We start from the raw sequence: 57,671 nt of genomic DNA on the forward strand, positions 1-57,671 counted from the left end.
AGAGAATAAATGTCCATTTTCTGGAATTTTGTGATTTAGTTATACGTGTTAAATGAAGTTGAACGTATTTAAACAATGACATTCAAACAAAGTTAATGCCATTGTAAGTCTGCGCCTTCAAACAAATCTTCAGTTAACGAATCGGGGAAATTCGCAAAGTAGTGTTAGTATCTTGATATAGAAGAGGTAAATCAACATTTACCCCTTCAAATCGCTATTATTTTTTCTTCTTGCCAAAGAGTGAACGGAATTGCTTTTTCAATTTCGATCTTAATGATACAGAACCGGAGTCTACATAACCATAACCATAGCCATAGCCATAGCCGTAACCATAGCCACGCGCGAAATCTACATCATTAATAACGACAGCCATATTTTTCAACTTACCGTCTTCATACAACTCTTTTGGAACGTTTAATAAACGTTTATCAAGGTAGTTAGCACGTGCAACATATATAGTCAAATCTGCATTTTCCGCAATCAGCAATGTATCTGTCACAAGGCTCACAGGAGCTGTATCTACTATGACAAAGTCATAATTTGCACGACCAAAATCAATTACTTCATTGAAATGACCATTCATCAACAACTCAGCAGGATTCGGAGCAATATACCCAGAATAGATAATATCAAAATCATACGGCGCTGGTTTTTTGATAATTATATTTTCCACTGGCATTTCAGGGTTAATTAAATATTGTGTAATTCCGATATTCGTATGTTGTAAATGTGATAGGCCTAAATAGTCTAATACCTTTGGAGAACGTATATCGGCCCCTATCAAAAGTACTTTTTTCCCCGACATTGCGAGAATTCTCGAAAGATTCGTCGACACAAAAGATTTACCCTCTCCAGAAGTCGTCGAAGTAACAAAAATAACAGATGAGTCCTTCTTCGCCCCTAGCATAAAAGCAATATTTGTTCTTAATATGCGAAATGCTTCAGCGAGCGACGAACGATCATTATCTTTAACAATAGGATCATCAGATGAAGGAACTTCTCCTAAAATTGGGGCATTGAACTTCTCCTCGATGTCTCTGCGAGAATGAATTTTGTTATCAAGAAGGAACATTAAATATAAAATCCCAAAAGGCAGCAGCAATCCAGCAATAATCGCTCCGAATAGAACTGTAACCTTTCTCGGTGAAACAGGAACTATGTCAGCGTATGCGCTATCAACAATCTTCAAATTTGCAGGCGTGGCTGCAGCCTTAATTTCGGTCTCTTCCCTTTTCTGCAAAAGAAAAAGATATAGCGTTTCAACAATTTGTTGTTGTCTAGAAATATCTTTGAAACCTCGTTCCTGGTTTGGTAACTGGTTTAACTTAGACTCAAATTTATTCTTTTGCCCACGCAAAGAATTGACATTCCCTCTTAAAACTTGTTTGTAATTATTCAGTGAAAGCTGAATATTGCGATTTAAATCCTCAATATTTTGATCCAAATTTCGTACAACTGGATGATCGGTTGTCGCAGATTTCAAAAGTTCTGAGCGTTCAATAATCAAATCATTGTATCCCTTAATATTTGCCTCGATCGATGGATCATTTAGTCCCAAATTAGTCGGCATCAAACTTTTTTTATTCTCGCCTGCTTCACTACCTAACATCTCTGCTAGTCTCAACTGTGTTTCAAAATCAACCAATTTCTGATCATTTACGGTTGCACTCTGCATGTACATTTGGGCCTCAGCCGCCATGTCAACGAGATTATTTTGGTCCTTGAATTCGGCAACACGTGAATCCGCCGATGATAAATCTTTTGAAATAAGCTCGAGACGCGAATTGATAAACGAAGAGGTCGCTTTTGTTACCATAGCTTTGTCGTCGATCATATCTTTATTATATTGATCTATTAAGGAGTTCACAATCAGGACTGCTTTATCTTTCGACGTGTGACGCATAGAAAAATTAACAAGGAACGAAGGCTTCTCTTTATTTGGGCCGATTTCTATAAGTGATCTAAGCCTTTCAGCACTCTGATTAATCGGTTGAAAAGTGATTTGCAAATCACCTTCCAATTTTGACTGACCTTGTGGGACTAGTGTAAACTGACCAATTGGGGATTTCACCTGGTTGCCAAGTTTAAAAGCTCTAATTCCATGTAATTCATCCTTAATTTTATAATTATCCCCTTCTCTAACAACTGTAAAAGTATAGGTCATTGAGTCTAATTTTGCAGCATTCGACTCAAGCATTACCAACTTGATCGGAGACTGGTGTTCAAGCAACTCAGAGGATTTAATATTCCCTTTAATATGGTATGAAACATTGAGCCTGTTGTAGTTCACAACCTTTCGCATAAGACGTCGCGACTTTAAGACTTCAATTTGATCAGTCACAAACGCCGCAGAAGGACTACCAACCCCTGTAAGGTTTGCAAGTTCAGATAAGCCTGCTAAATCACCTGACGCCTGTTTCTCATCTTGTAAAAGTATTTTAGCACTGACGCTATAAACTTTTTGCGCATACCTTAAATAGACCAAGGCACCAATAAGGCAAATAAATATTGAGAGTACGAACCATTTCCAATAATAAACATATTGCTCTACTATCTGCTTAATATTCACGTCCTGCTGCTCTAGCTCCTTTGCTTTCGAATACGTATTATCGTACTTATTCATATATGAAACTTTACTAATTAGTTACGAGTTATTACTGAAATTACTGTGATTATGAGTCCAACGACTGAAACAAACACAGAAGTGTTCTGTGTATACTTTGACGTCTGTACTCGCGCTCCGTTTGGCTCTATATAGATCACGTCATTTTGCGAAAGATAATATACAGGAGAGTTCAAGCTTTCTCTTTTTGTCAAATCTATTCTATACTCTTTTTTCAGCCCCTCCAGCTCTCGTATAACTAAAATATTGTTACGTTTTCCATAGATTGTAAGATCTCCTGCTAATCCCAAAGCTTCTAGTATAGTGATACGATCATTTTCGATTGTAAAAACACCGGGACGAGTAACCTCGCCCAAAACTGAGACTTTAAAATTCCGAACTGTAATACTTATCCCTGGTGAAACGATAAATCGGCTAATCTCTTTCCTTAAAAAATTTATAGCTTCTGTCCTAGTCATTCCAGCCAACTTAACAACACCGAGTTTCGGAAAGTCGATTTCACCATTGATGTCAATTGTGTAAGTAGGGATAAAAGGATTGGTTGGTTGAATCGTGCCACTTGCTCCCTGATATGGGGAAATTTGATTGAAGGGTTGAGTCGCACGAATATCATCAGCTGTTACAGAAATAGCCAATATATCACCAGGTTGAAGTTTCGGCGCATTCAATTCATAAGAGGAATTCAAAAGTGTTGAATCAGGTTGAAAATAAATTATATCTCTCTTACTTGCGCATGAAGTAAAAAAAAGGAAACTGACAACTATCATTGATAAGCAACCTCCAAAAATACGATTATACATATACATTCTTTTTATATATTTTCGAGCAAGCAAAAAGCTCTCCAATCTCATTAGTAAATTAAAATAATTATTGCGTCTAACAAATACAAACATTATTTGCAGCGTTGACTAAAAATACTTGTGATTATTAAAATAATTTAACGGCCAAGTATAGTCGTCATTTTCACCAACCTCGATGGTGGAATCAGCAAAAACAAGGATTTCAGAATCGGGCTCCAGTGCCTGAAACGCAGTAGCATATCCCGCTGGGACATTCAATAGAGACATGTCGGAAGCATTAGACACTACCTTTAAGACCGACAAATCCCTCGATGATGTTATCCAATTATCAACTTCAACTAAGTAAATATTAAAAGATCCCGACAGAGTATAAAACCATCTCTGTTGCTTTTTATGCCCTCGCCAGCCCCTTATAATGGAAAGATCGGCATTTTTCAATATATAAAAGCGCTTCACAAGGGACATATCAAATTCATTTACATATCTAATCTGTCCTCTAGCATCTTTTGCGAGACCACCAACAAGACTATTAATCGGCTTTTTTTTCAAATTATCTTTTGACATACCTCAAAACAATAAATTTTTTAAATTTTAGATAAAACGTACTCATTATTGCCAATAAAATGACTGTAAATAAAATTTGGATATTTGTGTCGCAATTCGCTATAAAAATAACAAATAAGCCAATAATAAATTGTATTACTCCATAACTAAAAGAAATTAACAACTTATTATATCCTGCTTCATTCGCTAGATACTGATACAAATGAGATCTATGAGCATCAAATATATTTTCTTTATTAATCAAACGCTGCAAAATAGTCCAAATCGTATCAATACCATAAACCGTTAGAAACAATAAATATATCAATTGATTCGTCTTTATTACTAAACAGCCAATCATAAATAACATTATATAGGCAATTGCAACTGAACCGACATCACCAGCAAAACAACGAGCACGAATTCTAAAATTGAAAAAAGCAAACACAATAATACTTAAAAGGACAAAATACAAGAAACGTTGGTCAATAAAAGCTTCATTTAAATTGACAATAATTAGAAGTCCGACGACGGATAAACTAAATGCAGCTGTTATTCCATTAATCCCATCCATAAAATTACACGCATTAATGACACCAACAACGAAAACAAATAGAATCAATAAAAAATACCACTCCATAGAGATTATCCCTAATTCAATAGCCAAAAACAGTACAGCTACGAACTGAATCGACAATCTAATTTTATTTGATAGAGAATATAGGTCATCTAGAAATGATACAGCTGCCAAAGCAGTCAAACCCAAAACGAAATATGGAAAGGAAAAATTGGCAATGACAAAATAAAGGAGTATTGCAAAATAAAAAATTATTCCACCTCCACGCAAAGTGACCTCCTCATGAGACGATCGACTATTCGGTCTATCGACGATATTAAACTTTTTTGCTATCCTAAAATAAGTAAGTTCCAGTGCAAAAAGTAGGACAAAAACACTTAAATAAATTATCATATTAAAATAAAAACATTGATTTTATATAAAAAACAGTCCTAGGGATGTAAAAATCTGGCAATATTATATTCGAGTCTTTCTATCTATAACACAACTCATCGAATCGAACGTTTCTTCTAGACACTTTTCAGTACTATCTGGCAGATCGGAAATAGAGAGTGCGATTTTTACTTTTTCATTTGAAACTAAAAAATCACCGGTCATCTTTTTCAATCGTTTCGAATTTAAAGGAATAGGAATGAAATCTCCAATTCGAGCGATTACTTTCACGAGCAGGCTAGGCAAAGCTATGTTCGGAATATTTTTTTTTGAAACGCGTTTTATTATCGAAATTATTTCCGAAGTCGATATAGATTGATCATCCGCAATATGATAAATCCCGTCCTTAATAGAATGAGTATTCGTCAGAATTTTAAAAATAAAATAATTAAAATTATTAATCGAAATAAATGTTCTCCTATTATTGAAGGACGCTAAAGGATACGGATACCCTTTCGAAATAAATTTATATAGAACTGAAAGATTACCCTTATCGCCGGGGCCGTAAACCATGGGAGGTCGAAGTATGAGAACTTTTTTATCTTCAGCTATAGGTTGATTCAAAAGCCATTCCTCAGCTTCACGTTTTGACTTACCATACCAAGAGTCAGGCCTACATTTCTCATCCTCTCCCAACGGTGTTGTCGACTGAAACTCTTCGACCGCAGCAATGGAACTTATCTGGATAAATAGGTGCGCTTTAGAACTTTGAAATAATCTAAAGACTTTTTTAGTAAGCTCCAAATTTGCATAATAAAAATCTTCCTTAGTCGAATTACCAGAATGGTCGTGCGCTTTTCCAATTAAGTTTATAAATACGGTAGCTGTATCTAAGGACAAATTCGGCATGCCTTCTCTAATTCCCTGAGCGACAACATTTGAGCCGTTTTTAATTAAATAAGAGGACAAATGCGTACCGATAAATCCAGTGGCGCCAAAAATATGTACATTACTCAAAATACTTCTATATTGGAATTGTTTGTATAATTTCTCTTAATTTCTTTCACCGAATATTTAACATTAGAATGCTTTGTTTTAGGATTACTTATTCGCAGATGTGGTGCCCTTCCAAATCCCCTGCGCGTCAATATAGGTCGCGAAACATTATTATTCCAAGAAGGATTCTCGACATTAATGGTTCCCTGAAGTGATTTACCCTTTTTTCGGTCAATCGGAAGAATTCCTCCAAAATAAAAACCAATATCTGAACCCTCATCTATGTGATTTCTTATATTAATGTTAACTTGTTTGTTAAGTGGTCCTATTAATTTTCCTAACCCTATGATCAATCCTGAATTTGTATTGTTAAAGGTATAAGCATTTTCAATCAAAATATCATCGATTAGGTCTTGGTTATTATTAGGTTCTATATCAATCCCGCACATTGGCAAAGTACCATTCGTATTAGAAATGACTGGGCTCTTAATAGAAATTTGACTCCCACTAGTAATTGACAGTCCATTCCTCCTATTGTAATCTAAGAATGCATTTACGATTTCAACTCCCTTACTAGGTTTCCCAGACATTTGTCCAATATAAATACCATCTCCCCAACAATTACGAACAATTGGATTAAGAATTTTTATTCCTTCGCTCCCACGTATATCTATTCCCATACCCCATTCTCCTCCCTTTCCTAAATGTCTTTTTCTATCGCCCTCTAATACAGGGTTAATCAGAATAACGTTCCTTTTATCGTGGATTTTTACCATGTAATATGTTGATTTTCTCGATGGTTTCAAAACCAATTTTGATCCTCTTTGAAATTTCACAACAGAACCACTTTTGAAACTTAATCCTTTATCATTTATTAATAATGGAAAATCAGGAAAAATGACATTCAAATTTTCATCCAACGCCTTTTGGATGTATTCCGTGTAATCCTTGGAGCCATCATTTACAAAACCTCCTGGTAAATATTTCGTCAAATCAACGAATCTTACGGATGGTATTTCAAACTGACTTCTTTCCAAATTTATAGTTTTCGGAACTGAACGATACTTAAAATCTCTTTGCTTTTGAGCACAAGCCGAAATGGAATTGATAAATAATATTAAGATTAATATATGATACTTATACATGTTTCTCCCTATTAACATAACTTTTTATTTTTCTTTGTAAATTCAAATCACAATAATTATGCATTAACCACGCCAAAATAACTAAAATGCAAAAAACTAAAATAGGCACCAGATATTGCACTATACTTTTCTGATCGATCGCTTTGTTAATGTGCCCTATGAATAAGACTCCAATATTTTGATGCAATAAATATAAAGGATAACTTATTCCTCCCAAAAACAGCAGAAATTTGTTCGAAAACACTTTAAAGTATTTCTTTCTTGTTACGAAGGCATAAAAAAGAATGAAACAAAATATTAAGAAAGACAACTCTAATACGCTTAAAAATACTTGAAAATGTAAGGAAATAATGAAAACTATAAGTAGCCTCTGAAATACAGAAAGCGGTCTTTTCATATATATCAAGTAAAACACAATCCCGTATGTAAAATAGGAAAAGAATTCTGAAAATGATATTAGTCTAAATAATTGGAATAAGTCTGTATTAGAAATGTTTATACTTTGTCCTATCCAATTTATTAATAAAATAATGACATTTACCAATAGCCATACACTGATAAACTCTCGCTTGAATAAAAAAAATAGCGCACCGACTATCAAATAAAATTTCATTTCTACTAACAACGACCAATATACGCCATCAATGAAGTTAATATTCGAATTATTAAAAAATATTCTCCAAAATACTGGATCTATAAAACTTATGCTTGGCAGAAAATCGATAGCATTGGTTTTAAAATATTCATTCGGAATGGCCTTTAACACTAAGAATGTTAGCAAACTACAAATTAGTAGTAGTGGCAATAAACGAGTCAAACGATTCCTAATGAATGTGATGTAATTTTTACTACGCTCTAATGAGAGAAAAATTACGAATCCTGAGATTATAAAAAATAATTCAACTCCCAAATAACCGTACTTGAACACAAAAAAATCGTCGATACTATCAGATGAGTATAAGTTCAAATTATCCCATCGACTGAAGAAATGATAAAAAACGACTAATAAAATCGCTAATCCTCTCATGCAGTCTAAATCCGTAATACGACCTGCGGTGGAGTTTCTAGTCATTCCCTTTCAGATTATTTGAATATAACTTATCTAAACTGTCCCAGAACAAAAGTTGATCGTATCCATCTTCAATTACTTTTCTAGAGTTTTGAGCCAAGGATTCTCTCAAAGGTTGATCAGTAATCAACTTCTCTGTTGAGGATACAATCTCTTCCACTGACTTTGTATTTATCAAAAGTCCAGTGACACCATCATCAATGATTTCATTTGCGCCATTAATATTAGTAGAAATTATAGAACACTGCATTGCGCATGCCTGCATAAGTACCTGTGGAAAGCCTTCTCTGTAGGATGGGAAAACGAAAGCATCGCTCATCTGAAAATATGGGCGAACATCGTCCTTATGATCAATCCATCGAATACTTTGATCTCCAATAATTTTATGCCAACAATCGCTACTGATTGGGTCAGCGTCGTCTCGCATGCCAACTAGAACAAGAGCAAGGTTTGAATGTTTAATTTGAAGAATCTGAAATGCTTCAACAAGTTCTTCGATTCCTTTAGATTTCGCAATTCTACCAACAAAAGATATTACAAATGCATTATTTAACCTTAAGCCTGTTTTTATCTCATTAACTTCTAAACCAATTTGTGGTGACCTTCTAAAATATTTCAAATCAATGCCATTGCTACTTCCTTTTCCGATTACCTTCACTTTATCGTTTCTAATCCACCCATTCTGAATCGCCATAGCCGCCTGCATTGGAGAATTGAAAATGACGAAATTAGCACAGGAATAAATTAACTTCTCTAGGCAGATTAATAAGAATCGGTAACTACCCGTCGCTTCTACAAGAGGTAATCCCGCGACTGTATGCACTCTAAGTTTAGTTCCGACAAGAAATCCGCCAATCATTGCAATTAACCCGCCTTTTGGAGAATGCGAATGAATTATATCTGGTCTATCTCTTCTAAGATATTTAATAAGCCTAAAAAGCTCAAATAAATCACGAAAAGGACTTATACTTCTTGTAATGTAGAGTGGTAAAAATTTTGCCTTCTCTTCAACTGCCGTTCTAAGTATACGTTCGTCCGGAGAACATAGCAATGTGTAACTATATCCCTTTGTACCTAAATAACTGAATTGCTTTTTTAACAAAATGCTCAACGAATGTGACACTGTTGAAACCCTGTAAATTTTTATTTTATTCTCCGTCATATTTCTTTTAGAAAATCACCAATAAATTTCTCTCTTTTTAACTGTAAATCCGTTTCTGAATACTCAGCTGCTTTTGAAAAATTATCGATTGCCATAGCATCCAAAACATTAGTATTAAATGCTACGTATTGTATCTGTTCACAGAGTTGAGACACGTCTCCTTTGTTATGTATATATTCCTGCTTCAACAATTCCGGAATACCGCCAACATTAGAAGCAAGAACGGGACATCCTCTGGAAAACGCTTCAATCACGATCCTTGGCAACCCTTCGGTCAAAGATGGTTGTATTAACAAATCAATGTTATCTAAAAAGTCCATCATTTCCTCTCCTGCTCGAATTGAACCACGAAGATTAACATTCTTGCTAAGTCCATAAGTATCAATTTTGTGTATTAATTTTAAATTCTCTCCACCCCCAACAAAATCCACTTTTATTTTCTTAATCAGTGGTCCTAATTGATTCAAAGCCTTTAATAGAACTTCGTGCCCCTTGTATGGCACGGAAATAGAACCAACTAAACCTATGCGAAAACATTCCCTATGATTAATATTTTTTATTCGCTCTAAACGATTTCTCAAAACATCTGGATTCCCACTAGCAATATTTACATTTGAAATATTGATAGTTCTACCTGAACAACTATAAATCGATTGGAGATAGCATTTTGTGACATAAATTGTAAACCGTGACTTTCGTACGATAGATTTCATTTTAGTTTCGACTAACATTCCAAAAATTTTACCTTTAATTCCAGAATGCATCATACTTTCTTTCGCTGAACCAACTACCTCTATCAAATAAGGTTTGCAGATGTCGGAACAAATGTCAGCTGACATTAGACCTAGTATACTGGGCAATCTAATTATAAGTGCATCGCACTTATCAATAATAAGCTGTAATTCGCTTTTAATTTTATTATAATTTCTAAGTAAATCGACAGGACCTTTATAACTATGTACTAAGCGAAAAGTAACATTCTCATAGGACGAAAGCACATTTAGTTTTTTCTCTCCAGCTCTTCCTATGACAATCAATTTTTCCGAGACAGACAAATACCTAGCCCAAGTAGAAGCCGGTAATCCCCCGCCGGAATAGAATAGGTTATTTTCCTCATAAAAATTGTGATCGTGAACGAATCCTAAAACCATACTATATTTCTTTAATTAATTTCGCTGGTACACCTCCCACAAGATTATGTTTCGGGACACTCTTATTAACAACTGCACCAGCTGCTACTACACACCTTTCTTCAATTTCAACACCGCACAATACACGCACACCACAACCAATCCATACATCATCATGAATTTTAATTTTTTCGTAGACAACCTGATTATACTTAATTGGAAAAGAGAGATCTTCAAAAGTATGATTAAAGCTAATAAGGGAGCTGCCGTGGGCAATCGAGACATTATTTCCTATTTCGATTATACCAACTGCGTCAATGTAACAAAAGTCGTGGATACTTAAATTATCCCCGCATACGAAATTCGACCAATTCTTTATTATTACGTGTGTCCCAATATAAACGTTTTTACCAATTCTCGCCCTACTCGCTAAAAGGCAGTATCTTAATGATAAAAAAAAGTAACCAGAGAATGGGCTAATGACTTCCCAAATAAACCTACAAAAGAAACTTGGAAATATCCTCAGACATTTTGAGATTGTCCTCAACAGCGGGTTAAATCGTTCGAATAACATTCTACCGTTCATAAGAATATAAGTTGCGATGAAAATAAATAATTGAAAAAAATAAAATCAATGCTAATTTAGAGTCGTAAAAAATAAAAAATTGACCACTTATAATAAAACTTATAAGAACGGCAATACTCGCAGCAGAAAGTCCTAAGTTTGGAAATTTTCCAAGAAAAATAAATTTTACTAAAGAATAGTGTCCTTTTAAAAACAAAAATAAGCTCAATATACCGCCGACAAACAAAAGTTCCAAAAATGTATTATGCGTATAGACATAAAAATCATTATAATACTTGAAAGTCCCTATACCATGCCCTATTATTGGTGAGTTTAAGAACAGCTCAAATGCGATAGTTATTAATTCAAATCTTTCGTCTTCTTCAACATTAGTCTCCGCCATCCGTTTAAGAAGCACCGTATCTGAACCATATAACATTAAAAAATATCCGACAGATATGAGAGCGACCACGCCAATTAGAATATTCTTAATACCTCCTTTTTTAAGAAGAAGTGACTTAACCACGATATAAACAACGAACAAAGTAAGAATCGTGACTAAAGACTGTCGGGAACCAGAAAGAATTAATGCTATAAAGAAAACAAATAGTATTCCGATGATTAAAAATTTAAAAGGTTTTGAAATACTTAAATTCAACAACATAAATCCAGCACAAAAGCTTATTATTATCGTGTGCGAAAATGAATTTAAACTTAAAACTCCCTCAGTTAACTGACGTGTTTGCAGAGCGCTCAAGCTGGCACTACGCATATAGAAAACAACAAGAATAAATCCCCCAACGGTAATTGCAGTTAGTATTCTCTTAAAATCATTTTCGTCTTTTATAAGGAAAGACGAAAATATTCCCATCACACATGCAATAAAAAAACTAAGAAAACCAGCGAGTGCTTCATCTGCGTACCTTGACAACATAGCTGTAATCAACAATATTAATGCAAATTGTATTTGGATGGAAACTTCTTTGTTGGAAAGAACTCTCAAATACAGTCTATCGCTTATTATAAACAAAGCGCTTACTACCAATAGAATTATAAATAAATAATTTGGCACAGCGAATAACATCGTAGGTCCTAACGCAAAAAGAGATGCGACAAATAGGATATTCAATATGTTGTATATCTTTTTCACCTCATTTCTTATTTAGAAGCCTAGCTGGTACACCTCCTATACTGCTGTTTCCATCAAATGAAGTTATTACCACAGCATTTGCGCCAATCTTGCAAAAATCACCAATCTTAACTGGGCCAAGAATTTTTGCTCCAGCACCGACCAGTACATTATTACCAATAATAGGTTGAGAATTGCCGTCCATATCACGTTTATTCGAGTTACCACCTAGCGTAACCCCTTGCCGAATGTCAAAATTTCTACCAACAACCACCCTGCCGCCAATCACGATACAGCCAACATGTCGAATACAAAAGCCTTCCCCAATTTTAGCATTCGTACTTATCCAACAATTACACAAGTGATGCATTATCTTTTCACAAACAATAGCAAGCAACCTTAGTTTTTTCGTTCTAAAATAAAACCCCAAACGATATAAAAACACAGCTCTGAAGCCAGCATTAAAAATCACAAAACCAAAAATTGCAATGGAGGATGCTCGTTGTGAATTTTTGTATTGTTTGTAATCGCACTTTAACTTTTGAAAAACATTCATAACCAATCTGTAAACATCTTGAAACGAGCAAGTTGATTCGCTCTAGAATAATTTGCTTGAATAAAATTTTTGTTACTCTCTAACTTATCACCTAAATACCTGCGCTCCGAGACAAACTTCAGGATAGCCTTCTCTATTTCGCGATGATCCCTTGGTTTTATCATATAATCCAGATTATTAAATAGCAAATCAGGAATTGCGCCGACGTTCGTAGCAATGACAAAAGTCTCCAAAGCCATCGCTTCCATAACTACTCTCGGCATGCCTTCTGAATAACTAGGAAGAAGAACCAAATCCGCGCCTTTAATTATGTTTAAAACATCATCGCGAAATCCTAAAAACTCAATATGATTATCTAACTCATACTTCGCTATATAGTCTTTCATTTCTTGAAAAAAAGCTCGAGTGTTTGCCTTTCCTTCAAAAGTATTCCCAATAATATATAATTTTATATTGCATTTGGCGACTAAGGTTTTCATTGCTTCGATTGCTTCTTTTATCCCCTTTTCAGGAATTACAGACGCGGGTAACGCGATATTGATAAAATTTTTGTCGAAATCGAAATTATCCCCAATATCTAATGCATCGAGATCAATGATATTATTAATAATAAAAACGTTATTATGATTTTGGCTAAAATAATTTGATTGTGAACGAATATTTTCAGATTGAACAAAAAAAACGTCAACAAAGTTTTTATGCAAAAATGTTTTCAGTTTCGAACCATGTTTAAACGCTCCTTCACCCCTAACGAAAAAACCTATTCGTTTTTTCAAAAAAAACTTAACTAACAATAGCGGAAAGAGTCCTTTAAATGTATTCGTCCAAATAAATTCTACTTTATCTTCTCGAACTTTACGTATTAAAGAAAGCGTCGTTGCGAAGTAAGTCGGAAAATATCTCAAAATTGACAATATCCTTTTAAACTTGTTCTTCCTTCCTAATACAGAATTGTCTATCGGTTTAACCACATAGTATTTAAGACCTTTTTGATTCGCTGCCTGCGTAAATCGATCACACTCTCCATGTGCGTCGAAAAGTAAGATATCAAAGCCGTTTGAAGATAAGTTATTTATTAAATCAATCGTGGATTTTTGCGCCCCACCCAAATTGTAAATAAAATCGAAGTAAGCGTATCTCATCGTTTTATAATGTTCTTGATATTCTTAATTGAAAAATTCGGAATCAAGATTCTAGAGATAGAAATGCCATAACGTGACTTAGCTATATACAAGGCAGTTAATCCCATGAGAATACTTGAAAATAATTGCGCGAATCCAGCTCCTTTTACACCGTATAGTTTAATTAAAATCACGCTCAAAATAATATTGCTGATCCCTCCAACTAATAAGCAGACTAAATTATATTTTACATTACCATCAGATATAAAGAGTTTCAGCAAGGATTTGCTTATTAAAAAACCAGTTGCCCCAAAAATTATAATTTGAACCAGACTCGTCGCTGGCAAAAACTCCTTCCCGAACAATATCAAAACGATCCAATCCCCAAAAAGTCCAATCAATATGCATCCTACAATGGAAACAAGGACTAGAAAATTCATAATTCGCTCTACACTTTTTTTTAACTCGATACCACTCAGTTGAGCCCAATGTGAGTAAAGTAATCTCAAAAAGCTGATGAATGCAGTATTAATCAGGGTTGTTACTGATATTGCTCTTGAAAAATATCCGACTGATGTAAAATCCGAAGTATAATATTTTAGAATAAATAATGTAATAGAACTGTTTATTAGTACAAGAAAATCAGAAAGATTAACTTGACTACCATAAGAGAAAGCTTCTTTTAAGTACTTAACATTGATGCTGAAAGTCAACTTAATTCTATTCTTTTGTATCAATAATGCCAATATTAATCCAATTAACGGCCAAATAAAAATATTTAAGAAAAGAATATTATTTAGATTCAATAAGTCGTACAAATAAAGAAACAATAATATACCAACACAAAGTACAGTAGGTAAAACATCAATTAACGACATTCGTTTAACATCTTGATCGGCGATATTTAACGAATGAAAAACGGTTCTGGAATTAGAGAAAAAGATAAATCCTATAACCGACAATATTATAATAATATTAACCTCGCCAAAAAAATCAGCATAAATCAACATTAACGCAACAATTACAGAACTTAATAGTGATAATAACTGTGTGGCAATCAATGTACTACCGATTACCGTATCGCGATCCAATTTTCTCTTATTTATAAAATATATGATACCCATCGGTAATCCAAAACTACCAATCTGGGCCCCAAAAACAGCGACCTGCCTTAATAAAGACATCTGTCCAACCAGCTCAGGACCCAATGCTCTACTCACAATCATTGTTTGCACCAAGCCGAGCCCTAGAGATAAGTAGCTGGACATCGATGTTATTATTCCTTTCTTTAAAATCGACAAGGTTGTAGAATTATTGATTGTTATAATTTTGAGTCAACTTGCTGTGATAGCACCCCTTTAACATCATAGATAATTGCTTTATCCTTTTTAATAGATTCAAAATCCAAATCAAGAAATTCTTTGTGTGCAACTCCAAGAATTACCGCATCAAACTTTCTACTTGGTAGTTCAACAACACTTTCAATTCCGTACTCATGCTCAACTTCCGCTGGATTTGCCCAGTGATCATATGTTGTAACCTTAATTCCGTAATCTTCTAGGGCTCTAATAACATCAACAATCTTGGTATTTCGAACGTCAGGACAGTTCTCTTTAAACGTCACTCCTAACATTAATGCTTCCGCCCCATTTACATTGATTCCTTTTTTAATCATTGTTTTTACAACTTGTGATGCCACATATTCTCCCATAGAATCATTTAGGCGTCTCCCCGCTAAAATAATCTCCGGGTGATAACCGTGCTCCTGTGCTTTTTGTGCTAAATAATATGGGTCTACTCCAATACAATGACCTCCTACAAGTCCTGGTTTAAATGGAAGAAAATTCCATTTCGTTCCGGCGGCCTCCAAAACAGCATGAGTATCAATATTCAAAAGATTAAAAATCTTTGCTAACTCATTTACGAAAGCGATATTGATATCGCGCTGTGAGTTCTCAATAACTTTTGCTGCTTCTGCTACTTTGATTGCAGGGGCAAGGTGCGTGCCGGCCAGAATAACTGATTTATAAATGTTATCCACTTCTTTCCCTATTTCAGGAGTAGATCCAGAAGTCACTTTTAAAATTTTCTCAACAGTATGTTGTTTATCTCCTGGGTTAATACGTTCTGGTGAATATCCAGCGAAAAAATCAACATTAAATTTTAGACCTGAAACCTTTTCCAATACGGGAATACATTCTTCTTCAGTAACTCCTGGATATACCGTTGACTCATATACAACGATATCTCCTTTTTTCAACACTTTTCCTACTGTTTCAGAAGCTTTATACAAAGGTGTTAAATCTGGTCTATTATTTTTATCTACCGGAGTAGGTACGGTTACCACATAAAAGTTTGCATTTTGTATATCAGCCAGTTGATTTGAACAGAATAGTCCTACCGTAGCCTCATTTTCAAAGGGATTGCTATCAACTAAAACCCCTTTAAGAACTTCATCTTCCACTTCGAGTGTTAAATCTTTACCGGAACGAAGTTCATCGATACGCTTTTGATTAATATCAAAACCAAGTACAGGATATTTTGTAGCGAATAATCTCGCTAGAGGCAAGCCTACGTAACCTAAACCAATAACAGCTATGTTTTTCATTTTAAATTCGTAAAATTTATTTTCAGTTATTTATTATCTTAAATTCTCCCAATACCACTTCGTTGCCTCTTTCAGCCCCTCTTTTATCACGTGCGATGGTTCGTAACCAAGTAGACTTTTCGCTTTTTCAACTGATGCTAGTGAGTGTGGAATATCTCCTTGCCTGTTAGGACCATGGACCACATCAACTTTTGCGATTTCAGAATCGTATTCAGTTAAGAACTCCTTTAAATACCCAACCAATTGATTAAGCGTCGTACGATCCCCAACAGCAGTATTATAAACCGTATTCACAGCATCTGGGTTGTTAGTCAACATTGCTCGCTCATTCATCTGAATGACATTATCGATATACGTAAAATCACGAGAATAGTCGCCCGCACCGTTGATAACCGGACTTTCGTAATTCATAAATTTCTTTACAAACAATGGAATAACTGCCGCATAGGCTCCATTAGGGTCTTGTCTGCGTCCAAAGACATTAAAATAGCGTAAGCCTATTGTTTCTATCCCGTAGGTTTTGGAGAATATCTCAGCATAGAGTTCATTGACATATTTTGTTATTGCGTAAGGGGATAATGGCTTTCCAATAACATCTTCTACTTTAGGCAAATTCTCAGAATCACCGTAGGTCGACGATGAGGCCGCATAGATAAAGCGCTTAACATTCGCATCGCGCGCCGCGACTAACATGTTTAAAAATCCAGACACGTTAACTTCATTCGATGTCTGCGGGTCTTTAATCGAGCGTGGAACGGAACCTAAAGCTGCCTGATGCAATACGTAATCTACACCTTTAACAGCTATTTGACAATCTTCCATATTCCGAATGTCTCCTTCGATCAATTGAAATTTGGAGTTTCCTTCATGCAGAGTCAAGTTGTGACGATGCCCCGTAGCAAAATTATCAAGTACAACTACTTGATGACCTTTTCCTAGGAAGTACTCCGTTAAATTGGAGCCAATGAATCCAGCTCCGCCGGTAATTAATATTTTACTCATCTATTTATGTTGATTATCTATTTTCCATTTTTCAAATTTTCTTTCTCCGCTACAATCTTTCTCAAGCCGGAGCTAGAAAACCTATGATCTCGACTGTTAAAATACAGCTCGATTCCTTTCTCCTCACAGTATTGTCTTCCTGTAAAGTCTCTATCTATATATTCATCTCCAACAATTCGAACATCAAGCTTAAAAGACCGCAATATATCTTCTAAATCTTGTTCTGTTGAATAAGGGACAATTTCATCGACATATACACACCCTCTTAACTGAATATACCTTTCGACAACAGTTTGCGTTGGCGCATTTTTATCCGGTCTATCTAAAGTGGGATCCATTTGCAAACCACATATCAAATAATCACACTGCCTCTTCGCTTCAGCAAGCATCATGATATGTCCTGCGTGTAACAAGTCGAATGTACTAAAAGTGATTCCTACACGAGGACCTGGATTATAATCCTTTGGTTTAGCTACTATGTTAGCTTTCTCACTTTTTTCAGTTTCTTTCATATGGTTAATTGTTAAAAATGATTAATCAATTACTCCCCAATTGCATAGTAGATGAATCCTAGCTCTTCCAATCGATTTCTATCTAATAACTTTCTACCATCAAAAACGAAGGCTGGCTTTTTCATATTGTCCTTAATTCTATCCCAATCGAAGTCTTTGAACTCATCCCACTCTGTGAGGATTGCGATACCGTGCGCATCCTTGCAAGCTTCATAGGCATCTTCAGCTACTTCGAGTAAATACTCGTTCTCGCTATTAGTCCTTGATTGTAGATATTCTAAATCTTTATAAATCTGATGTTTCTGAACTTTCGGATCAAATACTGCGATCTTCGCTTGTTCTTCTAATAGATGATCTGCCACATAAATTGCCGCAGATTCTCTCGTATCGTTCGTGTTTTTCTTAAAGGCCCATCCCAGAAAAGCAATTTTCTTGCCATTTACGGTATTATACATCGATTGTATTATCTTTTCTGCAAATCTTGTTTTCTGATGGTCATTAATACGGATCACTTGATCCCAATAATCCGCGACTTCATTCAGGTTATATGACCGAGCAATATATACTAAATTTAACAAATCTTTTTGAAAACATGAGCCACCAAAGCCGACTGAAGCTTTCAAAAATTTTGATCCTATTCTGGAGTCCTGACCTATGGCGTGTGCAACTTCATCAACGTTGGCTCCCGTCGCCTCACATAGTTCTGAAATGGAATTAATAGAAGAAACTCTTTGGGCCAAGAATGCATTCGCGACTAATTTTGACAGTTCAGAAGACCAAAGGTTGGTAGTAATAATTCGCTCATTCGGCACCCATGCCTGGTATATATTTTTCAAGGCTTGAATAGCACCTTGATCTTCTCCACCAATTAGGATACGATCCGGATTTTGCAGGTCAGCAATTGCTGTACCTTCCGCCAAAAACTCAGGATTTGAAAGTACATGAAATTGAACCCCGTTACCCGTATGATCCAAAATACTTTTAATGGTAGCAGCGGTACGCACAGGTATCGTTGATTTCTCAACTATAATCTTTGAAGTAGTTGAAACTTCCGCAATTTGTCTTGCACAAAGCTCAATAAATTTTAAGTCAGCCGCCTGCCCTTTCCCTTTTCCGTAGGTCTTTGTAGGTGTATTAACTGAAATAAAGATCATGTCGGCTTCTTCAATAGCTTTAGTCACATTGGTAGAAAAGAAAAGGTTCCTTCCCCTAGCTTCCAATACGACTTGATCTAAACCAGGCTCATATACAGGCAGACTCTCTAAGTTTTCATTATTCCAAGCGTTTATTCTGTCAACATTTAAGTCAACAACGGTTACTTGTATTTCTGGATTTTTTTGCGCGATCACGGACATCGTTGGTCCTCCAACATATCCAGCTCCTATACATGCGATCTTCTTAATTCTCATTTGAATTTTTAGTAGTCTTCAGAAATATACTAACTTAATCTTCTTTTTGAAAAAGAATTATTTGCTGTTGAACTTGTTTGTCAAGTTCAAAAAATATAAAAACCTTCTTTCCCAATAATAACTCGATTTTTGCAGCAAGTTGTTTCAAATAATCCGTATCAAGATTATTTCCAAGAACTAATACTTCTATCGTACCGGAATCAATTCCTTTAGCATAATCACCTAAAAGGCTCACTTGTTTAACATCTCCGGACTTTTCAAGAACACTTTCAATCGCTTTGTCGATTCCTAAATATTTTCTTACAAGATTCTGAAGTGACTCAAACAAGGGATGCTGCGTGTTTGCTCGGTAATAGATGCGCTGATTTTGCTGTTCTCGCAGTAGGTATCCGGCATCGGTAAGTTGGTTAAGCTCTTTACGAACCGCATTAGTGGATTCATGGAATTCTTCCGCGATACCACGCAAGTATCCCTTATTTGTTGCTGAAACAAAAAATTTGATAAGCAATTTTAATCGGGTCTTCGACGTAATAAGCGAGTCCAACATAAGTTAGTATTGAGCAACAAAAGTACTCAAGATTTTTAATAAAACAAATTGTTTAAGAATTCGATTTGATATTTTTTTTCAAAATTTAGCCTTTCCTTCTATGCAAACGTTTGAGTAACTAAACACCTGTATATAAGAAGGAAAAGCATCGCCACATTTCTGCACGATGCTTGTAACAACCTAAAAAATGGATTAAACTGCTAAACCTTTAGACTTCCCGTATGTAGTAGACTGTTGCCCAATGTCAAAGTCTCGAAGTGTATAATATGATGTTTTCAAAAACAATTTTTTCTCGCCCTTTCTATCTACAATGTAACCCCTTACGACAACGCTTTCTTGCTTGCCAGAATGGCTCTGCAGAGCTCTATTACTAATAGAGAAACCGATAGAACGCATTGCACTTTCCGTCGCTTGACCGGGTGTTATAAAGAAGTTTAATTTTTCGAATGCATTGACACGGATGTGCTTATTGCTGCTTTGCACACCCGTGATTACAACTTCTTTCACATGTTCCCCGTAGCTCGGAAGTTGAAATATAATGCACCCATAGTGGGAATTAAAATCCCCATTATTTTGATCTAACAACAGATTTACTGTTAAATCGGCATACTTGTCAAAGTTACTGTACGCAAATTTTCTGTAGAAAAAGAACAACGCGCCAGCCGAAAGTATAATTGCGATTATTATTAAATAGTTCATTTCGGATAATCTTTTACTTTTACTAATTGCAAATTGAATAAGCCAAAAATAGCATTGATCTTTCGTATTTCGGTAATATCTAGGGGTGGACAATAGGTGGACAAATCGCTACAAATCGTAAAAAGCTCAGTTCGTACCATGTACAAAGCGTTAACTTTCAACAAAATAAAATGTCCCACCCAACGGGTAGGACATTTTATTTTAGTTTTCAATAGGTTCTTGCTTTTTCTTGAGTCTTTGTTTAGCTTTTTTAACCGCATCGATTGAGACACCAAGAAGGTCACTCATGCTTCGATTACTCAGATCCAATTTTATCAGGGACAATAGGCGCAAATCGTTTTCGGAGAGCTTTGGATAAATAACCTTTTGTTCTAGAAGGAATCCAGGGTACACCCTATCGAAGACTGCTTTAAACTTTAACCAACGTTCGTCTGTCATAATATGTGTCTCCAACATATCGCTTAGGCTTTCATTTATCTTCTCCTGATGTTTACGATCGAGATCAATCCCATGTGATACTTCCATCCTTAATTGTTGAATAGTTGAATCGTTTTGTTTTATGGTATTTGTAAACTCCTCTAAAGAATCTCTTAAGACGATTAACTCCTGATCCAATATATTCTTTTCGAATGCTAGTTTCAATTGTTCCTTCTCAAGAAGAGTGGATTTGATTTTTTCTTTATTCCTTGAGCGGTTTACCAAGAGGATAATAATGACAAAGCCCAACAACAGAAGAAGACCAAAAAGTTGATATTTTTGTTGCGATTGAATTTTCTTCATTTCTGCAGTTTTTACAGCTTGATCATAACGCTCAGACTCCCATTGCCAATAGATCTTCTGCATCATATCAAAATTGGTCTGACTAGTCAAACTGTCGCTTAATGCTAAAAACTCGTGTAGATGAATCAGCTCTTTAGCCTTATTACCCTCTCCGTTTGCTATGTTCGCAAATATTTTTGCAATATCTTTCTTGTATTGGAGAAAGTAGGGCTTATCCTCTACATACCCCTGTGATCTAAAAAGTGCCTCTTTCGCTTCTGCCCACTGCTGTTTCTCCACATATATTTCCGCAAGCGCAATATATGCTCTCATCGCGTCTAAATACTCATTGAACTTCTCAGAATACTTGATATTTTGCTGTACTAACTCTAAAGCTTTAGTGAAATTCCCGCGAGATCTTTCAAAATCTGCTAGATTACCAGAAATGATACCTACCCAAACAGAATCCTTTGCCTCAGTAGCTACTTTCATCGCATGTTTAAAGTACCCTTCAGCTTCCGCTAACTGAAAGTCACGCCGTAAGTAGACCCCAATTGCGTTAAACATGTCTATTCGTTTTCGACTTAATTCATCAGTATAGGGCACGCCCAACTTTAAGTAAACGATCGCCTTCTTATGATCTCCAATATAACTATAGAAATTAGCCATATAGCCATAATGCAGCGGCACAAGTGGCATAGTGGCTGAAAGAACATTGTCGCGGAACTCATTCGCTCTAAGAAAATATGGGAACGCCTCTTTAACTTTTCTATAGGTAAAGTAGTAATAGCCCCAACGAATATTCGTCAACATTTCCAAATGTTGATTGCTTTTCACGGCAACTGAATTTAATGCTAAGCGAAAATAGTGGTCAGACTGAGGATTGACGTCATCATATGCGACAGAAAAAGCATCCGCCATCAAAAGATAATAGGCAAACTTTAATTCTTCCCTTTTTTCTCTTTTTGCAAATTCTAATAGCGGATCTAAAATCTTATGAATTTCAACTGTATCCTTCCCAATATGTGTATTGATCTGCAAGGCTTCCTCTAAAACTGCTTTATTGCTTTTTAATTTCAACAAATGAGCATAGGGACTCTTTCCTTCCACATTGAAAAGGCAAAAAATCAGTACTTGTATAAAGGTTAATATTGACGCTTTCGAAAACATTAGAATAAATCTCTCAATAAAAGTTGAAACGTGGAAATTAAAAATTTAGTTGGAGTTTAGACAGAATAATATCGAAAATCCTACTTAGCAATTCGTCTTACATAATTATAATAATCACCTTTTTTATCATCGATACTCGATAACACTCTCTCCCTAGAAATAAAACCTTTCAAGATAGCTATTTCCTCAAGACAAGCAACTTTCAAAGACGTACGCTTTTCAATAGTCTTAATAAACTCCGTTGCTTCAGAAAGTGATTCGTGAGTTCCTGTATCTAACCACGCAAAACCTCTCCCTAATAGTTGCAAATGGAGAACGCCTTTACTTAAATAAGCTTGATTAACGCTTGTAATCTCCAGCTCACCTCTGTTTGACGGTTTAACATTTTGCGCTATCGAAATAACATCGTTTGGGTAGAAATACAAACCAACAACTGCATAATTAGATTTGGGATCTTCAGGTTTTTCCTCAATATCTAAGACCTTTCCTTCTTTATTGAAAGACGCAACCCCATATCGTTCAGGATCTTCTACATAATATCCAAAAACAACAGCTTTTCTTTCCTTTTCAACTTTCTCTTTGGCTTCTTGCAGCAATACTTGAAGTCCCGCCCCGTAAAAAATATTATCTCCTAATATTAAACAAACATCATCATCTTTGATAAAATCCTTACCAATAATGAACGCTTGGGCAAGACCATCCGGATGTGGTTGCTCCGCATAAGAAATGGTTAGCCCAAGTTGACTCCCTGAACCGAAAAGGCGTTGGAAATTTGGAAGATCTGCCGGTGTTGAAATGATCAACACTTCGGTAATCCCTGCCATCATGAGCACAGATAAGGGATAATATATCATAGGTTTATCATAGACAGGCAAAAGTTGTTTTGATACGACTTGAGTTAATGGATGTAACCGGGTACCCGAACCACCTGCTAAAATTATCCCCTTCATGATTAAATTGAATTATTGTTGATTTCGCCCATCTCGATGAGCATCTTTTTTAGACTAGTTTCCCACTTAGGAATTTGAATACCAAAAGTACTTTTTATTTTTGAATTATCGAGCCACGAGAATTTAGGTCGTTTTGCAACTGTTGGAAATTCAGCACTTGATATAGGGAGAATCGAACAACTAAGATTTGCTAACTTCTTTATCGCTTTTGCAAAATCAAACCAAGAGAGACATCCTTCATTGGCATAATGATATATTCCTCCAATCCATTTTTCACTTAAAATTATTCCTTTTATCGCAACAGCGAGATCTCTTGCATATGTTGGGGATCCAACTTGATCATCAACAACCCTTATTTCCTCGCGTTCAGACATCAATTTAAGCATGGTTTTCACAAAATTATTGCCGAACGTCGAATATACCCAAGAAGTTCTAATGATGATCGCGTTTCGATTCTCGTTCAAGATGGCACGCTCTCCTAACGCCTTAGTTTCTCCATACACATTAATTGGCTTCACTATATCCTCTTCTACCCATGCCCTATTTCCTTCCCCATCAAAAACATAATCTGTTGATATAGAAATAAATTTACAATCCGTCGCTTGTGAATATATCGCCATCTCTTTGACAGCGAGGTGATTTACACGATTTGCTAACTCGAATTCTTCCTCCGCACGGTCAACAGCAGTATAAGCTGCTGCATTTATTATACAATTCGGTTTATACGCTTTTAGTTTAGCTTGAATTTGCTCAACGCTGTCCAATGGGAAGTTCTTACGATCGACAAACTCGAATTGAAAATTCTCTATATCTTCAAAAACGACTCTTAATTCACGTCCTAATTGACCCGTAGCGCCAGTAATTAAAATCAGCGGTTTCACGTTTTCTTGCATTATAACTTGATTTCATGAAGAAATGGAAGTACTTGATCCTTTTCAGAAAGGATCAAATCATTGATGGGAACTGTCCAATCAATAGCAAGCGTCGGGTCATCATACCGAACACCTATTTCCGCGTTTTTATAATAGAAATTATCACACTTATAGAAAAACTCAGCATGTTCAGAAACAACGACAAATCCATGTAGAAATCCACGAGGAATATAAAGCTGACGTCTATTTTCTGCCGAAAGTATCGCAGTAATATGTTGCCCAAAAGTTGGAGATTCTGGTCTAAAATCTACCGCGACATCTAACACCTCTCCCTTCAACACCCGTACTAATTTCGCCTGAGCATACTCCCCGGACTGTGCATGTAATCCACGAATAACTCCATAACTGGATAAGGACTGGTTATCTTGTACAAAATGAATATCTTGCCCTAATGCTTCATTTAAGCTTTTTTCATTATATGATTCAAAGAAATATCCGCGATTATCTCCAATAATGTTTGGTTCGATAATAAAACAGCCTTCTAATTTTGTTTCTATTGCTTTCATCGAATTGCTATTTAGAATAATGATCGGAATAATAGTCTTGATAATCTCCAGTTAGAACCTTTCTCAACCAATCTTGATTGTTAAGATACCAATCGATCGTCAAGGCTAGCCCCTCTTGAAAAGTCACGGACGGTTTCCAACCTAGCTCGTTTTTAATTTTAGAGGCATCTATAGCATAACGCAAGTCGTGACCAGGCCGATCTTTAATAAAAGTAATTTGGGATTCGGAGGTTCCAACTTCACGACCAAGCTTCTCATCCATTTGCCTACACAATTCTCGAACAAGATCGATATTCTGCCATTCATTAAACCCGCCGATATTATATGAGCTCCCATCTACTCCCTTATGAAAAACCAAATCAATCGCTCGTGCATGGTCGACCACATAGAGCCAGTCTCTTGTATATTTGCCATCGCCATATATCGGCAATGCTTTACCTTCTAAAATATTGGTAATGCAGAGCGGGATCAGTTTTTCTGGAAAATGATTTGGACCATAATTGTTTGAACAATTCGTTATCACAATTGGGAGTCCATAGGTGTCATGATACGCTCTAACGAAATGGTCAGAAGAGGCCTTTGACGCTGAATAGGGCGAATGTGGGTCATATTTTGTTTCTTCCGAAAACAATCCATTTGTCCCCAGAGATCCAAATACTTCGTCCGTAGATATGTGATGAAATCTCTTATCTACAAAACTGTCTTTCCAAGCGTGTCTAGCTTCCTCTAGCAAGTTTACTGTCCCAACTACATTCGTATGAACAAAGGCCAACGGATTTGAAATAGATCTATCGACATGGGATTCTGCAGCAAGGTGAATCACGCCGTCGGGCCTGTATTTGTTAAATAATTCATGAAGTGAATGACGATCAGTTATATCAGCTTTTTCAAACTTATAATTTGTTGCTGTTTCAATATCCTTAAGATTCTCTAAGTTTCCAGCATAGGTCAACGAATCCACATTAACAACCTGATATTTAGGGTATTTTAAAACAAAATGTCGAACAACATGTGACCCAATAAAGCCAGCTCCGCCGGTGATTAGAATGCACTTTTTCATTCAAGCAAAATAAAGAAATAAAAGGAGAATTTAAGGAATAAGTCATCAACAAAAAAAGAGCCCCTAAGGACTCTATCAATATTTTATATTACGCTGATCTACATCATTCAAGATTCAGGCGCTATCGTACGACTCTTAAGCAATTTTTTTTTCCTGCGCAGTCTCAAACATCGTCGCATTTTTAATTGGACAATCTCTCAACAACTCGCGTACGTCATACTTAGAAACAACTCCCTTCAAAGCGTCCAAATGTCTGTTATGATGCATGTCAGTTCCGACAAAATCATACATACCAGCACGTATTAACGTTAGCGCTGCAGTCTTGACATGTTCACCATAATATTTACTAATTGACAATAAATTAAGTTGAAGCATGCAGCCAGCATTTTTAATTTCTTCGAATATCTTAAAGTTATTATGGTAGTAATTATAACGCTCGGGGTGTGCTAAAATAGGCTGATAACCTTTTTCCAGTAAATTTTTGATAATACTAAACAGGCCTTTGGATTCCGATAAATATGACATTTCAATCAATACATATTTATTGGGCATTAAACATAGCTGATCATTTTCAATCAGAAAACCCAGTTGATCATCAATCATATATTCTGCAGAGAATTTCAATTCAAAGTCAATGTTCCTTGTTGACAAGGCTGCCTTCAAGTTTTGATGAGCTGAGCCAATCGTCTGCGGCGTATTATTATGTACACCATACATCACATGGGGAGTAGAAACCGAACGATGTATGCCTAAGTCTTTCAATCCTTTAATCAGTTCAATGGACTGATCAACATCTGGACTACCATCATCAATTCCCGGCAACAAATGGTTGTGAATATCCCAAGTAATCCATGATAGCTTATTATGATAAGTTTTATTCTTTTTCTTCCTTCCCCCAAATAAGTTATTCCAAAATCCCATAGCGTTTAAAATAAGGCGTTTATCGAATCATCAAGTAAACTGACAAAGATAAACTATTCTAAATTTAACTCTTAATCTTTACTTATAGTAATACGACGATTGTAAAATAAACGCTACAGCAAATACTAAACTAGAGGAGATTGCCCTTTTTCCAACAACTCATACACTTGTTTGACTTCCTGCGATCGATTTCTATCTAAAATTAAAACTGCATCGTCGGTATTAATCAGCATACAGTTCGATAAACCTACAAATACGGTATGCTTACTAGTTCCTACAACAATGTTGCCATTTTCATCAACAGGGTGACCCTTTTCCTTTAGGTAGCTGAATAGGGAGTCGAAAGCGCCCATATCCGACCACCGAAACTTTGCCGGAACTACCTTAATTAAGTCTGATTTTTCAAGCACAGCATAGTCAATACTCTTTGAGGGAATCTGCAGTGAATGCTCCTGGTCAAGTACTAAGTCGGTCGCATACTCAAACGCAGTTTCGGCGGCAGCATAGAGCTTTGGCTCGAAACGCATTAATTCCTCCAGAAAAACGCCTGCTTTGAAACAGAAAATTCCAGAATTCCAAAGGAAGCTCCCTCGTTTGAGAAACTCTCGTGCAGTTAACTCGTTGGGTTTTTCACGAAAAGCGAGTACCGTGTTTCCTTCATGCTCGATATATCCATATCCCGTTTCAGGACGCGTGGGAATAATACCGAATGTAGCGATGTAACCCTCTTGTGCGAAAACTATTCCTTGGTTGATCGCCTCTTGGTAATCTTCTTCACCTTCAATCAAATGATCCGATGGGGTAACAATTAGGATGTCGTCAGGTTCCGCATGGAAGGCCGCAAATGCAATAGCTGCCGCTGTATTTCTGGGCGCAGCTTCAGCAATAATATCGCTATCAAATCTCTTAAGAACCGCTTCAGCCAAATCCTTGTTTTGACTAGAGCCCACTAAGGTGACCTTCGAAACTAAAGGTTGATTTCGCTCAACGGTTAATTCGAACAACGTTTTGCCCCCGAACAGTGGGAGATATTGTTTTGGCCTTGCCTTTCTGGAGAGCGGCCACAGTCGTGAGCCGACACCTCCAGACAATACGACATTTATAATTTTACTCATGATTAGCCGATTTTAAATTGTTTTTTACTTGATCTATCTTTAAGTATAACTCTGCAGTTGCACGAGCATCCGATAGTGCATCGTGATGTTGTAAGGAAACGCCCATAATTTCACAACAAATGCTAAGCTTTGTTCTTTCAAACCCTAATGCTCGATATATTTTACTGGTACATTCCCATGTCTGCGGAAGCTGCAATTGTTGATAGGACAAGTCATAAAACTTCATGGTCTCTTTCAGTACCGAGCGATCCAGTAACTCATCATGAGCAACCATCACCTGCCCCTTTAACAAATGATCAATTTGTGGGAAAAGTTCAATAAAACTGGGTGCATCTTCGGTGTGTTTTGACTTAATCCCATGAACACGTGAAGTTTGCCACATATATTTGTTTTCCGGAGGTCTAACCAAACTATAAAACTCGTTGGTAATGATTCCATTGACGACATTTACGATGCCTACTGCACAAACACTACTGTATTTAGCGGTAGCTAACTCGAAATCTATACTGGTAAATGTATTTGACATAGGTGTCTTCAAAGCAATTTCTTTAATTTAATATCCATATTTATCCTTCCAGCGTTCCTTTAAGGACGCTCGAAGTTTATCTTCAGCGGCATTACTTCCCGGTTCATAAAGCTTTAAACCTTTCAACTGATCTGGCATATACTCCTGCAAGACAAAATTTCCGGGAAAAGCATGAGAATATTTATAATCGCCGCCATAATCCAGCGCTTTCATCAGCTTGGTAGGAGCATTCCTGAGATGTAAAGGTACCGAAAGATTACTCGTCTGCCTAACGATTGCTTGCGCCTTATTAATCGCTTCATAAGCTGCGTTACTCTTCACTGAACTCGCCAGATAAGTTACCGTTTGAGAAAGAATTATCCTTGATTCGGGCCAACCTATCACGTTTACCGCTTGAAAACAGTTGTTCGCAAGTAATAGCGCATTGGGGTTTGCATTCCCTATGTCTTCGGATGCTAGAATTAATAAACGCCTAGCAATGAATTTGGGATCCTCGCCTCCTTCGATCATCCTTGCAAGCCAATACACTGCAGCATTTGGGTCAGAACCTCGAATCGATTTAATAAAAGCAGAAATGACATCATAATGCTGTTCACCGGATTTATCGTATCGAATTCTATTCTGCTGAACATGTTTTGCAACAAAATCGTTTGCAATTGGAAGCTTTTGATGCACCGCAGCTTGACTTACCAATTCCAATATATTTAATAATTTACGGGCGTCTCCCCCGGACAACTGTAATAGTGCATCGTACTCCTTAACCTCAATTTTCTCTTGGTTTAAGTATTCATCTTCGCTTAATGCTTTATCCACAATATGGATTAAGTCTTCTTTCGCTAACTCCTCCAAGACGTAAACTTGACATCTAGAAAGCAATGCCGATATCACTTCAAAAGATGGATTTTCAGTCGTTGCACCAATTAGGGTTACTGTACCGCGTTCCACTGCTCCAAGCAGAGAATCCTGTTGTGATTTGGAAAACCTATGGATCTCATCAATGAAAAGAATTGGTTGTTCCTGATTGAATTGCCTAAGTTGCTCTGCTTTTTCGATGACTTCGCGAACCTCTTTCACACCCGACTGAATGGCACTTAAGCTGTAAAAAGGCCTTTCTAGCGCCTTCGCAATAAGCAATGCGAGGGTTGTTTTGCCAACGCCTGGTGGGCCCCAAAGAATAATAGAAGGAATACCTTTTTGATCTATTGCATTTTTAAGGACGGCACCATCCCCGACGATATGTTTTTGCCCCACATAATCTTCTAGCGATTTAGGGCGCATTCGTTCAGCTAAAGGAATCCTCGTTGTCATAATTAACAAAACTATTGATTTTTGCTCGTAACGGCAATGCTTCGCTTCATGTATAACATATATAGATCAAAATGTGGCGAATGTTTTACCTTATCCTAAATTGTCGTTCGTTACTGTTGCTTTATAACATTAATTAACAGTTCAAATTATGAAATCTCAATAGAATTGATAATTTTGGAAAAAGCAATTTCGAGGATGTTCAACAAAGTGCGTGTGTTATTGGCCATAGTGCTGATTATTTCGTTAAAGGGAGTAAAAGCCCAGAGTGGCAGTGAAGTATTGGACCCTGCGGGTTTTGTTACAAAATACAATCCAAACTTCAAAGGCATTGGGCCCGAAGTCTATAACTTACCGGCTCCGAGAACTAAAGAAGAAGTTCTTGTCGACTCTTATAAGGAGAAAAACAGCTTTTATGATTCAATTGCTCGACAATTAGATTACCAAAACCTAATCGAAGAATTTCAACAGACCTCGAATTCGAGTTATTTAATTCAACAATTTCAACCATTTCCCAATAGTGCTGAAAAATGGATGGATCTGATCAATTCTTTAAAGAGAAATAATAATACGCGTTTAGCAGCAGGTTTACTTAATGTATACGCGCTGGAGGCTACGAAACAAAACGATATTAAAAAGTCAATTGCTTTACTAGCTGAAGCGCTAGGACTTATTCAAAACACTGAATTTAAAGCGGATGCTAGTATTGTGCAATTTAACCTAGCCAATGCTCACCTCTATCAACGAAGTTTTTCCGACGCTGACGCTTTACAAGAACAATATCTACAAAAGGCTATCGACAGCAAGCGTATTACCGATCAGGCTAATTCACTCGTTCAAGCTGGATTAATTCGTGCTCATCAAAAAGAATACAAAGCAGCAGAAAACAGTATTATACGTCGCGCCATTCCGATTTACAACAAGACCAAGGATTTTAGCGGAAAAACCAAAGCTTGGATTCAGCTAGCAAAGATTTATCAACTTCAAAATAAGCACACCGAAGCACAATGGTTCTTAATTCAAGCAAGAGATCTGGCGAATTCAAAGAACTTCAAAATGGATTTACCAGAAATTGAATATATGTTAGGCTATTCCAAATTCATGCAGCAAAATTATCGTGTTGCAAAATTAGAATTGGAAAAAGCTAAAACATTGGCTGATGGAGAGAACAATAAGGCCCTACAATTAGCTATCCATGATAAGCTTGGGGAAATCGATATGATTATGGGGAATTACGAGTCTGCAGAAGCACACCTATCGGAATATTGGAAATTGAGAAAAGAGCTATTCTAATATCAGTTTAAAACACTTTTCTGTCATCAAAATCAACTCATTATCTTAAAAAGTGTTAAGATCACTCATTATGGGTCAATATTTGATTATTGAAATGATAATTTTACGTTGATGCCTCCTACATTGATTTAAATTTTAACTAAATTTAGCGGCTACAATCGTCGATAAAACGATTCGAGCAACGTGTTAAACGAGGTGTCTCTAATTAAAAAAATGAACAGTATTAAGAAAACCATCTATATGTTAAGAAATCTAATCCTAGGTCTTTCCCTAATTTCGATTGTTGCATGTGGTGCAAAACCGCGTGTTGATCTTGAACAGGAAGGCTTACAATTAAAACCAACAACTCAGCACGGGGTAATCGTGAAGGAAGTTGCAAACTTGTTGGAAAACTTCAGCTATAAGCGTGTTCCAATGAACGATTCAATTTCCAATATTATATTTAATAATCTAGTAGAAGGACTTGATCAAGGACGCAACTATTTATTACAGTCTGATATCGATGATTTTCAACAGTTCAAAAATAATTTTGGAGCAGACTTTAAGGAAGGCGATTTATCAAGCGCTTTCTATATGTTTAACAAATACTCAGATCGTTATTTACAATGTTTGAATTACGCTTTAGATCAAATCGATTCAAACCATGATTTCACTAAGGATGAAACCTACAATAGCTTTCGCGAGAAATTACCGTGGTTCAAGTCCGATGCTGAGCTAAAAGACCAATGGAGAAAACGTGTAAAATATGATCTATTAAATCTTAAATTGACTGCAAGTGACTCGGCGAAATTTGATTTAGCGAAAAACAAAGAGACATTAAAAAGCCGCTACAAAAATTTAATCTCTCAGGCATCCAAAGCGAATGCGAATGATGCTTTTCAGCTTATAATGACTTCCTTTACGGCCGCAGTAGATCCACATACGAATTACTATAATCCATCGTTTGCACAAGCTTTCAATGAAAGTATGTCGAACACTTTGGAAGGTATCGGCGCGCAGCTACAGATGGAGAACGAAATGGTCACCATCAAAATGATTATTGCTGGAGGACCTGCATTTAAAGATAAGACCTTGCAAATTAACGATCGCATTGTGGGTGTTGCACAAGGAGACGCTGAGTTTGAAGATATTATTGGATGGCGCTTAGATGCTGCAGTCGCCAAAATCAAAGGGAAGAAAGGAACCGTTGTCCGCTTAAAGGTGCTACCTGCTGGAGCAGACATGTCTACAACACCTAAAATTGTAAAGTTGACTCGCGAAAAAATTGTCTTGGAAGAAGAGTCGGCGAAACGTGAAATCAAAACAATCAAAGGTGAGGATGGCAAAAATTACCGCGTAGGTATTATCAACCTTCCTAAGTTCTATATCGACTTCGACGCTGTTCGTCGTGGCGATCAAAATTATAAGAGCACGACACGTGACGTTCGATTACTATTAGACAGCTTGAAAAAAGATGGCGTGGATGCTGTATTAATGGATTTACGCAATAATGGTGGTGGTTCTTTACAAGAAGCAATTGAATTAACTGGATTGTTCATTGATAAAGGTCCTGTCGTGCAAGTTCGCGACACTCGAAATCGTGTGCAAGTGGACAGCGACCAAGAATCCGGAGTTTCCTGGGATGGTCCATTCGGGGTAATTGTCAACCGCTTCTCTGCATCAGCATCTGAAATTTTTGCAGGCGCTATTCAAGATTATGGTCGCGGAATTATCTTAGGCTCGACTTCCTATGGAAAAGGTACTGTTCAAAACGCAGTAGATATGTCTAGATTTATCAGTGCAACAAACAAACTATTAATTAAAGCTTCGGGCGAAAAAGACGCTGACACACCTAATGGTGCTCCAGAATTCGGACAGATCAATATCACGATGGGTAAGTTCTACCGAGTGACGGGTAGTAGTACGCAACATAAAGGTGTTGCTCCAGATGTAACGTTCCCTACACAATATTCTGCAGAGAAATTCGGAGAAAGCTCCGAACCTTCGGCACTACCATGGGATCAAATTAAACCATCTACATTTGCGAAAATTACAGATCTTGCGTCTATCAATTCAAAATTGAATGATATTCACAAGAAACGTATGGAAAAATCGCCTGCTTATACGTTCTTGTTGGAAGATATCGAAGAATTCAACAAAGTAGATTCTATTCCTTCCGTAAGCTTAAACGAGGCAAAGTTGAAATCAGAACGTGAGAAGAACCGTCTTAAGAACCGTGATAGAATTAACAAACAATTGGGGTTCTTGAAGCTTCCATTATGGAAAGAAGGTCAACCTCAACCGAAATTCGATTATGACTTTGTTCTAGAAGAGAGTGCAAATGTTTTAACGGATTATATTCGATTAAAAACGAAGTAAGAGATACTTAAAACAAGAAAGGCGAGCTAATAAGCTCGCTTTTCTTGTTTTGAATGAAAGAGTTTTTTTGATTTAGGAGCTGCTATTTCAGAATCCATATCAACTGATTTATTTCATCAACACCATTGAATTGTCTATCAAGAGCCTCTTGAAGATTCTTGCTGTTAAAACTATATTCTGAATCGGGATATTTCCATCGAACAGGAATTTTATTTGGGGCTTCAGAATTTAAACTACTTGCTGGATTAATTTTCCATTTTGGATATCCTGTACGACGATAGTCGTAGTAAGTTGCATATTCAGATTGTAAATAACTCGCTAAATATTTCTGAGTAATTATTGCTTCAACTCTAGCTTCCAAGTTCGTTGGAAAATTAGCTGCCAAGTCTGTAACAAATGTCGATATGTAACTATCGTCTAAAGGCATTCCATGGTGATACTGTACAGTATTTGGCGTGTTGCTATAAATAAATTTCATAGATGACTCAATGCCCTTTTTGTACCACTCTTTAGCTTCCGTACTAACCCATCCCCGACTTGCGGCTTCCGAGATTATAAAACATAGTTGAGCATACGATAACTGTTGAGTAGGTTCACCTTCCGGAATTTCTAAATATCGGTCGTTTAGTTTCGAATAGTCAGTGCTGTTTTTTATCGCTAAAACATTGTCATACGGCAATGAAGGATCAATTCCAACATAAGCATCGAAATCAGAAACTTGTTTTCCATCTTTCAATCGTTTTGCTGACGGGTTTGCGTAATAAAATAGACGTCTATCTTTTAAAGATTTAAGTCTTTCAATAATCTCGCTTGAAACAATTGGATAAATAGTGAAATTGTTTCCGACCTTATAAAATGGATATGTTTGGCCACTTTTATCTGAGCGAATAAGTTGAAAATTGTCGGCATTCGAAGTGAATATTGGTCTATTATTTAGAATCTGAGCGAAGCGATTTTTAATATCCAATTCATTAACGGATTCCTTCTTGCTCAACTGGATAAGAACATTTAAAGCATAGCTATTAACCAACTTTCTCCATTTCTCGGTATTTCCAGCATACAAAGGATCCCCGGTAAACTTCTCTCCTTCAGAAAAAGCTTTATCTGCTTTATCCAATTCATTCAAAATACCGATAAAAACATCCTTCTGCTCATCAAATTTCGGAAAATAAACTTTATCAGATTCCCCTTTTAACGCCTCTTGATATGGAATATCGCCCAAATCCATTGTCGCTTCAAAAAACTTGACGGCTCGAGCGAAATACATTAATCCTTCGTACGAACGCGCCAATTTCTCGGAACTGGCAAAATCAACCATAAAGTGCGCATCGTTCAGGGATGTAAAACCGAGAGAACCGGCTCCAAATCCATTATATTGATAGCTCTCAACAAACTCCGTCCAAACAATATTCTTATTTAACAAATAAGGATGCATGAAGGACTTTTGAGAAGGTTGATTTGCCAAGTTGATTATGATTCTCGTCGCAAGCATTGCCGACGTCACTTTGTCGGTAGCCTCAGGATTACTATTAATTTCCTCAAACTTCGAACAAGATGAACAAATTCCAATCAATCCTATAAATATGTATTTAAATAGCTTTTTCATTTTGCATGTAAAAATTAACACTTAAAAACTTAGGTTTAAATTGAACCCTAGATAACGTACTGATGGTGAGTTCAGGTCTTCAGAACCGGCATCTGGATCTGAAAAACGATATTTCTTTGTCCATAGGAACAAGTTCTGCCCAGTAATTCCAACACTTGCCTTCTTGGCGCTCAATTTGGAAGCAATTTCAACTGGCACGGAATAATTTAACGAAACCTCCCTCAGCTTGATAAAAGTCTCATCCCAAATATTGCGTGTACCAGAATAGGCCCTTTTCCAGTAGTTTTCATAAGAAACAATTTGATCGTTCTTAGCAAAAACTCGATCATCATTTATTATCTGCCCATACTTATCGTAACTAACAGACCCTGAAACGATCTTTACGCCTTCTCCTATGAATATCTTATTCCCATTCACCACCTCTTCATAACGTGCTTCCGTATCTGAATCTGGATGAGCACCCGTTTGCCATAATCTTACATTCATACTTGAATATGAAAGTCCACCAACTCGACCGTCTACACTGAAGGAAAATGCAAAATCTTTATATTGGAATTGATTCGTAATCCCCCAAATCCACTTTGGCGCTGAATAGCCAAATAATCTTGCTGCATGTACCGCACTTATTGGCATCCCCGAAGCATTGTGAACGACCTGACCGTCAGTGGCTCTTTCCCAGTCACGTGTAACGTAGTGATCAGTCCTTTCCCCTACTTTCACGTACAGTTCATCCGCCGAATAATCAGGATCTAGTTTATGGTAATATTTTAGATTCTGAGACAAATTTCCTGATACTTCCCATTGAAAATCTGAGTTCTTTATAGGAATACCACCCAAAGTGATTTCATGCCCTTTAGTCATATATTCCTCTCCAATATTGATTAGTCGAGAATTAAAGCCTGTAGTTCCAGAAATCGTTGCATTCACGCTTCTGTTATGTTCCCAGCGCGAATAATAGGTATAGTTACCGGTAAGTCTATTATTCAGCAGTGACCACTCTAAACCAAGTTCTCTAAGATCTTCTTGTGAAGGTTTGATCGAATAATCTTTGATAGAATTCGGGTATGAACCCGTTGACAGCCCGTCCCATACATTATTCGTAACTGAAAACACTTGATTAACTTCATACGGATTAGGCGCAAACTTTGTAATTGCCCAAGAACCACGAACTTTCAGCAAATCCATCCAAGATGGTTTGTTTGAAAATAGTTCGGATACGAGTACACTTCCTGACACTGATGGATAAAAGAAAGAACGAGTTTCCGCTGGAAGAGTTGAAGTCCAGTCATTTCGCCCTGTCCCTTCTAAAAACACGATATTTCTCCAAGAAACTGACAATCGACCATAAAGTCCATTTCTCATTTCTTTCGTTTTTGACTCAGAAGTTGCAACCGGGCCAATTGAATTCTTTAATGAATAAAAACCTGGAATATAAATACCATTGACAGTCGAAGCAGTTATCCCATTATCTCTTCGATAAAATATAGATGCACCTGCAAGCCCATCAATCGTAAAATCGCCAAATGAACCATTCGCTGTAACTATTAAGTCATTCGTAGTTCCGAATCCGTCTTGCTTATTAGACCAATACTTTCCTTTATTATCATACCCAGCAAATCCCCCACGCGTTCCATAGATACCCATAGGATTTGTTTGCTGCCTAGTGTTTCCATAGTAGTCATACCCACTACGAAGCATTATCTTCGACCATCCAGTCATTTTATAATTCAAGGTAATCGCAGCATTTAATTTGTTAATTAATTCTGAACTAAGTTTCTCATGAGCAGACAAATAAGGGTTATCATACCAGGCCTTGTAATGCCAGTTTTGTTGCTGGTCTTTAGTAATCCAGTAATCTTTATACTGTGTCAAATCGTATTCCGGACCAGTCCATACCAAAATATTATAAATGTATCCCTGGTTGCCGTAACCAGCACCGAAATCGTTCGGAGCGAAGCGTCTATTATAGCCAAAGCGACTTTCTAAGCTAACTTTATCCGAAATTTTCGTTTCACCGGAAACCGATATATTCGTCATATTGAGCTTTGTATTTGGATACTGCCCTTTATTATAAATATGGTTAATAGATGTACGAATGCTACCGTTTTCACCTTGATTGGTGAAGCTGATGAAGTTATTTGAAATAACTCCATGTTCTAAGAAGTTCTCAAAATTATTCTTGCCGAGGGATCTCAATTCACTATCCTCCATCTGCTTGGTAATTGGATTCCACTGGGGGTAAACTCGACCTATATCTAGCTTATCGCCCCAAACTTCATCATCTGTGTTATATTTTCCTCCATATCCGGCGGAATACGATGATTGAACCTCGGGAAGCGCTAAATAGCCTGCGAAAAACATGTTATTTGAATTAACATTAATCTCCACGCCTTTCTCCTGAAGTCCTTTCTTAGTCGTTACCATTATCGTACCGTTAGCACCCTCTACACCGTATAATGCAGCAGCTGTTGATCCTTTTAGCACTGTCACGTTTTCTATGTTATCAACTGGAATATCGCGTAATGTCATGTTTTCATAAAGTACGCCATCGACTACTAAAATTGGAGTTTTACCCCTCAGAGAGAGTGTTGGTGTTGCATTGAACTCCGTGCTATTGGAAACACGAAGGCCTGATATCCTTCCGGTTAATGTAGTTCCTAGATCAACGCCTTTCACTTTTTGTAATTGATCTCCTTTAATATCCTGCACTGCATATCCTAGTGCCTTCTTTTCTCGCTTGATTCCGAGAGCAGTCACGACCACTTCTTCTATTTCTGTATCTACTTTAGTTAAGCTAATAAGCTGATCATTTTTTGCAGATACCTCCAAAGTCTTATAGCCAATACTTGTTATTTTTAGTAAAACAGTCCCTGATGTGTTCTCAAATTCAAAAAAACCGCTTTCGTCAGTTACGGTGGAAACAGAAGACGCTTCAATAGTTACAGTTGCTCCAGAAATCGGCTCCTTAGTGCTTGAGTCGATGACTTTTCCTTTTAAATTCTGTTGCTTAGAAAATTCAGCTTTTTCTACGCGATCGACTCCTTTAGTCGGTGGTACGAACGATAATGCTCTTCGAATTATGTAGCTATCGTCTCCAATTTTTTCAACCTTGATTTGTTGAAGTGTAACCTCTTGAACAAAGCTTTCAATGTCCCCCTTTCGTAGGTTTTTAAGACTGTAACCATCTTTGATTTTTAAAAGCTTCAGTGCCGACTCATAGTTAAAATGTACATCAAATTGCTTTTCAATACGCACTAGTAGCCCAACGATGTCCGTGTTTTGGTTTACCTTGAGTACATTAGTGGACGCACTACTACTCGAAGGCACGATCTCACACAAGGCGATTGCCAGCATGAGAGATAACGCATGTTTTCTCATTAGTTCTCGATAATTGATAAGTTGTGGTTTTCGAATGTTTTCTCTAGTATATCCACCGCGCGATGCAAGTCGTAGCGTGGTAGATAACCTGTGAATTTTAATTGTTTACTCTTTATTGATTTGTGAAATTTAGTCGTCGGATAAGCCTGTTGAAGTTTATCAATAACACGATCAACATCCACGTCTTTGAAATATAGATTTCCTTCAATCCAGGAATTATAAAGGAGGGTATCTACCTTCTGAAGACTGATCACATTCGTTTGGAGGTCAAGGTTAATTTTATCTTCTGGTTTTAGTAAGTATTTTTCTTTTGCTGCGTCAACCAATATGGAGCCGTCGGTTAACACGACAGCGCAATTTTCGTTTGAGAAATTGGCATTAAAACGTGTTCCAAGAACGCGAACGGTCATTTTATCATTCGCAACAAGTACGAATGGTTGTTTAGGGTTTTTCGCCACAGCAAAAAAACCTTCACCAACAAGCGCTATCTTACGGATTGAATCGGCTTTATTAAATGGACTTAACTGTGTAAGGGTAGCCCCAGGTTGTAGATAAATCAAACTTTGATCGCTTAATTTTAAAGTTTTTATCGCGTCAGTATTATTTGAATATCTAATAGGTTCGAATTGATTTTGTTTGTAATAATATAGCCATGATAGACTTAGCAATAAAACAGACGCTGCCGAAACTATGAGAAGCCATTCTCGCTTCCAAAAAGAAACTACATTTTTATTATCGCTATTAATAATAGAAAGAAAGATGGACTCAGATCGCTTTTCATCCAATTTGATGTCTCCGACGATGAATTCATTCAATTCATCTGGAGTTTTAAGTATTGCTTCCCTACCTTCAAGTGAAGCAAAGTAAGCCTTAATCTCATCAAATTCTTCAGATGTACAGTCCCCTTTAAGATACTTTTCGTATAAATATTCGAAGCGTTCTTTTCGCATATATTAACCTTCTTTATTAATATATACTAACTGCTACTTGAGAAAGACGACGTAAGTAAAAAATATTTTTAAGAAATAATATTAAATAGGATAGCCAAGCCCAACAAAGTAGAACGTTCAAGGATATAGGATTTTACGAATCGATTACCTTTCACCAATTGATCTCGTACAGTATTTTTAGAAATTTGTAACATATCAGCAATTTCATCATTGCTCATATGCTGTAATTTACTAAATCGAAATATCTTTTGTCTTTGTTCTGGCAATTTGCTGATTGCTTCATGATATAAGCTCTCAAGCTCTTTTAGATGAAGCTTTTCCTCACAATTATTTGTTCCAAATTGGATGCTATAAGCAGTGTAGTCCGAATAATTCTTAAATTGAATCTTTTTTCTAAGCTCCTCGAACACTGCATGCCTAGCGATTGTAAACAAATAGGCATTTACATTTTGGTTGACGTCGAGAAATTCAATTCGATTCCAAAACTTTGTAAAAACGTCTTGTACAATATCAGCTGCCAAATCGCTATCTCGTAGATGTAAGGCGGCATATTTGTATAACGCATCTTTGTGTTGATAAAAGAAATCACGAAAAATCAGCTCATCTTTCGATCGCAGTTTATCGATTAAATTAACCATAAAATTTTGCTACAAGTTCCCCTATCGAATTCTTTTCAACAAGTTAAATATAGTATTCGCGATGAAAAAAAACTAAATATTCATTGAAAATATTAAGCAACAGGCCTTGCCGCAAATATAATCATGCCATAAAAGGTTAGGATTAAATAATTGTTAACTAATTTGCCAACCACTTAATAAAAAATGTCTTTCTATAAAAAATCCCCTCTAATTACAGTTGAATTAGGGGGGATTTTTTATATTCTTGGAGTTGATATGTTAGAAAACGTATCTCAAAACAATACTACCTCCAGCTCTTATACTGATTAATCAAACCATTCGTTGAAGAATCGTGGCTTTCAATATGTTCTGTTCCTTTAAGCTCAGGAAGGATTTGATTTGCAAGCTGTTTCCCTAACTCAACTCCCCATTGATCAAAACTGAATATATTCCAAATAATTCCTTGGACAAATATCTTGTGTTCATACAAGGCTATTAAGCTTCCCAAAGAACGAGGGGTAATCTCTTTTATCAAGAATGAGTTCGTTGGTCTATTGCCTTCAAACACTTTGAAAGGTTTCAGACGATCGATTTCATCTTCTGACTTTCCAGCTTTTTCGAGTTCCGCAACCACTACGTCTTCCGATTTACCATTCATTAATGCTTCTGTTTGAGCAAAGAAATTCGAAAGTAGAAGTTGATGATGGTTTCCAATTGGATTGTGCGAAATTGCCGGTGCAATAAAATCACAAGGGATTAACTTTGTTCCTTGATGTATTAGCTGGTAGAACGCATGTTGACCGTTCGTTCCTGGCTCTCCCCAGATAACAGGTCCGGTTTGATAGTCTACACGATTTCCATTTCTATCGATGTATTTCCCGTTACTTTCCATATCTCCTTGTTGAAAATATGCTGCAAAACGATGTAAATATTGATCATAGGGAAGAATTGCATGACTCTCTGCTTCAAAGAAATTATTATACCAAATCCCCAAAAGAGCCATTATTACAGGAATATTCTCTTCAAAAGCTGTGTTTTTGAAGTGTTCATCCGCCTCATATGCGCCAGCCAATAATGCTTCAAAATTATCATAACCGACCGATAAGCAAATCGACAAACCTATTGCAGACCAAAGCGAATAGCGACCTCCAACCCAATCCCAAAACCCGAACATATTGGCGGTGTCAATTCCGAAGGCCGACACCCCTTTCTCATTCGTACTTAATGCCGCGAAATGTTTCGCTACATCGCCTTCTGTTGCTCCAGACTTTAGAAACCATTCTTTTGCAGTATTCGCATTCGCCATCGTTTCTTGCGTAGTAAATGTTTTAGAAGCAATCAAAAACAACGTCGTTTCCGGATTAAGATTACTAATCGTTTCTGCAATATGGGTTCCATCTACGTTAGAAACAAAATGTACATTCAACCGAGTTTTATACGATTTTAAGCCTTCAGTAACCATGACAGGACCTAAATCGGATCCGCCAATACCAATATTAACGACGTCAGTAATTTCCTTGCCTGTATAGCCCTTCCACGCTCCAGTGATAACGCGTTCGGAAAATGATTTCATTCTAGTCAACACTTCACGCACAAGTGGCATTACATCCTCTCCATCGACTAAAACAGGTTGTTGAGAACGATTTCTCAGGGCTGTATGTAATACCTCTCTACCTTCCGTTTCATTGATCTTCTCGCCATCAAACATAGCTTTGATTGCTTGATCTAATTTACATTCCTTTGCTAATTGCACTAAAAGAGCAATAGTTTGTTCGTTTATGCGATTTTTCGAATAATCGAATAGGATGTCATTTAGGTATAGGGAAAACTTTTCAAAACGCTCAGGATCCTCCTGAAAAAGTTCACTCAAGTTTTTCTCGTTGATACTGATATAATGATCGGCTAAATAGCTGAATGCTTGCGTACTGGTAAAATCTATTCTTGGTAGCATAAAATTCTTGTTTTGTTCAAATATAAGGAATAGCAGAAAGGTATCCTCAAATTTATATTATCTTTGTTCCTATGACCAAGGAACAAATTCAAGACTTGAGGGATAGGTTAACTTCCCTGAGGAGGCATCTTTGACATCGATGCCAAGAAAGCGGAGATAGAACGCGAAACACAAATCACCTTACAACCCAATTTCTGGGATGAGCCTAAGGCTGCAGAAAAGGTATTACACGGTATTAAGAACAATAAAGTTTGGACAGATCAATACGATGCTGTCGAAAGTGCTATTGACGATACGGGTATATTGTATGAATTCTTTCAGGCTGGTGACGGTACAGAAAAAGAATTAGAGCATCAATACCAAGTTGCACTTAATAATATTGAGGAATTAGAGTTTAAAAACATGCTCAGTGCTGAAGAAGATCAGCTTGATGCCATTCTTCAAATTACCGCGGGAGCCGGAGGAACAGAATCATGCGACTGGGCAGCGATGCTTATGCGTATGTATATTATGTGGGGAGAAAAGCATGGATGTAAGGTAACTGAGCAAGATTATCAAGAAGGTGATGTTGCTGGAATCAAATCCGTTACACTTCAATTTTCAGGCAATTTTTCTTACGGTTATCTAAAGGGTGAAAATGGCGTGCATCGATTGGTAAGAATATCTCCATTTGATTCGAATGCAAAGCGTCATACATCTTTCGCATCGGTATATGTTTATCCTTTGGTAGACGACAATATCGAGATCGAAATACGTGACTCAGAAATTGAATGGGATACTTTTCGTTCAGGTGGCGCTGGAGGGCAGAATGTCAATAAAGTGGAAACCGCTGTACGCTTGCATCATAAGCCTACTGGAATTATTATTAAAAACCAGGAATCTAGATCACAGTTACAGAATAAAGAAAATGCACTTCGTTTGTTAAAATCTCAACTCTATGAGATTGAAATGCGTAAGCGTCAAGAAGCAACCGCAGCAATTGAAGGATCTAAAAAGAAAATTGAATGGGGTTCGCAAATACGCAACTATGTATTGCATCCTTATAAATTGATCAAAGACTTAAGAACCAGCTATGAAACATCGAATACACAAGCTGTATTAGATGGAGATCTCGATGAATTCTTAAAAGCCTATCTAATGGAATTTGGCGGATAGTCTGAATCGCTTTTATCTAGTGAAAACATATAAAGGTTAATGAAGAAGAATTCTTTCATTAACCTTTATTAACTTTAAGGCCGCTCTAAAATACCGCTATTTCTTTCTCGCCTTTGCAATCTCATCTATAGTTATAGAATCCTGACTATCATTGATGGTCGTCCTCAAGTAATTGACAATTTCAAAGAGCTCTTTATCTGATAAAAATCCAAAAGAGGGCATAGCATATTCTTCATTCTTAGCACCATTTAATACCGTATGCATGAGTCTCTCATTATCCGCGACAATCGCTGAATTCTTTAAGGCAGGATAAATATTTTCCAATCCAACACCTTTGTCTTTGTGACATGAAAAACAGAATTTTTGATACAATATTTCTCCAGCTTTCCCCTCTACTTTCGGGTTGAGATCATTGGCTTTTAATGGTGTTTTCGTTGCCTTATCAACCTTACTAATCCGCAGTATCCTATCATCTCGCTCGGCAGGACTAGTCATTGGGTTCCAATCATGATTCGATGTACAGATATAAATATCTCCTTCAGGAGAGACACAGATATCACGAATCCGACCGTATAGCTTTTCTAAGAAGAGTTCTTCTTTAACGATCTTATCCCCCTGAGGATTTAATTTCAACACTCTTAAGCCTTGTCCTTTCAACATTGTTAATAGTAAGCTGTTTTTCCATTCTGGAATATTCGGAGCGTCATAGTAGTCCAAACCGGCAGGAGCAATTGTGGGAGTCCAAGAGATCAAAGGATCAATCGTTCCATTTGCTTTTTGAAACGCTATTTCGACATCATTATCTGACTTTCCTTCAATTACGGGGAATCCATAGTTTTTACCGGCACGAATTAGGTTGATTTCATCTTCAGTAGCATCCCCATGTTCGGATGTATAAATCCGTTGATCAGGGGTAACTACCATTCCTTGCATATTTCTAAAACCGTAAGCATATACATAGGAATTTGGCATTGGGTTATCCGAAGGAATTTTACCCTCCAAATCCAGGCGTAAGACTTTACCATTAGGATTACTTAAATCCTGTGGCGCCTCGTAGTGTGCTTGATCACCCGTTGCCCAAAGAATACAGTCTTTACCATGGAATGCTAACCGCGAACCAGAGTGCCCCTTTCCGGAGACAAAGGATAATAATACTTTTGGGTTAATCAGCGTATCTCCCTGTACGGTATATCGTTCAAGAATATTGTATCGTAAGGAGTCTGCTTTTATTTGTTTGTAATGAATATAAACGTAAGGAAACTTATCTTGATCAGGATGAACAAGCATAGACTGCGCCCCTTCTGGCCTTGCCCCTATCGGGAGTTTCAAAACAATTCTCTTCTCTCCTGTTTTTGGATTTACTTTAGTGATATAACCGCGCTCTTCGCTAACCCAAATCCAATTATCAGGTCCCCATACTAATTCCCATGGCACGACCAAACTATCGGCAACAACACTGACGCCTAGTACCGTAGAGTCCAATTGCAAATTTTCCTCAATTTCCTGATTAAAACGTTCGCCCTGACAGGAATGGCATAATAGATAAACAATTGATACAAAGAAAGGTAGTATCAACCGTGCTTTATTTCTTTTCATATTTTGATACTTAAATATTTTGCAGACTAATCAACTCTCCGTTAGTTTGCTTACTGCGATCAGCAGCAATTGTGAATGCAATAATCTTCAGTGTCTCTTGCAGTGAAACTGGAGCAATACCCGTTTTAAAGAATTGAAGAATAGCTGCCGCTAAATTGTCATAACCCCCAAATTTCCCGATTTCGAGATTGTTCTTACTGCCTAAAACGAATCCCCCAAAACCAGAGGCTCCATTTCTAAAACCTCGAAAGGTACCAATCCGACCATCGTTCCAAAAACCAATCAAATAATCAAAATCGGGAGTTGAAATTCGCTTCACCGCTTTGCAATCCGCGCCCATGATGGCAAACAGCATTTCTATTCCATGAACCCCATACCACAGTAATTCAGGTAAGTTTGGCTCTAATGAGGCCGGGCTAAAGGTATGTGCGCCTAAAATGTCCCCCAAGTCATGTTCTTTTAGAGCGAGAATGCTATCATTAAAGCGGAGACTCGAAGATGAAAATACCGGAACATTATATTTCTCAGCAGCTTTAACAATCGCTACGGCGTCGTCCCAATTTCCAGCGAGGGGCTTATCAATAAACATAGGCTTACCTGCTTTCATTACTTCCAAGGCTTGCTCCAAATGCACGTGACCATCATTACTTGTTAAAATAATGTAGTCCACCATTTTCAACAAATGTTCTATGGAGTCGACAATTTCAACCCCCATATCACGCATTTGCTGTGTATACTTCGGCACATTCTTAATCCTATATTCAAGCGTCTTGCTCCCTTTTGGAAATGCGGCGACAACGGAAAACAGCGCGCTGTCCTTTATTCTTCCACTGGAAATTGATTTAGTTAACTCTACCGCGTGTAAAGCGTCCAATCCGATAACGCCAATTCTCTTTTTATCCATGTCAAACAATCAATTTTTATTATCTAACAGAACAAATACTGAATATGCCATGCTCAAGATTGCCGTTTTTAGGCTCGGATCTAAAACTGGTTGAAACTTACCGTTGTGCACTGGATAATTCATAACTTTCCCGTCTGCGGTTGCCCTTTCGTTGGACGTTCCAACAGAGTAGATCAACGTAGGAAGCGTTGGCTCTAACGCTGTGTAATTACTAAAATCTTCACCTACCATTTCTGGAGTAAGGTGTATGATATTTTCAGCTCCCAACACCTTTTCCAATTGTTGCGAGAGCAAATTCGTCAATGCAGGATTATTATAAACTGAAGGTGTGTATTGTTCATTAACCTTTACAATTGGCAAATCTGCTTCTTTAACGTTACTAGCAATGGCAATTCCCCGAGCTGTATTTTTTATACGATCGAGGAGAAACTGTCTATTCTCCTTACCAAAAGAACGTACGGTAAGCTTCATTTCGACTTCATTTGGAATAATATTCCCAAGGGTTCCGCCATGAATCGCACCGACGGTAATTACCGATGGTGAGTTAACTGGTGAAAGCTCACGACTCACAATTGTCTGTAATGAAAGTACAATCTTTGATGCGATGACAATAGGATCGATACCTGTATGCGGACTTGCACCATGTCCCCCCTTTCCTCTGACCACAATAGCGACATTATCGACATTTGACAATGCAAAACCGGGACAATAACCAACAGTGCCGGCTTTTAAATTTGGATTTACATGTATTGCCAATGCATAATCCGGTTTAGGAAATTTGGTAAACAAACCGTCAGCAATCATTGCCCTTGCACCAGCACCTATTTCTTCCGCTGGTTGCCCAACGAATACTAGCGTACCCTTCCATTTTGATTTCATCTGCATAAATATCTTTGCAAGACCTAACCAGGTAGTCATGTGAAAATCATGCCCGCAAGCATGCATAACTGGAGTTTCCTTACCGGACGGATCTTTGACTACTTTCGTACTCGCGAAGGGCAATCCCGTTTCCTCCAAGATTGGAAGTGCGTCCATATCTGTCCGAATCATAACCGTTGGACCATCCCCATTTGCCAGAACACCAACGATTCCAAATCCCCCAACATTTTCGGTTACTTGAATTCCTAACTTACCAAGTTCTGCAACCAACAATTTAGAGGTGTTTGCCTCTTGCAGTGATAGTTCAGGATTGGCATGTAGTTCTTGATAAATAGTTACTAATTGAGGATAGCTCTGTTCAATAAGGTGGTTAATTTCCTTCACATGCTTTTGTTGGCCCTGTGCCTGTCGACTAAAAAAACAACAGCACAATAGGACGATCAATATTCTAAACATCATCTATTAATTAAAAGCCGAAATCATTATTTAAAAGAGACCCCAGATGGGGTCTCATACTATCTTTTCTTATTTCCAACCTGGATTTTGCACCAATTGCGGATTTAAAGTAATCTCGCTCATTGGGATTGGGTTAAGGTAATCACGGTCAATTTTAAATCCATAACCTCCCGGCAGACGGGTCTTAAATGGATCTAAGAAACCATTATTATCCACAGGAAAACTTGGCGTGTTGACAAATTGCGAAGCTTTAGTCCCTAACGGACGTTTACCTACGATCAACTCATCTGCTGCTGCCCAACGTGCAATATCGTCCCAGCGCAAATTCTCAAATACCATTTCAACTTTTCGCTCTCTTCTAATCTCATTAATTAATGGTGAAAGTGCAGGAAACTCCCATTTTGGATCCACAGGGATACTCGATAGATTCAAGTTCGGAATACCTGATCGATTACGAATTTTATTAATCGTTTTATCAATATCGGATTGCGTAACTGATCCAAGCTCGGCTTTTGCCTCAATATAATTAAGTAGGATCTCTGCGAATCGATATTGCGCTGTTGGCGTTTCTTCAAAATTAAGATGATGATAAGACATAATTGGATTATAGTCTTTTCGTCTAACATATCCAGTAGGTGAAGAGAAGGTGTTACCTGAAAACATTCTCACATATACATCTTGCCATTTCTTAGCGTTCCCAGAAGCATCAATTTGCCAATCCAAGCTCGGATTGAAAATAGTTTGCATCATACGAGGGTCTCTATTTTCGGTTTCCGTACTGATATTAGTATATCCTTTAAAAAGTGGACTAGTAGAAATCGGCAAGCCGTCTGTACATAAATACGAATCCGCAAACTCTTTCGTAAGTCCGAATCCTCCTGGAACTTCCAAAGCACTCAACTTATTGTGGCTATGAATTCCCAAAGCAATATTCATCTTTGTCCAAAACATCACCTCCGTGTTGGTTGCATATTCTCGCATTCCAAATAAATTCACATAGTCAACTTGCGGTTTTCCAGTGGTATAAATAGCATATTGTCCGGAAGCCATCACCTGCTCCGCGGCTGCAATTGCTTTCTGGAAATATTTGTTTGGATTAGCATTCTGTACTCCAAATGCAGTTCCATTATGATATTTCTGCCAAGTCCCCTCAAATAAGGCTACTCTTGACTGCAATAGTAAAGCTACCCACTTATTTATACGCGTCCCTTCATCTAGCTTCGACTCGCTCAGATACATAACTGCAGAGTCTAAATGCGTAATAATATTATCTGCTACTATATTCCTAGGAGTTCTCTTTTCAAAAAGCTCGGGAGAATCCGTATTCAACACTTTATCTAGCCATTGTACATCGCCAATGCTCTTTAATAAATTGAAATAGAAGAACGCTTTAAAGAAATGCGCCTCTCCAACATATTGTTTATAAGTATCAAATTCCCCTTCCACATTTTTATACTGTTGGAAAAAGTAATTGATGCTTCGAATATTACTGTAGTTCAATGCCGGAGCACTGTTAATTGTTCTTATCCCTTCTAATCGTTCATCAATACTGTTTTGAGTTAGATAAACGTCTGTTCCCAAGTCTCCACCTGCTTGAGTTCTGACATTAAAATTCCCGCGTTCATAATATTGATTAACGTAGAGTTTTAAGTCATTAGGTGTCTTGAAGAATACCGGTTCTGAGATAGCGTCTAATGGATATCGATCCAAATAGTCTCCTCTCTTACACGCGCTCAGCGCCAATACGCCAGCAGATACCAATACTATATATTTAAGTAATTTCATGTTATTCAGATTAATCGATTCTAAAATGTAAGATTTATCCCAAAAGAAAACATCTGATTAATTGGGTAAATCTCACCCATATCCACTCCACCATCGCGAGGATTTGAAGCCACTGCCGTCTCTGGCTCATAGAGTTTCGGAAGTGTAGAAAATGTCAGTAAGTTTTCTGCCGAGAAATAAACTCGTGCACGACTCACGTAAACTTTTTCCAGCATATTTTTAGGTAATGAATAGCCGATTTGAAGATTCTTCAATCGTATATAAGAAGCATTCAACACATAACGACTTTGGTCCTGTGTGTTCTTATTTCGTTCAGCAGAAAAATAAGGTTTCGGAAAATAAGAGTCCGTATTTGGTCCAAACATATTTGTCTCATCAGCAGGACGCCAATAATCTAACATTTTCCCGTCTTGAAAAATACCAGAATTTGCCGGTGCAGCCATCAGACCCCAAAAATACTCGGAGGTTGTGTTCGGCAGAAAATCACGCTTTCCAACGCCTTGCCAGAACATATTGAAGTCAAAACCTTTCCATGTCAATCCCGCAGATACCGAATAAAAGTATCTAGGTGCCGTGTTTGCTATAATCGACAAATCACCATGATTGCTTAATGTTCGATCACCTTCGTTGATTTTACCATCTGCATTTAGGTCCTTATAGATCATATCACCTGGACCCCACTTGTTGTGATAAAAAGATTGATCCGGCATACTTTCACCTGCTGACTGCATAATACGGTCAGTTGTCAATCCCCATACCTCGCCATATTCTTTTCCTGAATACCAACTATGCACAAGCCCCGTCTGGTTATAGTATTCTAATATTTTAGTCTTGTTATCTGAGAAACTTGCTTTCAAATTATAACCCAAATTTTCGGATATTTTATCGTTCCATCCTAAACTCAATTCATAACCTTTTGTCGAAAGTTTCGCATTATTACTTTGAGGCAAGGTTGCGCCTAGCGTTCCAGGAAGCTGTGCTGTTGGCCCTAACATATCCGAAGTAACTCGATTGTACCAGTCAAAGACAAAATCTAATCGACCTGAAAGCAGGGAGCCTTCCGCCCCAATATCAAGCGTTGTAATTTTTTCCCAAGTTAAATCAGGACTTAACAAGCCTGGAGCCGAAGCATACAAAGGAATTTCATTACCAATAAGGTAGCCTGGATTGGTTGAATTATCCGTAATTCTTCGGTATCGAATTGGGATCGTAGGCAAATATTGATAATTGACCACATTTTGATTCCCTAAAGCTCCGTATGATCCTCTAAGCTTAAAGAAGCTTAAATATGGTCTTATTGGCTCCCAAAACTCTTCTTTCGAGATGTTATATCCTGCCGAGAAGGAAGGGAAAAATCCCCATCTTTTTTCTGGTGCAAAACGCGAAGAGCCATCATAACGAGCACTCAACTCTAAAAGATATTTTTCTTTAAAGTTGTAGTTTAATCGTCCGAAAACACCTTGGGTTGCCCAATGTTCCATGGAATCATCCAAAGTAAAATCACCAGTAGCTGTACTGATTGAAGCTACTTGATCTGAAATCAAGTTCCGTTTATATCCATATAAGCCTTTGGACTTGTCTAAATCCTCTTCGTAACCGATCAAACCTTTAATATAATGCGAACCAATATTTCGCTCATAAGAAGTAAATATGCTCAACAAGTTATACTGCGCCTGATGAAGAGAAGAACGGTATCCTGAGGCTGCTTCTCCGATATTTCCAGTCGCGCCATTTGGAATTGGCACAGGAACCGGTAGCGGATTTTGCGTATTAGAGCCCCAACGATAATTGTACTTGTATGAAAAATTGGTTTTCCATCCTTTAATAGGTTCAACTTCTGCTCCTAGGTTCATCCATAGATCGTGGTCTTCCGTTAAGATTCTGCCACCTTTATCTAATACCAACACTAAAGGATTGGAAACGCTGCCATCGATATTATGCATCGGCATGGTTGGCCAAAAATTTATAAATTGAGACCAAGTATAAGTACGTTCCAATCCAACCATTCCTAATGGCAGGTTATTGTTACTTCTTCCGTATCTCGAACTAAAGCTAAAAGATAGCCAGTCCGCCACTTGAGAGTTTACATTCGCTAAGATATTATAGCGTTTATAACCATCATTTCCCCATGTTGCTGCTCCCGGTTGATCATATAAACCTGTACTTACATAAAACTGGTTTTTATCACTTCCACCACTCAGGTTAATATTATGCTTTTGTTGCAAAAACGACTTTTTGTAGTATTCGCGCGTCCAATTATAGTTTGCGTTTCCGTCCCAACGACCACGCCAAAGGTTATAAGGTGGTTTGTTCGGATCATATTCAGTTAAATACGTTCCGTCTATATATCCTTTAATTCGATCCAATTGCTCCTGTCCGAAAGTTGGGGTAATGCCTGCATTAACAGCTGCCTGATTAAAGGCGGTTGCATAAACCAAAGAACTCTCCATATTTGGAACATAAATCGGCACATTGGCGGAAATATTGTTACTGTATTCAATACGTGTCGGTTGATTCTTAGCACCTTTCTTAGTCGTAATCAAAACAACACCAAAAGCGGCACGCGATCCATAAACAGCAGATGCAGAGGCGTCCTTTAGAATTGAAATACTCTCTACATTTTCTGGATCTACTAAGTTAATATTGGATTCTACCCCATCGACTAAGATCAGGGGAGTTGTATTTCCAGAAATAGAACCTACACCACGAATTTGCCATTTCTGTGTGGCACCAGGTTCACCTCCAAGGCTATTCAAGGAGATATTCGTACTTGGCGCAGCTCCTTGAATTAACATAGAAATGTTTGCTGCCGGTCTATTTGCTAATTCTTCCTTACCGACCACGTCGATTGCACCAGTCAGATTTACCTTCTTCTGGGTACCGTATCCCACAACAACGACTTCGTCCACTTGTTGTTCTGCATCTTGTAGCGTAATATTTTTCCTACCGTAATCCTTAACGGTAATTTTTACGGTTGTATACCCTATTAGGGAAAACTGAAGCTCATCGTCGAGGCGCACATTTTCAAGCTCAAAATCTCCATTTTGATCCGTCGTTAATGTGTTGCCGTTCGTTAAATTTCGTATGGTTACCGCAGCCAAGCCTTCTCCAGCTTGAGAACTAACCCTTCCCGCGAGTTTTTGCTGAACAACTTCAACAGGTACAGTCTCCGTTACTTTAGGAGCGCCCTTTTTTAAAACAATCGTTCCTTCATAAACAGAATAGGTCAAAGGCTGCCCTTCAAGCAACTTATCGAGGACGACCTTCAGTGGTGCATCCGTCACATGAAGGCTAACTCTTTTACTGTTCTTTAACAGCTCGTCTTGATAAATAAAACGATAGCCTGTCTGCTTTTTTATGGAGCTTATTGCCGACTCCATTGAATTATTTGACAAATGGAGTGTTACAGTTTGTGCCAGTCCTTTAGAAAGGGCATTCATACTGCAAAAAATGAGGATTAAAATCGTCAATTTCATCACAAGGATAATTTTGAATAGCGTTTGCCAACGGTATGCGTACCGTTGAATTGATAAGATATTATCCATACCTTTGAATAGATTTAGGTTAAAAAAAATGTTAGTTCATTCGATAGGCCTGATCTTCAACTGGGGGTATGAGGGTACCTCCAGTTTCTAAGCCTTTCTTGGTTAAGTCGTGGTTTTTATCATAATTTCAGCTTTTAAGTTTTATTTACTTTATCAGTAAGGTTCGGTCTTTAATTTCTATTTGGTATCCCGTTAGATCGCTCAACACGCTACATACCATCTTTATCGAAGCACTCTTTTTTATCCCACCCTTGAAACGCTTATTGGTCAGCGTCGATTGTATTTTCAAATCAACATCATACCACCTCGCAACCTCCTCGAGAACCTCTTTCAATCCTTTACTATCAAAGTAAAAGTAGCCATCCTTCCATGCTAACGCTTCTTCGGTATCGGCCTCTTTCATCACGATCTGACCATTCCCCGTTATCACAGAATAGCCAGGAACAACCTCCTGCACATTGCCATTACTCCGAACTTTTATTTTCCCTTCTGTAAGGATCGTTTTGATTCTGTCTTTATAGAGATGTGTATTGATATTAAAGGCGGTACCTAATGCTTCAACTTGCGTCCCTTCGACTTCTACGCGAAATGGTTTTGACTTATCCTTGGCGATCTCAAAATATGCCTCGCCTTTCATCCGCACTTTTCGCTCATTCCCAGGAAATGCGGCAGGAAAATCCAGTTCGGAATCCGAATTTAACCAAACCTTTGTTCCATCGGCCAAGATTAACTTAAACGAGCCTCCGACGGGCACCTTTAACTGATGATGCTCATCAGATACATTGTGCATCTTCTGATAGTCCAACGCGGCACCGTTTAAGGAAAGCTTGATATCACCATCTGTTAAACTATCCGCAGCAATATTTGTTAAATCGACAATTCTTCCATCAGAAAGTGTCAATATGGCTTTATCTTCACCAGGAACAATCGGCCGTATTTCCTTTGCCAACTGCTTTTTTTCATGCTTATCCGCTTTGTTGATAAACACGAAGGTTGAAAATGAACCAATGAGTACAATACTTGCAGCGATGGCCCACCATCGAAAACGAAAAGTCTTAATACCTTTCTTCTTAGCTTGTTGCTTTTCTAAAATTAGGCTCCATTGACTTTCTTTCGATACTTCATCATAAATAGGCATTCTTTGCGCTATCTCACTCAATCGCAAGTCCTTCTCATCTAGCCATTTGTCCAGAGAGGCGTATCTTTCTCGAAAGCGTTCAAGTTCAGCGAGCTCATCGTTGGATAATTCATCCGTGAGAAATCGCGTGACTAGCTCAGTAATTCTAAACTGTTCTTGATTCATTGGTTGTACATAATCTAGATTCCTCTCTCCCTACCCTTCTAAAGACTAAGACACATCAGAAATAAAAAAGGATGAAAGAAAACTTAAAAAAAGAGTAAAATAAAATTTTTTAACGTTGCTAAGCTTGGAGAAAGCCGCCCACGAAGAAGTTCTAGCGATCTTTTCTTCTGTGTTTTTATCGTATTAATCGACACCCCGCATAATTCAGCCACTTCACTGTTAGACTTTCCTTCAAGGTAGGTAAGTCTACATACTTCTTGACATCCTTTAGGTAAGGATTGTATCGCCGTATATAATTTATTAAGTGCTTCTGCACTTATTATAGCATCCAACACATCTTCATCAGAAACCTCCTGAATCGGATTCTCTAGGTTATATGCTTCCGAGATTTTTAAATGTCTTGTATAGTTTAATGACGCATTTCGAACCGCGGTATATAAATAGCTCTTGACTGCATTTTCATGATCTGGTAGAGCGATATTTTTATCTAGTATTTTGACGAAAGTATCTTGTACGATATCCAAGGCTGTATCGTGGCATTTTACAAAATGCCATGAAAATTCGACCAGTGAAATAAAGTACTGATCGAAGAGTTCCTTAACACGAACTTCCAAATGGGTTGTCATTGCATTGAGTATGATTTAGGTTAAAGCAAATGTAAATAATACAAGTTGCATTGTCAAACGAGGACTACGCTTATCCCAACAAGTGACCATAACAGTAATTGTTTAGTTAATTTTGGCCGCTTAAAAAAACACATTAGCTTAGAAAAGCGTCAAAATTGTATTCCTACGAATTACATTAAACTATCTTTTCTAAAACTTCAATCGACCTTCCTATATACCTGCTTCGTGGCTCAACCCATCAACAACGAATATTCGTTGCAGCATTCTACATTTAACTACAACAGCGAGATATCCCAATAAAAAAAGGGGCTGTCTAAAAAGGTCTCTTAAAGAAAGAACCCCGTCATTAAAAAATGGCGGGGTTTTTCTGTTTTTTTGTCCTTAAGATTTTGTATCTTAAGGTGCACCCAAAAAAACAATATGGCAAACATACAATTCAAAGCGCTTCCATCCAATAGTCCGAGTCTATTTCCTGAGAATATTTTAGATCGTATTCCAATGAACCATCGGGTTCGGTTGGTGAGTCAGGTTGTTGATCAGTTGGATCTAGATCATATTATCCGTCAGTATAAAGGCGGAGGCACCACTAGTTTTCACCCTAGAATGCTCATTAAGGTGCTGTTCTACGCCTATTTAAGCAATATCTATTCTTGCCGAAAAATTGAGCGCGCCTTACAAGAGAATATCCATTTCATGTGGCTTTCGGGCAATAGCACACCTGATTATCGTACGATCAATTATTTCAGAGGAAAGCGTCTTAAAGGACAGATACAAGAGCTGTTTGCAAGTATCGTTCGTATGCTGCATGATATGGAGTATGTTAGCCTGAAAGTTCAATATGTTGATGGCACCAAGATCGAGTCGGTCGCTGGTCGTTATACGTTCGTTTGGAAGAAATCGGTCGAGAAGAATAAGGTAAAGCTAGAAGCAAACATTGCTTCGGTTCTTTCGGAAATCGAGGCTCAGATCGCCCAAGACCAATCTTCATTAGGGCATCAAGAAGTTAGCAAGGCCATTGATAGCAGTCGGTTGAAGGAAAAGATCGAAGCGATCAATGCCAAGTTCAAAGGAGCCAATAAATCTACTGATAAGCAGCTTAAGAAACTTGAAGAGGACTATTTGCCTCGACTAGAGAAATATGAAGAGCAACTGGAAGTACTGGGAGATCGCAATAGTTATAGCAAGACCGATACCGATGCTGTGTTTATGCGAATGAAAGAGGACCACATGAAGAATGGCCAGCTTAAGCCAGCCTATAATACCCAAATCAGCACCGAAGATCAGTTCATCACCCATTACAGCATCCATCAAACAACTGCCGACACCACAACCCTGCCGGAACATTTGGAAGGCTTTGAGTCCCATTACGGAAAACAAAGCGAACAGCTTGTAGCAGACGCCGGTTATGGTAGTGAACAGAACTATGAATTGATGGAAAAACAGGGCATAACTGCCTTTGTCAAGTACAATTACTTTCATGTGGAACAGAAGCGCAAGCATAAACAGGATCCTTTCTCGGTACAGAATCTGTATTACAACCAGCAAGATGACTATTATGTATGTCCGGCCGGACAGAAGCTCAGCTATATCGGTCATGCAACCAGAGTTAGTACCAATGGATATACTGCCCGGGTAAGCTGTTATCAGGCTCAGCGATGCGAAGGCTGCCCAATGCGCAGTGGGTGCCATAAAGCAAAAGGCAATCGTATTATTGAAGTGAACCACAGGCTTGATCAGCTCAAGGCTAAAGCCCGAAAAAGACTGCTATCAGAAGAGGGAATGTACCATCGAAGCAAGCGACCCATAGAAGTGGAAGCTGTTTTCGGTCAGATGAAAAGCAACAACAAGTTTACCCGGTTCACGATGAAAGGACTGGAGAAAGTCGCTGTAGAGTTCGGTTTGATGGCCATTGCTCATAACCTCAGAAAATGGGCAAAAAAGTGGGCAAACGATGTCTTGTTTCGAAATGGTTATAGCGATAAAACACTATATACGATAAAAATTGGAGTCAGGAGCGTTAAAACCACAAAATATAGACTTACTGCTTAAAACTCAAAAATGAAAACAGTAATGGAATCGCAAAAGCTATAAAACAGAAGAAGGTGCCTTTTTAGACACCTTCTTCAGTTCTCTTTATATAAAATAAATGAATGCGTTAAAATGCATTCTTCCACATCATACTCTCCACAGGACGAATCGTTTTGTTATTATACTTTGCATTTCCTTTGCTATTGTAGAATGTTTCAATATCACCCTCTACAACGAAATAGATGAGTTGTCCTATTGGCATGCTTGCATATACACGAACGGGCTGAGCAACGGATATCTCTAGCGTCCATGTGTTACAAAAACCAACATCCCCTTTACCTGCAGTGGCATGAATATCAATCCCTAAGCGTCCAGTACTTGATTTACCTTCCAAAAATGGGACATGTCCATGTGTTTCTGTGTATTCTAAAGTAACACCAAGATAAAGCATACCAGGTTGTAGTACAAAGCCTTCTTCTGGGATTTCGAAATGAACGATCTCATTATGCTTTTTAGCATCTAGTTCGGTATCCTTATATGTGGCTAGGTATTTACCTAAGTGAACGTCGTATGAATTTGTGCCTAAGCACTTGCGATCAAAGGGCTCAATAACAATTGTACCGTTGTCGATTTCTTCTAAAATTCTTTTGTCTGATAATATCATAAGGGCATGCTAATCTGCTGTTCGCTAGCAGGATTCAAAAATACATTATTCGCAGACAGCACGCAAATTTAGCTTGCTAGTTTTGAATGCATTCTTTAATAGGAACGTTTAAAAAATCATCGCTTCAGAAACCATATAATTAAGTGTTTGTTATGTATAAAAGCTAAAAATCTTATACATTTGAGTATGGCATTAGCATATTTAAAAGAGATTGACCAAGAGAGTCGCATTGCTTTATGGAAGATTGAAGAGAGTGAAGCAGAACTGCTAGCCCACTTACAACTCGATGAGCAAGAACAAAAGAAGCTGAGTAGTTTGGCAAAAGGTAAACGCACCTTGCACTGGCTAGCTACGCGTGTACTTCTACGTTATCTCTTGCAAACCAAGGAATATATCAATTGTCCCTCGGATGCGAATGGTAAACCCTATCTTCCAGATTACCCTTATGAAATTTCACTAACGCACTCCTACGATTATGCTGGCGTGATGCTAAGTAGCAAAGGCTATTGTGGTATCGATTTGGAGATTGTTAAAGACAAGGTTCTTCGTATTCAAGATAAATTTTTGAAACCTCAAGAACTTGCTTTTATCAAGCCCGACGAACAGATAAATCAACTCTATGCATGCTGGTGCGCCAAGGAGGCTGTTTACAAACTTCAGGGAAATAAAGGTGTATTTTTTCTACATAATATCACCATTGATCCGTTCGTATATACCGCGCAGGGCGTAATGACAGCACACCTAGATAAGGAAGGTGAAATTAGCAGC

General features: G+C 37.5%; 47 protein-coding genes and 1 pseudogene (2 of these 48 only partly in view). 5 read left to right on the forward strand and 43 right to left on the reverse strand.

Going from position 1 to position 57,671, the window contains the following annotated elements:
- The 30 genes from GFH32_RS17220 to GFH32_RS17365 form a co-directional block, all read right to left on the reverse strand.
- Positions 1 to 17 carry the 5' portion of a polysaccharide biosynthesis protein gene (locus tag GFH32_RS17220; RefSeq protein WP_153512779.1) on the reverse strand. It extends 1,924 nt beyond the left edge of the window, so 17 of the gene's 1,941 nt are visible here — the first part of the coding sequence; the start codon lies at positions 15 to 17; its stop codon lies beyond the left edge, outside the window.
- A gap of 200 nt (positions 18 to 217) precedes the next feature.
- On the reverse strand, positions 218 to 2,623 hold the full coding sequence (locus GFH32_RS17225; protein WP_153512780.1) for a GumC family protein: 2,406 nt from the start codon (positions 2,621 to 2,623) through the stop codon (positions 218 to 220).
- Positions 2,624 to 2,640: 17 nt separating this feature from the next.
- Positions 2,641 to 3,309 (reverse strand): polysaccharide biosynthesis/export family protein, encoded by a 669-nt coding sequence (locus GFH32_RS17230; protein WP_228384162.1) that lies wholly within the window; start codon positions 3,307 to 3,309, stop codon positions 2,641 to 2,643.
- 222 nt (positions 3,310 to 3,531) lie between these two features.
- Positions 3,532 to 3,987 carry a WxcM-like domain-containing protein gene (locus tag GFH32_RS17235; protein WP_153512782.1) on the reverse strand — a complete coding sequence of 152 codons (456 nt, stop codon included), beginning with the start codon at positions 3,985 to 3,987 and terminating at the stop codon, positions 3,532 to 3,534.
- Positions 3,974 to 4,936 (reverse strand): MraY family glycosyltransferase, encoded by a 963-nt coding sequence (locus tag GFH32_RS17240; protein ID WP_202111235.1) that lies wholly within the window; start codon positions 4,934 to 4,936, stop codon positions 3,974 to 3,976. The genes GFH32_RS17235 and GFH32_RS17240 overlap by 14 nt, the downstream gene beginning before the upstream one ends.
- A 63-nt stretch (positions 4,937 to 4,999) precedes the next feature.
- Positions 5,000 to 5,932 (reverse strand): NAD-dependent epimerase/dehydratase family protein, encoded by a 933-nt coding sequence (locus GFH32_RS17245; RefSeq protein ID WP_153512783.1) that lies wholly within the window; start codon positions 5,930 to 5,932, stop codon positions 5,000 to 5,002.
- Entirely contained in the window at positions 5,929 to 7,056 is a 1,128-nt protein-coding gene (locus GFH32_RS17250) for a right-handed parallel beta-helix repeat-containing protein (protein ID WP_160366845.1), read from the reverse strand. The genes GFH32_RS17245 and GFH32_RS17250 overlap by 4 nt, the downstream gene beginning before the upstream one ends.
- Entirely contained in the window at positions 7,049 to 8,128 is a 1,080-nt protein-coding gene (locus GFH32_RS18665; RefSeq protein WP_153512785.1) for an acyltransferase family protein, read from the reverse strand. Before GFH32_RS18665 ends, GFH32_RS17250 begins: the two co-directional genes overlap by 8 nt.
- Entirely contained in the window at positions 8,121 to 9,287 is a 1,167-nt protein-coding gene (locus GFH32_RS17260) for a glycosyltransferase family 4 protein (protein ID WP_153512786.1), read from the reverse strand. Before GFH32_RS17260 ends, GFH32_RS18665 begins: the two co-directional genes overlap by 8 nt.
- Complete coding sequence (locus GFH32_RS17265) at positions 9,284 to 10,438, reverse strand: glycosyltransferase family 4 protein (protein WP_153512787.1); 1,155 nt, start codon at positions 10,436 to 10,438, stop codon at positions 9,284 to 9,286. The genes GFH32_RS17260 and GFH32_RS17265 overlap by 4 nt, the downstream gene beginning before the upstream one ends.
- A gap of 1 nt (position 10,439) precedes the next feature.
- Complete coding sequence (locus GFH32_RS17270) at positions 10,440 to 11,003, reverse strand: acyltransferase (RefSeq protein ID WP_202111236.1); 564 nt, start codon at positions 11,001 to 11,003, stop codon at positions 10,440 to 10,442.
- Positions 10,993 to 12,132 carry an O-antigen ligase family protein gene (locus GFH32_RS17275; RefSeq protein ID WP_153512788.1) on the reverse strand — a complete coding sequence of 380 codons (1,140 nt, stop codon included), beginning with the start codon at positions 12,130 to 12,132 and terminating at the stop codon, positions 10,993 to 10,995. Before GFH32_RS17275 ends, GFH32_RS17270 begins: the two co-directional genes overlap by 11 nt.
- Before the next feature lies 1 nt (position 12,133).
- On the reverse strand, positions 12,134 to 12,667 hold the full coding sequence (locus GFH32_RS17280) for a serine O-acetyltransferase (protein ID WP_153512789.1): 534 nt from the start codon (positions 12,665 to 12,667) through the stop codon (positions 12,134 to 12,136).
- The gene (locus tag GFH32_RS17285; RefSeq protein WP_153512790.1) at positions 12,664 to 13,809 is read right to left on the reverse strand and encodes a glycosyltransferase; all 1,146 of its coding nucleotides are present in this window, start codon (positions 13,807 to 13,809) and stop codon (positions 12,664 to 12,666) included. Before GFH32_RS17285 ends, GFH32_RS17280 begins: the two co-directional genes overlap by 4 nt.
- A complete protein-coding gene (locus GFH32_RS17290; protein WP_228384163.1) occupies positions 13,806 to 15,089 on the reverse strand; it encodes an oligosaccharide flippase family protein in 1,284 nt (427 codons plus the stop codon). The genes GFH32_RS17285 and GFH32_RS17290 overlap by 4 nt, the downstream gene beginning before the upstream one ends.
- 20 nt (positions 15,090 to 15,109) lie before the next feature.
- On the reverse strand, positions 15,110 to 16,396 hold the full coding sequence (locus tag GFH32_RS17295; RefSeq protein ID WP_153512792.1) for a nucleotide sugar dehydrogenase: 1,287 nt from the start codon (positions 16,394 to 16,396) through the stop codon (positions 15,110 to 15,112).
- Positions 16,397 to 16,429: 33 nt separating this feature from the next.
- Positions 16,430 to 17,398 (reverse strand): SDR family oxidoreductase, encoded by a 969-nt coding sequence (locus tag GFH32_RS17300; protein WP_153512793.1) that lies wholly within the window; start codon positions 17,396 to 17,398, stop codon positions 16,430 to 16,432.
- Between the two features lie 17 nt (positions 17,399 to 17,415).
- Complete coding sequence (locus tag GFH32_RS17305; RefSeq protein WP_153512794.1) at positions 17,416 to 17,910, reverse strand: adenylyltransferase/cytidyltransferase family protein; 495 nt, start codon at positions 17,908 to 17,910, stop codon at positions 17,416 to 17,418.
- Between the two features lie 29 nt (positions 17,911 to 17,939).
- Positions 17,940 to 19,319: a nucleotide sugar dehydrogenase gene (locus tag GFH32_RS17310; protein ID WP_153512795.1), complete on the reverse strand. Its 1,380-nt coding sequence runs from the start codon at positions 19,317 to 19,319 to the stop codon at positions 17,940 to 17,942.
- A 34-nt stretch (positions 19,320 to 19,353) separates the two neighbouring features.
- On the reverse strand, positions 19,354 to 19,827 hold the full coding sequence (locus GFH32_RS17315; RefSeq protein WP_228384164.1) for a winged helix-turn-helix domain-containing protein: 474 nt from the start codon (positions 19,825 to 19,827) through the stop codon (positions 19,354 to 19,356).
- Between the two features lie 231 nt (positions 19,828 to 20,058).
- Entirely contained in the window at positions 20,059 to 20,565 is a 507-nt protein-coding gene (locus GFH32_RS17320) for a hypothetical protein (protein ID WP_153512797.1), read from the reverse strand.
- Between the two features lie 201 nt (positions 20,566 to 20,766).
- Complete coding sequence (locus GFH32_RS17325; RefSeq protein ID WP_153512798.1) at positions 20,767 to 22,434, reverse strand: tetratricopeptide repeat protein; 1,668 nt, start codon at positions 22,432 to 22,434, stop codon at positions 20,767 to 20,769.
- 140 nt (positions 22,435 to 22,574) lie between these two features.
- Entirely contained in the window at positions 22,575 to 23,444 is an 870-nt protein-coding gene (rfbA, locus tag GFH32_RS17330) for a glucose-1-phosphate thymidylyltransferase RfbA (RefSeq protein WP_153512799.1), read from the reverse strand.
- 2 nt (positions 23,445 to 23,446) lie between these two features.
- A complete protein-coding gene (rfbD, locus tag GFH32_RS17335; RefSeq protein ID WP_153512800.1) occupies positions 23,447 to 24,337 on the reverse strand; it encodes a dTDP-4-dehydrorhamnose reductase in 891 nt (296 codons plus the stop codon).
- Entirely contained in the window at positions 24,337 to 24,882 is a 546-nt protein-coding gene (gene rfbC, locus GFH32_RS17340; protein ID WP_153512801.1) for a dTDP-4-dehydrorhamnose 3,5-epimerase, read from the reverse strand. The genes rfbD and rfbC overlap by 1 nt, the downstream gene beginning before the upstream one ends.
- 7 nt (positions 24,883 to 24,889) lie before the next feature.
- Positions 24,890 to 25,942, reverse strand: coding sequence for a dTDP-glucose 4,6-dehydratase (gene rfbB, locus GFH32_RS17345; protein WP_153512802.1), 1,053 nt, complete (start codon positions 25,940 to 25,942; stop codon positions 24,890 to 24,892).
- A gap of 135 nt (positions 25,943 to 26,077) precedes the next feature.
- On the reverse strand, positions 26,078 to 26,863 hold the full coding sequence (locus tag GFH32_RS17350; RefSeq protein WP_153512803.1) for a tyrosine-protein phosphatase: 786 nt from the start codon (positions 26,861 to 26,863) through the stop codon (positions 26,078 to 26,080).
- 125 nt (positions 26,864 to 26,988) lie between these two features.
- The gene (locus tag GFH32_RS17355) at positions 26,989 to 27,978 is read right to left on the reverse strand and encodes a mannose-1-phosphate guanylyltransferase (protein WP_153512804.1); all 990 of its coding nucleotides are present in this window, start codon (positions 27,976 to 27,978) and stop codon (positions 26,989 to 26,991) included.
- A complete protein-coding gene (locus GFH32_RS17360; protein WP_153512805.1) occupies positions 27,971 to 28,504 on the reverse strand; it encodes an exonuclease domain-containing protein in 534 nt (177 codons plus the stop codon). Before GFH32_RS17360 ends, GFH32_RS17355 begins: the two co-directional genes overlap by 8 nt.
- 27 nt (positions 28,505 to 28,531) lie before the next feature.
- Complete coding sequence (locus GFH32_RS17365) at positions 28,532 to 29,812, reverse strand: replication-associated recombination protein A (RefSeq protein WP_153512806.1); 1,281 nt, start codon at positions 29,810 to 29,812, stop codon at positions 28,532 to 28,534.
- A gap of 195 nt (positions 29,813 to 30,007) precedes the next feature.
- Between GFH32_RS17365 and GFH32_RS17370 the strand changes: the two genes are divergently transcribed.
- Both GFH32_RS17370 and GFH32_RS17375 read left to right on the forward strand, forming a co-directional pair.
- Positions 30,008 to 31,102 (forward strand): tetratricopeptide repeat protein, encoded by a 1,095-nt coding sequence (locus GFH32_RS17370; RefSeq protein ID WP_160366847.1) that lies wholly within the window; start codon positions 30,008 to 30,010, stop codon positions 31,100 to 31,102.
- A gap of 213 nt (positions 31,103 to 31,315) precedes the next feature.
- A complete protein-coding gene (locus GFH32_RS17375; RefSeq protein WP_228384165.1) occupies positions 31,316 to 33,460 on the forward strand; it encodes a carboxy terminal-processing peptidase in 2,145 nt (714 codons plus the stop codon).
- Between the two features lie 82 nt (positions 33,461 to 33,542).
- On the opposite strand, the gene GFH32_RS17380 is transcribed toward GFH32_RS17375, so the two are convergent.
- The 5 genes from GFH32_RS17380 to pgi form a co-directional block, all read right to left on the reverse strand.
- The gene (locus tag GFH32_RS17380; RefSeq protein ID WP_153512808.1) at positions 33,543 to 35,066 is read right to left on the reverse strand and encodes a SusD/RagB family nutrient-binding outer membrane lipoprotein; all 1,524 of its coding nucleotides are present in this window, start codon (positions 35,064 to 35,066) and stop codon (positions 33,543 to 33,545) included.
- Positions 35,067 to 35,087: 21 nt separating this feature from the next.
- On the reverse strand, positions 35,088 to 38,444 hold the full coding sequence (locus GFH32_RS17385) for a SusC/RagA family TonB-linked outer membrane protein (RefSeq protein ID WP_153512809.1): 3,357 nt from the start codon (positions 38,442 to 38,444) through the stop codon (positions 35,088 to 35,090).
- Positions 38,444 to 39,394 carry a FecR family protein gene (locus GFH32_RS17390; RefSeq protein WP_153512810.1) on the reverse strand — a complete coding sequence of 317 codons (951 nt, stop codon included), beginning with the start codon at positions 39,392 to 39,394 and terminating at the stop codon, positions 38,444 to 38,446. Before GFH32_RS17390 ends, GFH32_RS17385 begins: the two co-directional genes overlap by 1 nt.
- Before the next feature lie 68 nt (positions 39,395 to 39,462).
- Positions 39,463 to 40,032 (reverse strand): RNA polymerase sigma-70 factor, encoded by a 570-nt coding sequence (locus GFH32_RS17395; RefSeq protein WP_153512811.1) that lies wholly within the window; start codon positions 40,030 to 40,032, stop codon positions 39,463 to 39,465.
- 283 nt (positions 40,033 to 40,315) lie between these two features.
- Positions 40,316 to 41,962, reverse strand: a complete 1,647-nt coding sequence (gene pgi, locus GFH32_RS17400) for a glucose-6-phosphate isomerase (RefSeq protein WP_153512812.1) — start codon at positions 41,960 to 41,962, stop codon at positions 40,316 to 40,318.
- Positions 41,963 to 42,033: 71 nt separating this feature from the next.
- Between pgi and prfB the strand changes: the two genes are divergently transcribed.
- Positions 42,034 to 43,117, forward strand: a protein-coding gene (gene prfB / locus GFH32_RS17405) for a peptide chain release factor 2 (RefSeq protein ID WP_153512813.1) whose coding sequence is annotated in 2 segments (ribosomal slippage) — positions 42,034 to 42,093 and positions 42,095 to 43,117 — 1,083 coding nt in all. Because the reading frame shifts where the segments join, the coding sequence is not laid out codon by codon here.
- A 96-nt stretch (positions 43,118 to 43,213) separates the two neighbouring features.
- Here prfB and GFH32_RS17410 read toward each other — a convergent pair.
- The 7 genes from GFH32_RS17410 to GFH32_RS17440 form a co-directional block, all read right to left on the reverse strand.
- Positions 43,214 to 44,713: a PQQ-dependent sugar dehydrogenase gene (locus tag GFH32_RS17410; RefSeq protein ID WP_153512814.1), complete on the reverse strand. Its 1,500-nt coding sequence runs from the start codon at positions 44,711 to 44,713 to the stop codon at positions 43,214 to 43,216.
- Between the two features lie 10 nt (positions 44,714 to 44,723).
- Positions 44,724 to 45,617: a Gfo/Idh/MocA family protein gene (locus tag GFH32_RS17415; protein WP_153512815.1), complete on the reverse strand. Its 894-nt coding sequence runs from the start codon at positions 45,615 to 45,617 to the stop codon at positions 44,724 to 44,726.
- 9 nt (positions 45,618 to 45,626) lie between these two features.
- Positions 45,627 to 46,880, reverse strand: a complete 1,254-nt coding sequence (locus GFH32_RS17420; RefSeq protein WP_202111237.1) for a M20 metallopeptidase family protein — start codon at positions 46,878 to 46,880, stop codon at positions 45,627 to 45,629.
- Between the two features lie 141 nt (positions 46,881 to 47,021).
- The gene (locus GFH32_RS17425; protein WP_202111238.1) at positions 47,022 to 48,737 is read right to left on the reverse strand and encodes a RagB/SusD family nutrient uptake outer membrane protein; all 1,716 of its coding nucleotides are present in this window, start codon (positions 48,735 to 48,737) and stop codon (positions 47,022 to 47,024) included.
- Positions 48,738 to 48,757: 20 nt separating this feature from the next.
- Entirely contained in the window at positions 48,758 to 52,282 is a 3,525-nt protein-coding gene (locus tag GFH32_RS17430; protein ID WP_153512818.1) for a TonB-dependent receptor, read from the reverse strand.
- 145 nt (positions 52,283 to 52,427) lie between these two features.
- Positions 52,428 to 53,585, reverse strand: a complete 1,158-nt coding sequence (locus tag GFH32_RS17435) for a FecR family protein (RefSeq protein WP_153512819.1) — start codon at positions 53,583 to 53,585, stop codon at positions 52,428 to 52,430.
- An 83-nt stretch (positions 53,586 to 53,668) separates the two neighbouring features.
- Positions 53,669 to 54,211: a sigma-70 family RNA polymerase sigma factor gene (locus tag GFH32_RS17440; RefSeq protein WP_153512820.1), complete on the reverse strand. Its 543-nt coding sequence runs from the start codon at positions 54,209 to 54,211 to the stop codon at positions 53,669 to 53,671.
- 420 nt (positions 54,212 to 54,631) lie between these two features.
- Here GFH32_RS17440 and GFH32_RS17445 point away from each other — a divergent pair.
- Positions 54,632 to 56,152 (forward strand): annotated as a pseudogene (locus GFH32_RS17445) (IS1182 family transposase); the annotation flags it as partial.
- 214 nt (positions 56,153 to 56,366) lie between these two features.
- Here the strand turns inward: GFH32_RS17445 and dcd are convergent.
- The gene (gene dcd, locus GFH32_RS17450) at positions 56,367 to 56,903 is read right to left on the reverse strand and encodes a dCTP deaminase (RefSeq protein ID WP_153512821.1); all 537 of its coding nucleotides are present in this window, start codon (positions 56,901 to 56,903) and stop codon (positions 56,367 to 56,369) included.
- A gap of 186 nt (positions 56,904 to 57,089) precedes the next feature.
- On the opposite strand from dcd, the gene GFH32_RS17455 reads away from it, so the two are divergent.
- On the forward strand, positions 57,090 to 57,671 hold the 5' portion of the coding sequence (locus GFH32_RS17455; protein ID WP_153512822.1) for a 4'-phosphopantetheinyl transferase superfamily protein. The gene runs 57 nt beyond the window's last position; 582 of the gene's 639 nt are visible here — the first part of the coding sequence; the start codon lies at positions 57,090 to 57,092; its stop codon lies beyond the right edge, outside the window.

It is taken from the genome of Sphingobacteruim zhuxiongii (assembly GCF_009557615.1).
In the GTDB taxonomy this organism is placed as follows: domain Bacteria; phylum Bacteroidota; class Bacteroidia; order Sphingobacteriales; family Sphingobacteriaceae; genus Sphingobacterium; species Sphingobacterium zhuxiongii.

Excerpts from the sequence above, each read along its gene's own strand:
- GFH32_RS17225 (WP_153512780.1), bottom strand. The coding sequence starts at position 2,623 with ATGAATAAGTACGATAATACGTATTCGAAAGCAAAGGAGCTAGAGCAG.
- GFH32_RS17235 (WP_153512782.1), bottom strand. The coding sequence starts at position 3,987 with ATGTCAAAAGATAATTTGAAAAAAAAGCCGATTAATAGTCTTGTTGGT.
- GFH32_RS17240 (WP_202111235.1), bottom strand. The coding sequence starts at position 4,936 with ATGATAATTTATTTAAGTGTTTTTGTCCTACTTTTTGCACTGGAACTT.
- GFH32_RS17250 (WP_160366845.1), bottom strand. The coding sequence starts at position 7,056 with ATGTATAAGTATCATATATTAATCTTAATATTATTTATCAATTCCATT.
- GFH32_RS18665 (WP_153512785.1), bottom strand. The coding sequence starts at position 8,128 with ATGACTAGAAACTCCACCGCAGGTCGTATTACGGATTTAGACTGCATG.
- GFH32_RS17260 (WP_153512786.1), bottom strand. The coding sequence starts at position 9,287 with ATGACGGAGAATAAAATAAAAATTTACAGGGTTTCAACAGTGTCACAT.
- GFH32_RS17265 (WP_153512787.1), bottom strand. The coding sequence starts at position 10,438 with ATGGTTTTAGGATTCGTTCACGATCACAATTTTTATGAGGAAAATAAC.
- GFH32_RS17270 (WP_202111236.1), bottom strand. The coding sequence starts at position 11,003 with ATGAACGGTAGAATGTTATTCGAACGATTTAACCCGCTGTTGAGGACA.
- GFH32_RS17280 (WP_153512789.1), bottom strand. The coding sequence starts at position 12,667 with ATGAATGTTTTTCAAAAGTTAAAGTGCGATTACAAACAATACAAAAAT.
- GFH32_RS17285 (WP_153512790.1), bottom strand. The coding sequence starts at position 13,809 with ATGAGATACGCTTACTTCGATTTTATTTACAATTTGGGTGGGGCGCAA.
- GFH32_RS17295 (WP_153512792.1), bottom strand. The coding sequence starts at position 16,396 with ATGAAAAACATAGCTGTTATTGGTTTAGGTTACGTAGGCTTGCCTCTA.
- GFH32_RS17300 (WP_153512793.1), bottom strand. The coding sequence starts at position 17,398 with ATGAGTAAAATATTAATTACCGGCGGAGCTGGATTCATTGGCTCCAAT.
- GFH32_RS17305 (WP_153512794.1), bottom strand. The coding sequence starts at position 17,910 with ATGAAAGAAACTGAAAAAAGTGAGAAAGCTAACATAGTAGCTAAACCA.
- GFH32_RS17310 (WP_153512795.1), bottom strand. The coding sequence starts at position 19,319 with ATGAGAATTAAGAAGATCGCATGTATAGGAGCTGGATATGTTGGAGGA.
- GFH32_RS17320 (WP_153512797.1), bottom strand. The coding sequence starts at position 20,565 with ATGAACTATTTAATAATAATCGCAATTATACTTTCGGCTGGCGCGTTG.
- rfbA (WP_153512799.1), bottom strand. The coding sequence starts at position 23,444 with ATGAAGGGGATAATTTTAGCAGGTGGTTCGGGTACCCGGTTACATCCA.
- rfbD (WP_153512800.1), bottom strand. The coding sequence starts at position 24,337 with ATGCAAGAAAACGTGAAACCGCTGATTTTAATTACTGGCGCTACGGGT.
- rfbC (WP_153512801.1), bottom strand. The coding sequence starts at position 24,882 with ATGAAAGCAATAGAAACAAAATTAGAAGGCTGTTTTATTATCGAACCA.
- rfbB (WP_153512802.1), bottom strand. The coding sequence starts at position 25,942 with ATGAAAAAGTGCATTCTAATCACCGGCGGAGCTGGCTTTATTGGGTCA.
- GFH32_RS17350 (WP_153512803.1), bottom strand. The coding sequence starts at position 26,863 with ATGGGATTTTGGAATAACTTATTTGGGGGAAGGAAGAAAAAGAATAAA.
- GFH32_RS17355 (WP_153512804.1), bottom strand. The coding sequence starts at position 27,978 with ATGAGTAAAATTATAAATGTCGTATTGTCTGGAGGTGTCGGCTCACGA.
- GFH32_RS17360 (WP_153512805.1), bottom strand. The coding sequence starts at position 28,504 with ATGTCAAATACATTTACCAGTATAGATTTCGAGTTAGCTACCGCTAAA.
- GFH32_RS17365 (WP_153512806.1), bottom strand. The coding sequence starts at position 29,812 with ATGACAACGAGGATTCCTTTAGCTGAACGAATGCGCCCTAAATCGCTA.
- GFH32_RS17370 (WP_160366847.1), top strand. The coding sequence starts at position 30,008 with ATGTTCAACAAAGTGCGTGTGTTATTGGCCATAGTGCTGATTATTTCG.
- GFH32_RS17375 (WP_228384165.1), top strand. The coding sequence starts at position 31,316 with ATGAACAGTATTAAGAAAACCATCTATATGTTAAGAAATCTAATCCTA.
- GFH32_RS17380 (WP_153512808.1), bottom strand. The coding sequence starts at position 35,066 with ATGAAAAAGCTATTTAAATACATATTTATAGGATTGATTGGAATTTGT.
- GFH32_RS17385 (WP_153512809.1), bottom strand. The coding sequence starts at position 38,444 with ATGAGAAAACATGCGTTATCTCTCATGCTGGCAATCGCCTTGTGTGAG.
- GFH32_RS17390 (WP_153512810.1), bottom strand. The coding sequence starts at position 39,394 with ATGCGAAAAGAACGCTTCGAATATTTATACGAAAAGTATCTTAAAGGG.
- GFH32_RS17395 (WP_153512811.1), bottom strand. The coding sequence starts at position 40,032 with ATGGTTAATTTAATCGATAAACTGCGATCGAAAGATGAGCTGATTTTT.
- pgi (WP_153512812.1), bottom strand. The coding sequence starts at position 41,962 with ATGCTACCAAGAATAGATTTTACCAGTACGCAAGCATTCAGCTATTTA.
- GFH32_RS17410 (WP_153512814.1), bottom strand. The coding sequence starts at position 44,713 with ATGAAAAGAAATAAAGCACGGTTGATACTACCTTTCTTTGTATCAATT.
- GFH32_RS17415 (WP_153512815.1), bottom strand. The coding sequence starts at position 45,617 with ATGGATAAAAAGAGAATTGGCGTTATCGGATTGGACGCTTTACACGCG.
- GFH32_RS17425 (WP_202111238.1), bottom strand. The coding sequence starts at position 48,737 with ATGAAATTACTTAAATATATAGTATTGGTATCTGCTGGCGTATTGGCG.
- GFH32_RS17430 (WP_153512818.1), bottom strand. The coding sequence starts at position 52,282 with ATGGATAATATCTTATCAATTCAACGGTACGCATACCGTTGGCAAACG.
- GFH32_RS17435 (WP_153512819.1), bottom strand. The coding sequence starts at position 53,585 with ATGAATCAAGAACAGTTTAGAATTACTGAGCTAGTCACGCGATTTCTC.
- GFH32_RS17440 (WP_153512820.1), bottom strand. The coding sequence starts at position 54,211 with ATGACAACCCATTTGGAAGTTCGTGTTAAGGAACTCTTCGATCAGTAC.
- dcd (WP_153512821.1), bottom strand. The coding sequence starts at position 56,903 with ATGATATTATCAGACAAAAGAATTTTAGAAGAAATCGACAACGGTACA.